General features: G+C 70.1%; 46 protein-coding genes and 1 pseudogene. 26 read left to right on the top strand and 21 right to left on the bottom strand.

Annotated features, from left to right (window positions below; translation table 11 throughout):
- Positions 1–39: 39 nt before the first annotated feature.
- Positions 40–225 carry a hypothetical protein gene (locus tag MFF40_RS23705; protein ID WP_238262482.1) on the bottom strand — a complete coding sequence of 62 codons (186 nt, stop codon included), beginning with the start codon at positions 223–225 and terminating at the stop codon, positions 40–42.
- Between MFF40_RS23705 and MFF40_RS23700 the strand changes: the two genes are divergently transcribed.
- Positions 224–439, top strand: coding sequence for a hypothetical protein (locus MFF40_RS23700; RefSeq protein WP_238262480.1), 216 nt, complete (start codon positions 224–226; stop codon positions 437–439). The two genes, MFF40_RS23705 and MFF40_RS23700, sit on opposite strands and share 2 nt — an antisense overlap.
- Before the next feature lie 35 nt (positions 440–474).
- Here the strand turns inward: MFF40_RS23700 and MFF40_RS23695 are convergent, their stop codons facing one another.
- A complete protein-coding gene (locus tag MFF40_RS23695; protein WP_238262478.1) occupies positions 475–927 on the bottom strand; it encodes a hypothetical protein in 453 nt (150 codons plus the stop codon).
- Positions 928–1,174: 247 nt separating this feature from the next.
- The gene (locus MFF40_RS23690; protein WP_238262476.1) at positions 1,175–1,774 is read right to left on the bottom strand and encodes a biliverdin-producing heme oxygenase; all 600 of its coding nucleotides are present in this window, start codon (positions 1,772–1,774) and stop codon (positions 1,175–1,177) included.
- Positions 1,775–2,094: 320 nt separating this feature from the next.
- On the opposite strand from MFF40_RS23690, the gene lexA reads away from it, so the two are divergent.
- Positions 2,095–2,814, top strand: a complete 720-nt coding sequence (gene lexA, locus MFF40_RS23685) for a transcriptional repressor LexA (RefSeq protein ID WP_147855676.1) — start codon at positions 2,095–2,097, stop codon at positions 2,812–2,814.
- Here lexA and MFF40_RS23680 read toward each other — a convergent pair.
- Positions 2,808–5,084 carry a ComEC/Rec2 family competence protein gene (locus tag MFF40_RS23680; RefSeq protein ID WP_238262474.1) on the bottom strand — a complete coding sequence of 759 codons (2,277 nt, stop codon included), beginning with the start codon at positions 5,082–5,084 and terminating at the stop codon, positions 2,808–2,810. The two genes, lexA and MFF40_RS23680, sit on opposite strands and share 7 nt — an antisense overlap.
- 170 nt (positions 5,085–5,254) lie before the next feature.
- On the opposite strand from MFF40_RS23680, the gene gltX reads away from it, so the two are divergent.
- The 4 genes from gltX (at position 5,255) to MFF40_RS23660 (ending at position 9,610) form a co-directional block, all read left to right on the top strand.
- Positions 5,255–6,682, top strand: coding sequence for a glutamate--tRNA ligase (gene gltX, locus MFF40_RS23675; RefSeq protein ID WP_238262472.1), 1,428 nt, complete (start codon positions 5,255–5,257; stop codon positions 6,680–6,682).
- Between the two features lie 228 nt (positions 6,683–6,910).
- Positions 6,911–8,200 (top strand): citrate synthase, encoded by a 1,290-nt coding sequence (gltA, locus tag MFF40_RS23670; RefSeq protein ID WP_147856624.1) that lies wholly within the window; start codon positions 6,911–6,913, stop codon positions 8,198–8,200.
- The gene (locus MFF40_RS23665; RefSeq protein WP_378996358.1) at positions 8,095–9,138 is read left to right on the top strand and encodes a DNA-3-methyladenine glycosylase family protein; all 1,044 of its coding nucleotides are present in this window, start codon (positions 8,095–8,097) and stop codon (positions 9,136–9,138) included. Before gltA ends, MFF40_RS23665 begins: the two co-directional genes overlap by 106 nt.
- A gap of 94 nt (positions 9,139–9,232) precedes the next feature.
- A complete protein-coding gene (locus MFF40_RS23660; RefSeq protein WP_238262470.1) occupies positions 9,233–9,610 on the top strand; it encodes a hypothetical protein in 378 nt (125 codons plus the stop codon).
- A 136-nt stretch (positions 9,611–9,746) separates the two neighbouring features.
- Here MFF40_RS23660 and parC read toward each other — a convergent pair whose 3' ends face one another.
- Together parC and recO are read right to left on the bottom strand one after the other, a co-directional pair.
- Complete coding sequence (parC, locus tag MFF40_RS23655; RefSeq protein WP_147898067.1) at positions 9,747–11,993, bottom strand: DNA topoisomerase IV subunit A; 2,247 nt, start codon at positions 11,991–11,993, stop codon at positions 9,747–9,749.
- Positions 11,994–12,202: 209 nt separating this feature from the next.
- Positions 12,203–12,922 carry a DNA repair protein RecO gene (gene recO / locus MFF40_RS23650; protein WP_147898068.1) on the bottom strand — a complete coding sequence of 240 codons (720 nt, stop codon included), beginning with the start codon at positions 12,920–12,922 and terminating at the stop codon, positions 12,203–12,205.
- A gap of 145 nt (positions 12,923–13,067) precedes the next feature.
- On the opposite strand from recO, the gene MFF40_RS23645 reads away from it, so the two are divergent.
- Both MFF40_RS23645 and MFF40_RS23640 read left to right on the top strand, forming a co-directional pair.
- The gene (locus tag MFF40_RS23645; protein ID WP_147898069.1) at positions 13,068–13,469 is read left to right on the top strand and encodes a hypothetical protein; all 402 of its coding nucleotides are present in this window, start codon (positions 13,068–13,070) and stop codon (positions 13,467–13,469) included.
- A gap of 19 nt (positions 13,470–13,488) precedes the next feature.
- On the top strand, positions 13,489–14,184 hold the full coding sequence (locus tag MFF40_RS23640) for a gamma-glutamylcyclotransferase (protein WP_147898070.1): 696 nt from the start codon (positions 13,489–13,491) through the stop codon (positions 14,182–14,184).
- Between the two features lie 3 nt (positions 14,185–14,187).
- On the opposite strand, the gene MFF40_RS23635 is transcribed toward MFF40_RS23640, so the two are convergent.
- Positions 14,188–14,331 (bottom strand): hypothetical protein, encoded by a 144-nt coding sequence (locus MFF40_RS23635; RefSeq protein WP_162886512.1) that lies wholly within the window; start codon positions 14,329–14,331, stop codon positions 14,188–14,190.
- Positions 14,332–14,606: 275 nt separating this feature from the next.
- Between MFF40_RS23635 and MFF40_RS23630 the strand changes: the two genes are divergently transcribed.
- Positions 14,607–15,224 (top strand): hypothetical protein, encoded by a 618-nt coding sequence (locus tag MFF40_RS23630; protein ID WP_238262468.1) that lies wholly within the window; start codon positions 14,607–14,609, stop codon positions 15,222–15,224.
- Positions 15,225–15,576: 352 nt separating this feature from the next.
- On the opposite strand, the gene MFF40_RS23625 is transcribed toward MFF40_RS23630, so the two are convergent.
- Positions 15,577–16,491 carry a manganese catalase family protein gene (locus MFF40_RS23625; RefSeq protein WP_147853587.1) on the bottom strand — a complete coding sequence of 305 codons (915 nt, stop codon included), beginning with the start codon at positions 16,489–16,491 and terminating at the stop codon, positions 15,577–15,579.
- 289 nt (positions 16,492–16,780) lie between these two features.
- Here MFF40_RS23625 and MFF40_RS29090 point away from each other — a divergent pair.
- A pseudogene (locus tag MFF40_RS29090) lies at positions 16,781–16,905 on the top strand (L,D-transpeptidase); the annotation flags it as partial.
- Here the strand turns inward: MFF40_RS29090 and dnaE are convergent.
- Positions 16,902–20,420: a DNA polymerase III subunit alpha gene (dnaE, locus tag MFF40_RS23620; RefSeq protein WP_238262466.1), complete on the bottom strand. Its 3,519-nt coding sequence runs from the start codon at positions 20,418–20,420 to the stop codon at positions 16,902–16,904. The pseudogene MFF40_RS29090 and the gene dnaE overlap by 4 nt on opposite strands.
- A 529-nt stretch (positions 20,421–20,949) precedes the next feature.
- Here dnaE and MFF40_RS23615 point away from each other — a divergent pair.
- Positions 20,950–22,251, top strand: a complete 1,302-nt coding sequence (locus tag MFF40_RS23615) for a glycosyltransferase (RefSeq protein WP_147898073.1) — start codon at positions 20,950–20,952, stop codon at positions 22,249–22,251.
- A 55-nt stretch (positions 22,252–22,306) separates the two neighbouring features.
- Here MFF40_RS23615 and MFF40_RS23610 read toward each other — a convergent pair whose 3' ends face one another.
- Complete coding sequence (locus MFF40_RS23610) at positions 22,307–22,873, bottom strand: hypothetical protein (protein WP_238262464.1); 567 nt, start codon at positions 22,871–22,873, stop codon at positions 22,307–22,309.
- A 68-nt stretch (positions 22,874–22,941) separates the two neighbouring features.
- Between MFF40_RS23610 and MFF40_RS23605 the strand changes: the two genes are divergently transcribed.
- Positions 22,942–23,598 carry a hypothetical protein gene (locus MFF40_RS23605; protein ID WP_147898074.1) on the top strand — a complete coding sequence of 219 codons (657 nt, stop codon included), beginning with the start codon at positions 22,942–22,944 and terminating at the stop codon, positions 23,596–23,598.
- 54 nt (positions 23,599–23,652) lie between these two features.
- On the opposite strand, the gene MFF40_RS23600 is transcribed toward MFF40_RS23605, so the two are convergent.
- The 3 genes from MFF40_RS23600 to proS form a co-directional block, all read right to left on the bottom strand.
- Complete coding sequence (locus MFF40_RS23600; protein WP_147898075.1) at positions 23,653–24,366, bottom strand: ABC transporter ATP-binding protein; 714 nt, start codon at positions 24,364–24,366, stop codon at positions 23,653–23,655.
- Between the two features lie 13 nt (positions 24,367–24,379).
- Positions 24,380–25,678, bottom strand: a complete 1,299-nt coding sequence (locus tag MFF40_RS23595; protein WP_147853592.1) for a lipoprotein-releasing ABC transporter permease subunit — start codon at positions 25,676–25,678, stop codon at positions 24,380–24,382.
- A gap of 129 nt (positions 25,679–25,807) precedes the next feature.
- Positions 25,808–27,133 (bottom strand): proline--tRNA ligase, encoded by a 1,326-nt coding sequence (proS, locus tag MFF40_RS23590; protein ID WP_147898076.1) that lies wholly within the window; start codon positions 27,131–27,133, stop codon positions 25,808–25,810.
- 650 nt (positions 27,134–27,783) lie between these two features.
- On the opposite strand from proS, the gene MFF40_RS23585 reads away from it, so the two are divergent.
- The 4 genes from MFF40_RS23585 (at position 27,784) to MFF40_RS23570 (ending at position 30,953) form a co-directional block, all read left to right on the top strand.
- On the top strand, positions 27,784–27,981 hold the full coding sequence (locus tag MFF40_RS23585) for a hypothetical protein (RefSeq protein WP_147853594.1): 198 nt from the start codon (positions 27,784–27,786) through the stop codon (positions 27,979–27,981).
- 1,008 nt (positions 27,982–28,989) lie between these two features.
- A complete protein-coding gene (locus MFF40_RS23580) occupies positions 28,990–29,883 on the top strand; it encodes a cobalamin B12-binding domain-containing protein (RefSeq protein WP_147898077.1) in 894 nt (297 codons plus the stop codon).
- A 53-nt stretch (positions 29,884–29,936) separates the two neighbouring features.
- On the top strand, positions 29,937–30,359 hold the full coding sequence (locus MFF40_RS23575) for a BLUF domain-containing protein (RefSeq protein ID WP_147853596.1): 423 nt from the start codon (positions 29,937–29,939) through the stop codon (positions 30,357–30,359).
- Between the two features lie 126 nt (positions 30,360–30,485).
- Entirely contained in the window at positions 30,486–30,953 is a 468-nt protein-coding gene (locus MFF40_RS23570) for a BLUF domain-containing protein (RefSeq protein ID WP_147898078.1), read from the top strand.
- Between the two features lie 141 nt (positions 30,954–31,094).
- On the opposite strand, the gene MFF40_RS23565 is transcribed toward MFF40_RS23570, so the two are convergent.
- Genes MFF40_RS23565 through MFF40_RS23555 form a run of 3 tightly spaced genes read right to left on the bottom strand, consistent with a single transcriptional unit; the run spans position 31,095 to position 36,668 of the window.
- On the bottom strand, positions 31,095–34,385 hold the full coding sequence (locus tag MFF40_RS23565; protein WP_147898079.1) for an error-prone DNA polymerase: 3,291 nt from the start codon (positions 34,383–34,385) through the stop codon (positions 31,095–31,097).
- Entirely contained in the window at positions 34,382–35,950 is a 1,569-nt protein-coding gene (locus MFF40_RS23560) for a Y-family DNA polymerase (RefSeq protein WP_238262462.1), read from the bottom strand. The genes MFF40_RS23565 and MFF40_RS23560 overlap by 4 nt, the downstream gene beginning before the upstream one ends.
- On the bottom strand, positions 35,877–36,668 hold the full coding sequence (locus MFF40_RS23555; protein WP_147898080.1) for an ImuA family protein: 792 nt from the start codon (positions 36,666–36,668) through the stop codon (positions 35,877–35,879). The genes MFF40_RS23560 and MFF40_RS23555 overlap by 74 nt, the downstream gene beginning before the upstream one ends.
- A gap of 228 nt (positions 36,669–36,896) precedes the next feature.
- Here MFF40_RS23555 and MFF40_RS23550 point away from each other — a divergent pair, with 228 nt between their 5' ends.
- On the top strand, positions 36,897–37,691 hold the full coding sequence (locus MFF40_RS23550; RefSeq protein WP_238262460.1) for a collagen-like protein: 795 nt from the start codon (positions 36,897–36,899) through the stop codon (positions 37,689–37,691).
- Positions 37,692–38,023: 332 nt separating this feature from the next.
- Here MFF40_RS23550 and MFF40_RS23545 read toward each other — a convergent pair whose 3' ends face one another.
- Positions 38,024–39,241 (bottom strand): TIGR03862 family flavoprotein, encoded by a 1,218-nt coding sequence (locus MFF40_RS23545; protein WP_147898473.1) that lies wholly within the window; start codon positions 39,239–39,241, stop codon positions 38,024–38,026.
- Positions 39,242–39,351: 110 nt separating this feature from the next.
- Positions 39,352–39,882, bottom strand: coding sequence for a GNAT family N-acetyltransferase (locus tag MFF40_RS23540; RefSeq protein ID WP_147898456.1), 531 nt, complete (start codon positions 39,880–39,882; stop codon positions 39,352–39,354).
- A 191-nt stretch (positions 39,883–40,073) separates the two neighbouring features.
- On the opposite strand from MFF40_RS23540, the gene MFF40_RS23535 reads away from it, so the two are divergent.
- From MFF40_RS23535 to MFF40_RS23525, 3 genes are all read left to right on the top strand, one after another.
- Positions 40,074–41,591 (top strand): MDR family MFS transporter, encoded by a 1,518-nt coding sequence (locus MFF40_RS23535; RefSeq protein WP_147898457.1) that lies wholly within the window; start codon positions 40,074–40,076, stop codon positions 41,589–41,591.
- Between the two features lie 10 nt (positions 41,592–41,601).
- Positions 41,602–41,922: a DMT family transporter gene (locus tag MFF40_RS23530; RefSeq protein ID WP_147856199.1), complete on the top strand. Its 321-nt coding sequence runs from the start codon at positions 41,602–41,604 to the stop codon at positions 41,920–41,922.
- A 183-nt stretch (positions 41,923–42,105) separates the two neighbouring features.
- Complete coding sequence (locus MFF40_RS23525; protein ID WP_147856198.1) at positions 42,106–43,140, top strand: TerC family protein; 1,035 nt, start codon at positions 42,106–42,108, stop codon at positions 43,138–43,140.
- A gap of 125 nt (positions 43,141–43,265) precedes the next feature.
- Here the strand turns inward: MFF40_RS23525 and MFF40_RS23520 are convergent, their stop codons facing one another.
- Positions 43,266–44,018, bottom strand: coding sequence for an N-acetylmuramoyl-L-alanine amidase (locus tag MFF40_RS23520; RefSeq protein ID WP_147898474.1), 753 nt, complete (start codon positions 44,016–44,018; stop codon positions 43,266–43,268).
- A 222-nt stretch (positions 44,019–44,240) separates the two neighbouring features.
- Between MFF40_RS23520 and MFF40_RS23515 the strand changes: the two genes are divergently transcribed.
- Complete coding sequence (locus tag MFF40_RS23515; protein WP_147898458.1) at positions 44,241–44,513, top strand: prevent-host-death protein; 273 nt, start codon at positions 44,241–44,243, stop codon at positions 44,511–44,513.
- Complete coding sequence (locus MFF40_RS23510) at positions 44,510–44,911, top strand: type II toxin-antitoxin system VapC family toxin (protein ID WP_147898459.1); 402 nt, start codon at positions 44,510–44,512, stop codon at positions 44,909–44,911. The genes MFF40_RS23515 and MFF40_RS23510 overlap by 4 nt, the downstream gene beginning before the upstream one ends.
- Before the next feature lie 5 nt (positions 44,912–44,916).
- Here the strand turns inward: MFF40_RS23510 and MFF40_RS23505 are convergent, their stop codons facing one another.
- Together MFF40_RS23505 and MFF40_RS23500 are read right to left on the bottom strand one after the other, a co-directional pair.
- The gene (locus MFF40_RS23505; protein ID WP_147898460.1) at positions 44,917–45,657 is read right to left on the bottom strand and encodes a TerB family tellurite resistance protein; all 741 of its coding nucleotides are present in this window, start codon (positions 45,655–45,657) and stop codon (positions 44,917–44,919) included.
- Between the two features lie 146 nt (positions 45,658–45,803).
- Positions 45,804–46,073 carry a YMGG-like glycine zipper-containing protein gene (locus MFF40_RS23500; protein WP_007560631.1) on the bottom strand — a complete coding sequence of 90 codons (270 nt, stop codon included), beginning with the start codon at positions 46,071–46,073 and terminating at the stop codon, positions 45,804–45,806.
- Between the two features lie 257 nt (positions 46,074–46,330).
- On the opposite strand from MFF40_RS23500, the gene MFF40_RS23495 reads away from it, so the two are divergent.
- The 4 genes from MFF40_RS23495 (at position 46,331) to MFF40_RS23480 (ending at position 50,988) form a co-directional block, all read left to right on the top strand.
- Positions 46,331–46,969, top strand: coding sequence for an urease accessory protein UreE (locus MFF40_RS23495; RefSeq protein WP_147898461.1), 639 nt, complete (start codon positions 46,331–46,333; stop codon positions 46,967–46,969).
- Positions 46,970–47,522: 553 nt separating this feature from the next.
- Entirely contained in the window at positions 47,523–48,281 is a 759-nt protein-coding gene (gene gntA, locus MFF40_RS23490; RefSeq protein ID WP_147856845.1) for a guanitoxin biosynthesis heme-dependent pre-guanitoxin N-hydroxylase GntA, read from the top strand.
- A 66-nt stretch (positions 48,282–48,347) separates the two neighbouring features.
- Entirely contained in the window at positions 48,348–48,944 is a 597-nt protein-coding gene (locus MFF40_RS23485; RefSeq protein ID WP_147856846.1) for a DUF1989 domain-containing protein, read from the top strand.
- A gap of 304 nt (positions 48,945–49,248) precedes the next feature.
- Positions 49,249–50,988, top strand: coding sequence for a methyl-accepting chemotaxis protein (locus MFF40_RS23480; RefSeq protein WP_147898462.1), 1,740 nt, complete (start codon positions 49,249–49,251; stop codon positions 50,986–50,988).
- Positions 50,989–51,181 lie beyond the last annotated feature (193 nt).

The following is a 51,181-nucleotide window of genomic DNA, read 5'->3' as shown; positions in this document are numbered from 1 at the left end:
TACCTCAGAGCCATCGTCACTCAGACCGCCTGATCCCCTTCAAGCGATCGCCCTGAGCGGCCCGACCCCGGCGTTCGCCACGGTCGGGCCGGCGCTCTTGAGGAACGTGGACAGGCGAGGCAGGGAAGCCGGGTGCGGCGCGACGCGGGAACGGTCCCGGGCGAGGGCCGTTCCGGCCGGAGCCTGCGGCGTCGTCTCGGGTCCTGCAGGCGGGAGGGATGTCATGGCGGAGAGCACGGAACGGGGGGGCGGCTGGAGCCTCCAGGCGAGCGCCGTGCCGGACGGGGTGCGGCTCGAACTCGCCCTCGCCGACCTCGGCGGCAGCCCGGTCACCGCGGCGATCGTGCTGGACCGGGCGGAGGCAAGGGCCTTCGCCCGCGCCCTGCTGGCGGCCGCCGGCGATGCGGCCGAGCGCACCTTCCCCAAGCCGGGCACCTGACCGGCCGGTCTCGGGTCTGGCGTGGCCGGCTCAGTTCATTGTTGGATGAAGCCCGGATTGCGGCCCGGCAGGCGCGGCACCAGCGTGCCCCGCTTCTCGATCGGCGCGTCGCAGGCGTAGGTGAACTCGCTCTTCTGCGGATCGAACACGGTCTCGCCGGTGATCCGGCAATCCTCCCGCACGGTCTCGTCGAGATAGGCGCGGGCGGCGGTGCGGAACCGCTTCACCCGGGTCGCGGCCGGATCCGGATCGATCCGCACCTCGCTGAGATTGCAGCCGGTGTACTCGCGCAGGGCGTTCGAGACGACCAGCATCCGGCGCACCTGCCGGTTGTCGTAGACCTCGTAAGGCTCCTTGCAGCCGATGGTCACCACCTGCGGGGTGAGCGCCACGTAGTTGCGCGAGATATACGAGAACCCGGTGGTGCAGCCGGCCAGCGCCAGGCCGACGGCCCCGACACCGATGGGCAGAAGAGCCGCGCGTCGCATCCTCGTCATCCCAAGCCCAATTCCAGCCCAGTCTCGAAGCCGCCGGGACGATCCGCCTGTCCCGCCCTCCGGGGCAAGCATCAAGGCGCATTGAAACGGCCCCGCTTGCCCAGTCAATTCGTTTGTCGCCCGAGACGCCGTTCCGGGCGTCGGCGACCGGTCATCGCCCCACTCGCCGGTGGATGGCACGCGTGACAGGTTCTGTTGCTGTGCCAGGGCCGCTGAACGATCCGACCGGGCGGCGGCATCAGCCTTCGAAGACGTCCCCGACCAGCCGGCGTACGAAGTGGAACGCCTCCGTCGCCCCCGCGGCGACGCGTTGCTCGCCGCCCTCCCCGAGTTCGACCCGGTCGAGGGCGGCCGTGAAGTGCCGCCAATGCAACCCGCGTCCCTCGGGATGTCCGGCGAGATGGCGGGCGCCGCGGGTTTCCGACAGGCCGAGCGCCCTGGCTTCCTTGAGGAGGATGGCCGCGCCGAGATTCGAGCCTTCGGCGACGTAGAGCCAGCCCAATCCCTGCGCCGGATCGATCGTCCCGGGGTGGTCCTCGGACGCGCCGTCAGGGATGGTCGCTCCGACATCGCGCAGATCCTGCTGGATCAGGGGCAGTCGCCGCCTGCCGTCGAGATCGGGCAGGACATGTGCGAACGCGCCATCGCGATAGACCCGATCGACGACCGCATGGAAGCGGTACTGGATCTGAAGGAACAACGCGTAGCGCTCGAGGCTCGCGAACGGCTTTGCCGCCATGATGCGCCGGTCGAGCTGATCATGGGCTGCCGCGGTCGCCGTTCTCAGGCGCTTCACGCGGCTGCCGGTCTCGGCGGTGTCGGATGATGCGGCGTCCATGCGATCTATGTCTGTCGTTCGGGCAAGGTGCCAGGGGCCGGGACGAGCGGCCCGCCGCGCCGCCCTGACCCTCCCGGCCTCCGGACCATTCCGGCGATTCAGGTGACCGAGGCTGACCCGGGATCGTGCCGATCCGGCTCGGCCGGTTCTGCCACGGCGGCGCGGACGCGTCACGGCACACAACGGCCGCATCCGCACACAGCCGATCCATCAAGCTTGGCCGATCGCGCTTGCGGAACACTTGCGGAACGTTTAACGTGTTCGTGATTTGTTTCCGCGACCGCATCGATGCGGTCCTCCAAGCCGCGAGTCCCCCGTCGATGCTCACGCGCAAGCAGCTGGACCTCCTGCGTTTCATCCAGAGCCGCATGCAGGAATGTGGCGTCCCGCCCTCGTTCGACGAGATGAAGGATGCCCTCGATCTGAAGTCCAAATCGGGCATCCACCGGCTGATCACGGCCCTCGAGGAGCGCGGCTTCCTCCGGCGCCTTCCGAACCGGGCGCGTGCCATCGAGGTGATCCGCATCCCCGAGAGCCTGTCCCAGCCGGCCGCACCGCCCGCGGAACCCCGCCGCTTCACTCCGAGCGTGGTCGAGGGCGGGAAGTCCAAGCTGCCGGCGCAGCCCGCGACCGCCCGGATGATCGACGACGGCGGCCGTTCCATCTCGATCCCCGTGATGGGCCGGATCGCGGCGGGTACGCCGGTCTCGGCGATCCAGAACCAGAGCCACGCCATCACCATGTCGCCGGACTTCCTGGCCGGCGGCGAGCATTACGCCCTTGAGGTCCGCGGCGATTCGATGGTCGATGCCGGCATCCTCGACGGCGACCTCGTGGTGATCCGCAAGCAGGACACGGCCAATACCGGCGACATCATCGTGGCGCTGATCGACGACGAGGAGGCGACGCTGAAGCGCCTGCGCCGCCGGGGTTCCTCGATCGCCCTCGAAGCCGCCAACCCGGCCTACGAGACCCGCGTTCTCGGGCCCGACCGGGTCCAGATCCAGGGCCGCCTCGTCAGCCTCGTCCGCCGCTACTGAAGCGGTTCGGCCGGCGCGTCGCCCGGCGCGGCCTCGGGACCGGGTGCGTCGGCCTCTGCCGGGAGCGGCTCACCGGGCGTCGGCGTTTCCGGCCGTGGGACAAGAGGCGAGGGCCGTAAAGCCGGCGACGGCCGCCAAGGCACGGCGCGCCCCGTGTCATGGGTATAGCGTGCCGTGAAGCCGTCCCGGTCGGCCCGGAGTGCGACGGCGCCTCGGGCGGCGAGAACCCGGCGGTCGATCACCAGCGGGCCCGTGCAGGTGGGCGGCGCGGCGAGCCGCGAGATCAGCACGGCCGCCCTGGCGCAATCCTCCGGGAAGGCGCGCCGGTCGCGGACCAGGGCGACTGCGCGGCCGTCCGGCAGGCGCGCGGTGCAGCCGAGCCTGTCGCACCGTCCGACGGCCGACCCAACCTGGATCACTGCCTTGGCCGATCGCCCGTCGCCATCCGCCTTCAGCCACTGCTCCATCACGAAAGCCGAAGGATTGCCGAGGGCCGACAGGACTCCGTCCGGCCCACGCACGGCCGCGCCACCGCCCTGCCGGTCGACGTACAGGTCGAAGCGCTCCGGAACGGCGGCGAGGCCGAGCCCGAGCAGGGCGGGCGGCAGGGCCAGCCAGCGCAGCCGCGACACCGGCAGCGTCGCCAGCAGCAGCCCGGCGGCCAGCATCGCCAGCGCGCCGGTGCCGAAGGCCGGCACAACCAGGACGGCCCGATCGAAGCCGGCGATCCACTCGGAGATCGCCAACATCCCGCCCACCGCCTGTCCCATCAGCCACCAGATCGGCCGGTCCAGGGCGAAGGGACAGGCCAGGACCCCGATCACCGCCGCCGGCATCACGACCAGGGACACCAGCGGCAAGGTCAGGGCGTTGCCGATCAGCCCGAACGGCTGAACCGTCTGGAAATGGTAGGTGGCGAACGGCGCCGTCGCGACCTGCGCCACCAGGGTCGTCGCGAGGGTGCCGATCACGGCCGAGAGTCCCCTGCCGACGAGCCGCTCGATCCGCCCCGCCCCGGGTCGCCGGAACAGGCGCCCGTCGATCAGCCGCGCACAGGCGATCAGCCCGGCCACCGCCCCGAACGACATCTGGAAGCTCGGTCCAAGCAGGCCCTCGGGTTCCCGCGCCAGGGCTATCAGGGCGGCCAGCGCGAGGTTGCGCATGGACAGTGCCGGCCGGTCGACCAGGATCGCGCCGAGCATGATCAGCGTCATGATCAGGGAGCGCTCGGCCGCGATGTCCCATCCCGAGAACGCGCAATAGGCGGTGACGCCCAGCATCGCGAAGCCGGCGGCGATCTTCTTGATCGGCCAGACCAGCGCGCAATACGGCACCAGCGCCAGGACGGCCCGCACCAGCCAGAACACCACGCCGGCGGCCAGCACCATGTGGAGACCCGAGATGGAAACGACGTGATAGATGCCTGCCGCCCGGAGCGCGTCATTGGCGGCCGGTCCGATCAGGCCGCGCTTGCCCGTGACCAGGGCCGCCGCCACGGCCCCCGCCTGCCCGCCCTCGGCCTGCGCGATCCGGCGCGTCAGCGCGTTGCGGGCCTCATCGAGCAAGGCCGCCAAGCGCAGGCGCAGAGGCGGCGGTGTGGGCGGCTCTCGAACCGTGATCGCACCGATCAGCGAGCCGACCGCGCCGAGTCCCTGAAAGTAGGCATCTCGCGCGAAGTCGTAGCCGCCCGGTCGTGCCGCCTCGGGCGGCGGCAGCAATCTTGCCGTGGCGGCGATGAAATCCCCGGGCCGCAGGGATGGCGCCTTTCGGAACGAGACCCGCACCCGAACCGGCTTCACTGCGGGTTCGAGCCCGGCGAAGCTCTCGACCCTGATCACCAGCCGGGCGCCGACCTCGCGCTCGTCCAGCGCCTCGATCATCCCGGTCAGCGGTCCGATTGTGGTGCGGGTGAGGATCGGCGCCGCGACCTGCGAGACCCGCCAGGTCGCCGCCGCGAAACCGAGGAAGCCGGCCGCCAGCGCCAGGCAGAGGGCGAGCGCCGCCGGCCGCGCGCCGAGGAACGGCGCGGGCGCGACGGCGAGCGACGCTCCGACTAGGGGGGCGGCGAGGAACGGCGTCCCGTCGGCACACCCGAAGAAGACCAGGATCCCGGCGCCGAACGCCACCGCCAGCCACGGGAACAGGCGGCGCTGCTCGACCTCCCGGGCGAGTCCGTCGGCGAGCCAGCCGTGCAGCGCCGGCATCGAAACCGGGCGCGTGCCAGCCAGCGCCACCGCGCCGCCCGCCAGCCTCGCGCCGATCCGCCGCATCTACCCCGCCCCGTAGCGGACGACTCACGTCCCGGCCTGGGATTCTTAACGCACCCATCGGCCCGTGCTACAGCGGACGCTTCGTGCTACGGGCGCCATGCCGTGCGACGGGCGCCGCCCTGACGCCCCGCACCGCCCCGTTGCCCTCCGCCCCCGAACATATCGGCCCGATGTCCTCAGCCGTCGTCACGCGCTTCGCCCCCTCGCCCACCGGATACCTCCATATCGGCGGTGCCCGCACGGCGCTGTTCAATTGGCTGTACGCCCGCCACAGCGGCGGCAAGATGCTGCTGCGCATCGAGGATACCGATCGGGAACGCTCGACCAAGGGTGCGATCGACGCGATCCTCGACGGCCTGTCCTGGCTCGGCCTCGACTGGGACGGGGACGTGGTCTTCCAGTTCGCCCGCGCCGAGCGCCATCGCGCGGTCGCCCAGGAGCTGCTGGCTGCCGGCCGCGCCTACCATTGCTACGCCTCCGCCGAGGAACTGACGCAGATGCGGGAGACCGCCCGGGCCGAGGGCCGGGCCCCGCGCTACGACGGGCGCTGGCGCGACCGCGATCCGTCCGAGGCTCCTGCCGGAGTCAGGCCGGTGATCCGGCTGCGCGCGCCCCTCGAGGGCGAGACGGTGGTCGAGGATGCCGTTCAGGGGCGGGTGACCTGGGCCAACCGCGATCTCGACGACCTCGTGCTGCTGCGCTCGGACGGGACGCCGACCTACATGCTCGCCGTCGTGGTCGACGATCACGACATGGGCGTCACCCAGATCATCCGCGGCGACGACCACCTCACCAACGCGGCCCGCCAGAGCCAGATTTTTTCGGCCTTGGGTTGGGACATCCCGCGGATGGCTCATATCCCGCTGATTCATGGGGCCGACGGGGCGAAGCTGTCCAAGCGCCACGGCGCGCTGGGCGTCGAGGCCTACCGCGACCTCGGCTACCTGCCGGAGGCGCTGCGCAACTACCTCGTGCGCCTGGGCTGGAGCCACGGCGACCAGGAGGTGTTCTCCACCGACGAGATGATCGCGGCCTTCGATCTAGGCGCGGTGGGGCGCTCGGCGGCGCGATTCGACTTCGCCAAGCTCGCCAACCTCAACGGGCTCTACATCCGCGGCAGCGCCGATGCGGACCTGGTCGCCGCGATCGAGACGATCCTGCCGAACGTCGGCCCGGAGCGCGGCCTACCGGCGACGCTCCAGCCCGATCTCAAGGATACGCTGACCCAGGCCATGCCGGGCCTGAAGGAGCGGGCCAAGACGCTGATCGAACTGCTCGACAGCGCCTATTACCTCACCGCCCAGCGTCCCCTGGTACTCGACGACAAGGCCCGGGCGCTCCTGTCCGACGAGGGCCGGGCGCGTCTGGCCGGGGTGCTGCCGGATCTCCAGTCGCTGCCCGAGTGGAGCGCGGCGGCGACCGAGGGTGCGGTGCGTCAGTATGCGGAGACCGCCGGGTGCAAGCTCGGGCAGGTGGCCCAGCCCCTGCGGGCCGCGCTCACCGGGCGCACCACCTCCCCGCCCCTGTTCGACGTGATGGCGGTACTCGGTCGGGCCGAGACCCTGGCGCGACTCGCCGATCAAGTGCCGCAGGGCTGAGCGGGCGGGACGGAACTGCGGGCCCCGGCCCGGATTTCGCTTGGGACCGGATTTCGCTTGGCGATGGCGGTCGGTTGTCACCGACCCCGTTGCTGCTGCACTGCCGTTTGGGTAACCCAGGGCCTGTGAGCACCCGCAACATAACGCGCGGCGTGCTCCGGCTCCGGGGTCGCCTCGGGCAGCCCGAGGCCGGCATCCGCCACGTCGCCAGAGAAGGGTCCACGTTCCATGAGCGCATCCAGCACCATCACCGTGGACGGCAAGGAGATCGAACTGCCGGTCAAGTCCGGCACGATCGGCCCGGACGTCATCGACATCGGCAAGCTCTACGCCAAGACCGGCGCCTTCACCTTCGATCCGGGCTTCACCTCGACGGCGAGTTGCGAATCGAAGATCACCTACATCGACGGCGATGAGGGCGTGCTGCTCTATCGCGGCTACCCGATCGAGCAACTCGCCGAGAAGGGCGACTTCCTCGAGACCTGCTACCTGATGCTGTTCGGTACCCTGCCGACCGCCGCCCAGAAGGCCGATTTCGACTATCGGGTCACGCGCCACACCATGGTGCACGACCAGATGAACCGGTTCTTCACTGGCTTCCGGCGTGACGCCCACCCGATGGCCGTGATGGTCGCCTCGGTCGGCGCGCTCTCGGCCTTCTACCACGATTCGACCGATATCACCGACGAGAGCCAGCGGCTGATCGCGTCGATCCGCATGATCGCCAAGATGCCGACCCTGGCCGCGATGGCCTACAAGTACTCCATCGGCCAGCCCTTCGTGTATCCGAAGAACGACCTCGACTACACCTCGAACTTCCTGCGGATGTGTTACGCGGTCCCGTGCGAGGAGTACGAGGTCAATCCGGTCTTCGCCAAGGCCCTCGACAAGATCTTCATCCTGCACGCCGACCACGAGCAGAACGCCTCGACCTCGACCGTGCGGCTCGCCGGCTCGTCCGGCGCCAACCCGTTCGCCTGCATCGCGGCCGGCATCGCGTGCCTGTGGGGGCCGGCCCATGGCGGCGCCAACGAGGCGGCGCTGAAGATGCTGATGGAGATCGGCACGCCCGAGAACGTCGGCAAGTACGTCGCCAAGGCCAAGGACAAGAACGACCCGTTCCGCCTGATGGGCTTCGGCCACCGGGTCTACAAGAACTACGATCCGCGCGCCCGGATCATGCAGAGCACCACGCACCAGGTCCTCAAGGAACTCGGCAAGACCGAGGATCCGCTGCTGCACGTCGCCATGGAGCTGGAGCAGATCGCCCTCAAGGACGAGTACTTCATCGAGAAGAAGCTCTACCCGAACATCGATTTCTATTCGGGCATCACGCTCAAGGCGATGGGCTTCCCGACCGACATGTTCACCGTGCTGTTCGCGGTGGCGCGCACGGTCGGCTGGATCGCGCAATGGGCCGAGATGATCGAGGACCCGATGCAGAAGATCGGCCGTCCGCGCCAGCTCTATGTCGGTCCGGCGCAGCGCGACTACGTGCCAGTCGACGAGCGCGGCTGAGCCGCGTCATCGAACCCGAGGCGACACCGGGGGCGGCCCAAGGGCCGCCCCACTTCTTTTCGCCGCCTGGGTCGGCCGTCACGCTCCGTCTCCCCTGCCCGCCGCCCTACGATTGGGCGTCGATCCGCGCCTTCCTGGCGAAACGGGCGATCCTCGGCGTCGAATCGGCGGAGGCCGACGCGCAATCCTACGCACGAACGGTCTGCGTCGGCGGCCGGCCCGGCATCGTCGCGGTCGCGTTCGGCGATGACGCACTGCACGCGACGCTCCGTGGCCTCGACGTAAGTTCCGGGCCGGAGATTGCCGCGCGCCTGCGCCGCCTGTTCGATTGCGATGCCGACCCGGTCGCGATCGCGGCCTGCCTGTCCCGGGACCCTGCCCTGGCCGGGCTCGTGGCGGCCCGGCCCGGATTGCGGCTGCCCGGCGCCTGGGACCCGTTCGAGACCGGCTGCCGGGCGATTTTGGGCCAGCAGGTCTCGGTCCAGGCCGCGATCCGACTCGCCGGAAAGCTCGTCGCGGCTTTTGGGACGCCGCTGGCGGAGCCGGCGGGCAGCCTGACCCATGTCTTCCCGACGCCGCCTCAGCTGGCCGAAGCCGACGTGGCGCTGGCTCTGAACATGCCCCGCGCCCGCGGCGCGGCGATCCGGGCGCTGGCCGCCGCCGCGCTGGCGGACTCGGACCTGTTCGATCCGGCCGGGACCCTGGAGGAAGCGGTGCTGCGCTTCACGGCGATCCGCGGGATCGGACCCTGGACCGCGCAGTACATCGCCATGCGGGCCCTCAAGCTGCCGGACGCCCTGCCGGTGGGGGATGTCGGCCTGTTGCGCGCCCTCGAGACCGCCACCGGCCGCCCCAGCGCGGCCGCACTCCTCGCCCGGGCCGAGGCCTGGCGGCCGTTCAAGGGCCTACGCGGCCCAGCACCTATGGGCCGCCGATGAAGCGGCCGTGAAGGGGCGGTGAGGCGAGCGGTGGGCTTCCTTTTCCCCATGGTCAGGCCGGGCTAACGTTAGGGCCGGCCGGGGGGCCTGGTTGATGTCGGAACTGGACGAGGAAGCGCGCGACAAGCTTGTCGAGAACGAACGCATCAAATTCTCTGCCAGCTATGCCAACGGCCTGGCTGTCGCGATCTTCGGCGTGGGCGGTTTCGCACCGTTCATATCGACCGCCCTGTCGGATCGCCCGCATTTCGCGCCCGTACTCATCGCGATGGCGGTTTGCTGGATCAGGAGTGGCGCGCCATACATTGGAGCGTGCGGCACGCGCTTCGGGATCATCGCCCATGACGACATCCCAGTTCCTTCTCCTGCTCGCGGTGCCATTTGGCGGCGGCGTGCTGGCCTTCGGCGCGCTCTGGCTCGGCCAGCGTTCGCACAGAGACGGGGTCTGTCCCACCCGCGCCCTCATCGCTGAGGCGCCCGAGCGTAGCAGAAGCCTCGAAGGAGGCCTCCAGCCAGCCGCGCGATCCCGAGAGTTCTCCTTCGAGACTGCTGTGCAGCACCTCAGCGATGAGGAGGCGGGTTGGAAGCCCGTCACAATCTCGCTTCGCTCACCGCCCGAACCGCTCGAATTTCGGAAAGCTGCGCGCCATCATCAGGCCGACCTCGCCGCGGTGACCCAGCCATTTCTCGAGAACCGACGCGTTGGCGAGCCGCCCCTCCGGTGAGCCGTCCTGCCAGGGGAGACCATCGGCCAGGCGGAAGACGTGCGCGTCGGTGAGCCCGCCGCTGCGGCAGCGCTGGAGCCGGACGCCCTTGCCGCGGGCGAGTTCGGCCACCTCCGAGATCGGGAAGACCAGCAGCAGTTTTTCCGTGTTCACCACCGCCACGTGGTCGCCGTCGGCGGGGACGAGCACCACGGCCGTCGCGTCGCCGTCCAGGCCGAGCACGCCCTTGCCCTTGCGGGTGTTGGCCACCAGCGCGTCGGAGGGCGCCACGAAGCCGCGCCCGTCCGAGCCCACGATCAGCAGCTTGGTCTCCGGCTTGTAGGGCAGCGCGGCCACCACTTCGGTGCCGTCGTCGAGATCGACCATCAGCCGCACCGGATCGCCGAATCCGCGCCCACCGGGCAGCTTCGACGCCTCGATGGTGAACACCTTGCCGTTCGAGGCGAGCAGCAGGATCTTTTGGGTGGTCTCGCTCGGGAAGGCGATCTTCAGCCCGTCGTCACCCTTGAACGCCACCCCCGACAGGTCGGCGACGTGGCCCTTGAGCGCCCGGATCCAGCCCTTGGTCGAGACGATCACGGTGATCGGCTCGCGCTCGACCAGGGCGGCGGTGAAGTCGATGCCGCCGACATCCGGCGGGCTCGCGAGCGTCGTGCGGCGCTTGCCCAGCTTGGTCTCCGGTCCGAAGGTCTTCTTCACGGCGCGGATCTGGGCCTGGATCGCCTTCCACTGTGCCGGCTCGGAGGCGAGCAGCGCGTCGATCTCGGCCTTCTCGGCGGTGAGCGCGTCCAGCTCGCGCTTCAACTCCATCTCTTCCAGCTTGCGCAAGGAGCGCAGGCGCGTGTCGAGGATCGCGTTGGCTTGGATCTCGGTCAGCTCGAACCGCGCCATCAGGGCCGGCTTCGGCTCGTCCTCCTCGCGGATGATGCGGATCACCTCGTCGAGGTCGAGATAGACGATCAGCAGGCCGCCCAAGATCTCCAGGCGTCTATCGATCTGCCCGAGGCGGTGGCGCGAACGGCGCTGCAGCACCACGCGGCGATGGTCGACCCATTCCCGCAGGCACTCGGTGAGCCCGATCACCTTCGGCACGAGGCCGCCGACCAGGACGTTGAGGTTGAGCGGGATGCGCGCTTCCAGCTCGGTAAGCCGGAAGAGTGATTCCATCAGGATCACGGGATCGACTGTGCGCGAGCGCGGCTCCAGCACAACGCGGACGTCCTCGGCCGATTCGTCGCGCACGTCGGCGAGCAGCGGCAGCTTCTTCTCTTGGAGAAGCTCGGCCATCTTCTCGATCAGCCGGCCCTTCGGGATGCCGTACGGGATCTCGGTGACGATGATGTTCCAGGTGCCGCGGCCGAGATCCTCCTTGTGCCAGCGGGCCCGCACCCGGAAGGCGCCGCGGCCGGTCCGGTAGGCTTCCGTGATGGACTCGGCCGAATCGACCAGGATGCCGCCGGTCGGGAAATCCGGCCCCTGGACGAAGCTGTTGAGCTGCGCAGAGGTCGCCCCGGGATGGCTGATCAGGTAGAGCGCCGCGTCGCACAACTCGGCGGCGTTGTGGGGCGGGATCGAGGTCGCCATGCCGACCGCGATGCCCTGGCTGCCGTTGGCCAGCAGGTTCGGGAAGGCGGCCGGCAGAACCACCGGCTCGTCCTTCTCACCGTTGTAGGACGGGCGAAAATCGACCGTGTCCTCGTCGATCCCGTCGAGCAGCAGCCGGGCGACCTCGGTGAGCCGGGCCTCGGTGTAGCGGTAGGCGGCCGGGCCGTCGCCGTCGATATTGCCGAAATTGCCCTGCCCGTCGACCAGCGGATAGCGCTGCGCGAAGTCCTGGGAGAGCCGCACCAGGGCGTCGTAGATCGCCTGGTCGCCGTGCGGGTGGAAGTCACCCATCACGTCGCCGACGATCTTGGCGCATTTCTTGTGCGCGGTGTTCGGGTCGAGGCGCAGCAGCCGCATGCCGTACAGGATGCGCCGGTGCACGGGCTTCAGCCCATCGCGGGCATCCGGTAGCGCCCGGTGCATGATCGTGGAGAGCGCATAGGCGAGGTAGCGCTCTTCCAGCGCGGATTTCAGCTCGACGCTCTCGATCCCGTCGCCGGACGGCGGCTCGAAGGGCTGGCCCATGACGGCTCCTTAACGTTTCGACTTCGGTGCCGATTCACGATCCGTCATTCCGGGGCCGCGAAGCGGAGCCCGGAATCCAGACGCGCCGCCGGTGCCGGACCTAGCGGACAGCGCCGCGTTCCTCCGGTTTGGCATGGCGGCTCTGGATTCCGGGCTCGCCTGCGGCGCCCCGAAATGACAGTCCGTGAGGCAAGAACGGAACGCGAACATTACTCGGCCTCGCGACCGAGCGCAACGAATCGCGCGCGCTCCTCCGGCACGGCGAGGCCGCGCGGACCCCAGACGTGCCGGTCGAGGAAGTATCCCGTCAAGGTAAACCCTTGGGCAACGCCGTCGGGCCCCGGGGATCCGCCCGCGTGTAGGAAGGTCGGCAGCGCCAGCAGCCGATCGCGAAACGGCTCCCCCGCCGAGGCGCTGACCGCCCGGCCGCTCTTCGGCGACACGTAGGCCAGGGCGTCGTTGCCGCCGGTCGCCGCGCAGGCGGTCAGGTCGAGGCCGAAGCCGAGTTCAGACAGGATCTCCAACTCGAACCGTACCATCAGGGGCGGCGCGACGGCCGGGTCGTCGAGGTGTTCGACCAGCACGCCGGCCGCCTCGTAGAGTGCCGGATGCGGATCCCGCTCTGGCAGGAGCCGCAGCAGGGCCGCCATGTGGCAGAGACCGTAGAGCGCGATGCCCGACCCGATCATCCGCGAGACCTGGGATTCCAGCGGCTCCACGGTGTAGGCGCCGAGCCCCTCGTCGAGCCGCGCCCGCCAGCTCAGCCGGACCCGGTTGCCGGGCTGGAGCACCGGCTGCATCCGGCGCGAGCGTCCGCCGTGCACGAGGCCGAGATGGCGCCCGTGGGATTCGGTCATCGCTTCCAGGATGACGCCGGTCTCTCCGTGCCGGCGCAAGCCGAGCACCAGGGCGTCGTCGGTCCACTGCATCGGGTTCCCATGACCGGTGGGCGTGGCGCGGATCGGCAAGCACCGGCGATCCGCAAGAGACCGCCATATAAGCGCTCCTCGGCTGCCACGCCGCCCTTGCGCGCCGGCGGCGCGGCTTTAGCGTGGCCGTGAAGGAATCACGCCCATGCGCCGCGCCGCAGTTCCGGCTCTTGTCCTGGCCCTGACGCTTACCGGGGCCCTGGCCGCCCCCAAGGCGGCGAAGCCCACCGCCGAGGATGCGACCTCCCCAGCCTTGAAGCAGCGGATTGCCGCGCTCGCCCTGAAACAGGTCGATTTCGGTTCGGTCTCGCTCCTGCCGGTGCGGTTCGCGGGCAGCCGGCTCGCAGGGCCGATCGAGGATGGCGGCCGGACGATCTACTGCGTGTCGAGCCGGATGAGTGGCCGGACCTTCGGCAAGCCCGAGCGGCCCAAGGCGGTGATGCGCTACGCCGCCGACCGGCTGGACGTGATCGACGACGACGAGGTCTGCACCGGCCATCGCAGCCAGCCGTTCCCGGAACTCGACGCCCTGGGCAACGCGCGGTGAGCCGGCCGCGTTGACCGCCATGCCCTCGACACGCGCGCGCACCCTCGACCTCAGCCTCGACCTGATCGCGCGTGCCCACGCTACGCCGGTCCCGGACGATCCGAGCGCGCTCGACCTGCTCAGCGACGCGGAACTGCGTCCCGGTCTCGAAGAGATCACGGCCGGGCGGGAGGGGCATGACCTCTGGGTGTTCGCCTACGGGTCCCTGATGTGGCGGCCGGAATTTCCGGTGGCCGAGAGTCGGATCGGGACCGTGCGGGGCTTTCACCGCCGGTTCTGCCTGCTCCAGCGCCGGTTCCGCGGCACGCCGGAGCGGCCGGGTTTCGTCCTGGCGCTGGATCGCGGCGGCCTGTGCAAGGGCGTCGCGTTCCGTCTGCCGGGGACGGAAATCCGCGAGGCGCTGATGCCGGTCTGGCGGCGGGAGATGCGCGGCCGCGGCTACGTCGCCCGCTGGCTGCCGGTGGCGACCGAGGCCGGGACCGTCTCGGCGCTGACCTTCCTGGCCAACCGTGCCAACGAGCGCTACGCGGGCCGTCTCTCGGACCCGGACATCGCTGACAAGATCGCGGCCGCCCGCGGGCATGCGGGGCCGAGCGCCGAGTACCTGTTCCGGACCGTCGAGGCTTGCGAACGGCTCGGGATCCGCGACCGCCACCTCTGGAGCCTGCAGGCCCTCGTGGCCGCGCGGCTCAAGGCCAATGCAGCGCGGCAATGAGCTTCACGACCAGGCGCGCTTCATCGCGATCACCACCCGGCCGCCGGCATGCTCGGTATCCGGGTTGCGCGGCTCGCGGATACCCGGCGCCCGCCCGGTGGTGAGATAGACGACGAGGGTGAGGGCGAGGAGGATCTTGGTGCGCATTGCAACGCTCAGGGTTGAGCGAGCGTGCATAGGATCGATCGGTTTTTACGAAGTTGCTGCCAGGCTCACAGGCTGTGGTTGTGGGCAGTTCCATGGATCGTGGTGAACGAAGCGTTGCTGGTCGGCCGCGTTCGCCTTAGGTACGCTACCTTCTCGCGTCCCTGGCAGCACGTCTTAGTTCCTTGAAATCGCATGGCGATTCCGAAAGACGGGATTCGACTTTCACGCCTCATGCTTTATGCCGCCGGCCCAGGATCTCCCGGGGCGAGGACAGGATGCGGCTGCGGATCGGTGTGGCTCTGGCGATTCTGGTGGTTGCGGTCGCGGTACTGGCCGCGGGCCCCTGGCCCCGCGGCTTCCGGCTGTTCGACGTCCTGACCGGGGGGACGCCTCTCCTGCCGGACGGGTCGCGGCCGGTGGCCGGCGCCAAGGAACTCGCCGGCAACGCCACGCTGGGCGCCGGACAGCGTCCGGCGACCCTGCGGCTCGCCTGCGACCCGGCTGGGGTCGGCCTGTCGGCTGTCCTGACGGTCCAGCGGTTCACGGATTTGGCGGACGGGTTCGATGTGTCCGGCCTCGACGGAAGAGGGCCGCCGCTCACCAGCATCCTGGTATCGAGCGCCGGGAGCGTCCGCTCCGTGCGGATGGCGGCGCAAGGGGCTGTCTCGACCGATCCCGACAAGCAGGCCAGCCTGACGGTCACCGGCGCCCACCGGGGCGAGGATCCATTGCGTGGCATCGCCCTGGCGCTTGCCCAGCCTGGTACCCGGATCACCTGGACGCAGGCCAGCCCGCGCGCCGGGGACCAATCCCTCGTGGCGAGCTTCTCGGTGGCGGAGAGTGATGCGGCAGCATTGAAGGCCGCGCTGAACAGCTGCCTCGCGGTGCCGTAACGGCGCTTGGCACCGACCGCGACATGCGAACCAGGCGTCGGGCCCAGAAAGACGCCGGGCGTTTGGATCTGGAGCCAAGCTGACAGCGGATGTCTGCGAGAAGCCGCGTGCGCTGACAGTGTACTCCGCCGTCGAACCCGCAATGTCCGTCGGGCGCTCTGGCGGCAAGACGCGCAAGTGTGCGGTCTGGGATCGAACGATCGTTCCCAGACCGCAATGCCGAATGAGCTGTCCGGCGGGTGGAAGCAGGACGGCTCGACGTCCTGCTCCAAGCAGAAGAAGACGCCTCACCCTGTTCGGTGTGGCCTGCAGAACGGCTTGGCGCCGGGAAACGGCCCCAAGCGGAGCGAAATCAGCGCCCTTTCTTGTAGAGCTTGCTGGCGATCTCGAAGATTTCTTCCGGCGCGTAATCCGGCGCGAAGGCGCCGTAATTGCCGTCGAGTTCCGGGATCTTGCCGCCCTCGGGATAGCCATCGACCACTTCGAGGTTGCCCGGCGGATCCCCCGGCAGCGCCACCTCGTCGTTCGACCAGACGCCGGCAGCTTCCTGATAATCCGCTTCGCTGAACGTGTAGAGGCGCCGGTGCTTGCCCTCGTCGAGGTATTTCTGACACTCAGGGACCCGCGACAGGTCGATGTTCGGGGTCGGCAGCATCTTCTCGATCTCGACGCCGGTGAGCTTCTTCAGGGCCAGCGCGTAGGCATGAGCATGCAGCGAGCCGCGGACCAGAAGATAGGCACAGACTTCCCGGCCGGTCGGCTCGGACATGGTCTCGTAGACCCGCAGCTTGTGGATGCGGGCGCCGCATTCCAAATGGAAGTTGTGCAGCAAATCGATGATCAGGTTACCGGTCGTCGTGACCATGTCCATGTTCCAGGACGCGGCGTTGGAATTCATCGGCATGGCGCCGCCGCCATTCGCCAGGAAGCTGCCGGCGAGGCGGACATCCTGCATCTCGGCAAACGGTGCCTTCGAGATGTCGACGTCCTTCTTCGGGTTGCCGGGACCATTGTTCAGCATGGCGATGCCGGTCGAGACGAGTTCGACGTGCCCGATCTCTTCGGCGAAGATGCTCGACACGAGGCTATAGAACGGCCGGAGTTTGGTCTTGTTGCGGAAATTGAAGCTCTGGAACATGTAGTTCCCGAGGGTCGACATCTCGCCGTACTTGCCACCGAGCAGTTCCTGCAAGGCGGCGGCTGCGTTGGGCTCGGGCTTTTTCGGCTCCGGCAGCTCCGTCAGCAGACGGTCGATCTTCATGAACATGCGGGCGGCTCCGTTTGCGCGAGGTGCGCATGGAACCTACCGGCGAGGGACATACATGTTCCTGCCAGCGACCGAGCTTCTTTTGCCGCCCACGCGGGAACGTTTCAGCTCCGGGAGCTCGATGGCCGGGGAAGAAAATTCTAAGGGCGGCGTCGCTGTACCGTCGGATCGTTGACAACCGCAACAGGTAAATTCGGCCGGATCAACCGCGTTCCTTGAGCATGCCGCCGACGTTTGGCGCTGCCCTGAGGTCGCGGCGCCACGCTGCTTCGCCGGCCCCTTTTGCAGCACGATGGAACCCCAGACCTCGAGCTGCGTGCGGTTCCTGAACCAAGATATCATCGATCTGTACGCCCGCGTGCCGGTCGGCCGCGGGCGGTGGTGCTGGCGGCAAGCGGTTCTGCGGCGAGCTAGCTCACCTCCACCTGCACCACCCCCGGCACGGTCCGGAGCAGGCCGGCGAGCTGGGGGGAGGCCTGGAATTTGCCCGGCAGCCGGATCTCGACCTCGCGGCCGCCGCCGTCGAGCTTGAGGATCAGCGAGACCTCGCTCTCCCCGCGCATCGACAGCCGCTGCTGCACCGGCGCGACCCCGCGCGGGTCGCTCAGATGGATGCGGATGCCCTTCTGGTGGCGGGCGACCGCGTGGTCGAGGGGTTCCGCGGTCAGGATCCGGGCGCGCACGTCCTCGCCCTCCAGGTTCGCCTGAAGCTGGAGCACCAGGGGCCGGCCCGGTTCGAGGATGTCGCGGTACTGGCCGAGCCCTTCGGAGAAGATGATCGCCTCGAAATGGGCGGTCCGGTCCGACAGGGTGACGATGCCCATCTTGTTGCCGGTCTTGGTCCGCCGCTCCGCCCGGTCGAGCACCGAGGCGGCGACCCGGCCGACGCTGCTGGTCCCGGCCCGCACCGAGCGGCAGAAATCGGTCCAGCTCTGCACCCGCAGCTTGTCCAGCAGGTCGCCGTACTCGTCGAGCGGGTGGCCCGAGACGAAGAAGCCGATCGCCGTGTATTCGCGCTTGAGGGTGTCGGCCATCGGCCAGACCTCGTGCGGCGGGATCCGCAGCGACACGTCGTCCGCGACCACGCCGCCGAACATGTCGGTGACGCCGGTGGAGGCGGCCTCTGCGGCGCTGGCCGCGAGCTTCATCATCGGCTCGACCGCCGCGAAGGCCCGGGCCCGGTCGGGCTCGATGCAATCCAGCGCCCCGGCCTGGACCAGGCTTTCCAGGGTACGCTTGTTGATCATCCGCGGGTTGAGCCGGCGGGCCAGGCAGGCGAGGTCCTTGAACGGGCGGTCGCCCCGGGCCTCGACCAGCGCCCGCACCGCCTCCCGGCCGACGCCCTTGATGGCGGCGAGCGCGTAGAAGATCTTGCCGTCGCGCACCTCGAACACCTCGCCCGAGGTGTTGATCGAGGGCGGCTCGACCGTGATCCTGAGGCGCTGCGCGTCCTGGCGGAATTCGGCGAGCTTGTCGGTGTTGTCGATGTCGAGCGTCATGGCGGCCGCCAGGAACTCGACCGGGTGGTTCGCCTTGAGGTAGCCGGTCTGGTAGGTCAGCAGGGCGTAGGCGGCCGCGTGACTCTTGTTGAAGCCGTAATCGGCGAACTTGGCCAAGAGGTCGAAGATCTCGTTGGCCTTGGCCTTGGCCAGCCCGCGCTCGACGCAGCCCTTGAGGAACCGGTCGCGCTGCGCGTCCATCTCGGCGCGGATCTTCTTGCCCATGGCGCGGCGGAGCATGTCGGCCTCGCCGAGCGAGTAGCCGGCCAGGACCTTGGCGATCTCCATCACCTGTTCCTGGTAGACGATGATCCCGAAGGTCTCCTTCAGCATCGGCTCCAGCTTCGGATCCGGGTACCAGGACGTCTCGTTGCCGGCGTCGCGGCCGAGCTTGCGCTCGCAATAGACCGGGATGTTGGCCATCGGGCCCGGCCGGTAGAGGGCGACGAGGGCGATGATGTCCTCGAACCGGTCGGCCTGCATCTCGCAGAGCGCCTTGCGCATGCCGGCGGATTCCACCTGGAACACCCCGACCGTCTCGCCCCGGCCCATCGGCGTGTAGGTGTTCTTGTCGTCGAGTGGCAGTGAGGCAAGGTCGATCTCGATGCCGCGCTGCTTGAGGAGGTCGGTGCAGCATCGCAGCATCGTCAGGGTTTTCAGTCCCAAGAAGTCGAACTTCACCAGGCCGGCCTGCTCGACCCACTTCATGTTGAACTGGGTGACCCGCATCCCGGTCTTCGGGTCTCGGTAGAGCGGCACCAGCTCTTCGAGGGGCCGGTCGCCGATCACCACGCCGGCCGCGTGGGTCGAGGCGTGGCGGTGCAGGCCCTCGAGCTTCTTGGAAATGTCGATGAGCCGGGCGACGATCGGCTCCTCCTCCATGGCCTGCTGGAGCTTGGGCTCGCCCTCGATCGCCTGGGCGAGCGTCACCGGGTTGGCCGGGTTCTGCGGCACCAGCTTGGTCAGCTTGTCGACCTGCCCGTAGGGCATCTCCAGCACGCGGCCGACGTCGCGCAGCACGCCGCGGGCGAGCAGCGTACCGAAGGTGATGATCTGCCCGACCTGTCGCTCGCCATAGCGCTGCTGCACGTAGCGGATCACGCGCTCGCGGCCCTCGACGCAGAAGTCGATGTCGAAATCCGGCATCGAGACGCGCTCGGGGTTGAGGAAGCGCTCGAACAGCAGGCCGAAGCGCAGCGGATCGAGGTCGGTGATCAGCAGCGACCAGGCCACCAGCGAGCCGGCGCCGGAGCCGCGGCCGGGGCCCACCGGGATGTCGTGGTCCTTGGCCCACTTGATGAAGTCCGAGACGATCAGGAAGTAGCCCGGGAACTTCATCGTGACGATCACGTCGAGCTCGAAGGCGAGGCGCTTGCGGTAATCGTCCTCCGAGAAACCCGGCGCGGTGCCGTGCTGCTTCAGCCGCAGCTCCAGCCCGGCTTCGGCCTGCCGGCGCAGCTCGGTCGGCTCGTCGGCCACCACCGCCTGCACGGGGGCGTCGGCCGCCTCCGCCAGGGCCTCGGCCATGGGCGGTGTCTCACCCGCCGCCACCGAGCCGAAATTCGGCAGGATCGGCTTGCGGGTCCGGGCCCGCACGGCGCAGCGCATGGCGATCTCGACCGTGGCCTGGAGCGCGTCCGGCAGGTCGCTGAACAGTTCGCCCATCTCGGCGCGGGTCTTGAAGGCGTGGCGCGGGGTCACCCGGCGCCGACGCTCGTCCGACACGAGCCGCCCGTCCGCGATGGCGAGCAGCGCGTCATGGGCGTCGTAATCGTCGGGCTTTGCGAAGAACGGCTCGTTGGTCGCTACGATCCCGAGACCCTGCCGGCCGGCGAGGTCGAGCAGCGCCGTCTCGATCCGCCCCTCCTCGGGCGAGCCGTGGCGCTGGATCTCGATGTAGAGCCGGTCCTCGCCGAAGGCCGCTTTCAGCTGCTTGAGGCGGCTCAGCGCCAGCTCCGGCCGCCCGGCCCGGAACGCCGCGACGAGGGGACCCGACAGGCCGCCGGTGAGTGCGATCAGGCCGGCCCCGGCCTCGGCGAGCGCAGCGGCCTCGACCCGGGGCGCCTCGCCGAGCGCGGTGTCGAAATAGGCGCGGCTCGCCAGCCGCAGCAGGTTGGCGTAGCCGGTCTCGTCCTGCGCGAGCAGCACGACGCCGTGGCTCGTCGGAGCCGTGCGCTGGTGCGGGTCGGCCGCCTCGAACGCCACCGACAGCTGCACGCCGGCGATCGGCTGGACACCCTCCCCGGCCGCCTTCTCGGAGAATTCCAGAGCCCCGAACAGGTTGTTGGTGTCGGTGAGCGCCAGCGCCGGCTGCCGGTCCGCGACCGCGGCCTTCACCAGGGAGCCGACCTTCAGCGCGCCTTCGAGAAGGGAATAGGACGAATGAACGTGGAGGTGGACGAATCCGACCTCCTTGAGCTGGCGTGGCATGGCCGACCTTGATCCGGGGTCGTCCAACATCCCCGCTCGGCCTTGCCAAGTCGATGTATGGCGGAGCCGAACGTGACGATATCCACCGGTCGTGCTTCCGGCGCACCAGGTCGGGCGCGCTGTGTGGATAATCGGCTCGGACGGATCGAATGCCTGTGTATAAGCCACTCCGGGGCCGGAACTCGGCCCGGATGTGAAGAGCCCGGCTAACGAACCGGTGCCAACGCTATCGCCCAGGCAGCGACCGCCGCGAACAGCATCCCGAAGGCCATGAACTCGACCACCCCGGTCAGGACCAACCGCTTCAGCATCGTCGCGCCTCCCGTGTTCCAGCTCCATTATGTTCATGTTTTGTTCTGAAGATAGAGGCGGGGCCGATGCGGCGCCTGCGGCTTTACATCATAGTAAACAAATAGTGGCTTGATGGAGATCGGGCGGGCTGCCATGTCCTCGCCTATCGGGACGTTCGTTATTTGACCGGGGGGGGTCGAGGGAGCAGGCTATTCCCGCGCAACACATTGGGGATCGGATCCAGGTCGCGCTGGTGGCCGTCGGGACGCACGGCGACGTGCTGCCGTTCATCGCGCTGGGCCACATGCTCCTGGCCCGCGGGCACGGCGTCACCTTGGCCGCTCCGGCACCGTTCGAGGCGATGGCGCGGCGCGCGGGCCTGTACTTCCAGCCCCTCGGCACGGCCGCCGACTACGAGGCCGTGATCGGCCAGCCCGAACTCTGGCATCCGCGCTGGGGCTTCCGTCCGATGTTCGATTTCGCCCTGGGTGTGGCGGAGACGACGTGCCTCTGGCTCGGGGCCACCCGGGCGCGCGGGGTCGATCAGATCGTGGTCGCCTCGCCTCTGGCCTGGGGCGCGCGGCTCGCCCAGGAACTCTACGACATCCCGGCCGCGACGCTGCACGTGATGCCGTTCCTGATCGAGAGCCGGTCCGATCCGCCCAGGCTGCCGGGACTGCCGCTGCCGCGGATCCTCCCGGCGGCGTTGCGGGCCTGGCTCAACCAGGGCGCCGACACGGTGGCGGTCGGCCCGTTCACGCTGCCGCCCCTCAACGCGTTGCGTCAACGCCTCGGCCTCGATCCGGTGACCCGGCTGCGGCATTGGTGGAACAGTCCGACCCGCATGCTTCTGATGTTCCCGGATTGGTACGCCGCGCCCCAGGCGGACTGGCCGTCCCAGGCGGTGCAGCTCGGCTTCCCGCTGGTCGACCGGTTCGGCGACGTGCCGGCGATGCCGGCGGAACTCGAGACCTTCCTGGCCGAAGGCGACGCGCCGATCGTGTTCACCTACGGCTCGGCGATGCGCCAGGGCGCCGCGTTCTTCGAGACCGCTCTGGAGGTCTGCCGGCGGATGGGTCGACGTGGGGTGCTGCTCGCTCCCCAGGACGGCCAGATCCCGATGCCACTACCGCCCGGGATCATCCACCTGGCCTACGCGCCGTTGAGCGCGTTGCTGCCGCGCAGCGCCGCACTGGTCCACCACGGCGGCGTCGGGACGGTGGCGCAGGCCCTGGCTGCGGGCATCCCGCAACTCGTCGTCCCGGTGGCGTTCGATCATTTCGACGAGGGGCGGCGCCTGAAGGACCGGACGCTGGGCACCACCTTGAGCCGCCACGCCTTCCGTCCGGCCCGGGCCGCCCGGGTCCTGGAACGGCTGCTGGCCGACCCGGCGGTGACGCGCGCTTGCGCCCAGGCCAAGGCGCACTTGGCCGAGAGCCCCGACGCGATCATCGCCGCTTGCGACCGCGTCGAAGAGCTGGCGTTTCTTACGGTCGAGCGCGGACCCGGCCTGAAGGTCGCAGAGGCCGGCCGCCGATGAGGGCTCGGGGCGACTGGAAGGCATAGCTCCGCTGAGTCGATGGCTTTGCCGGCCTTCAGGGGCTTCGCGACATCCGGAAATCACGGATCCGCGGTGCTTGGCCCGACGGTGCGGCGAGCCACGCGCGCCGCTGCTTGATCAGCGCCTTGAGCCGTGCGCGTCGCGGGTTCGACCGAACGCAGTCGCAGCCGTCGAGGTCCGTCGGCTCGCAGCTGAGGATCGATGCCACCATCACCGCGATCGCGAGGATCGCCAGCGCCGCGAGGGGCCAGGCGAGGCCGAGCCCGACCAGCGCAGCGATCGCAAGTTTACCGGCCAGTGAGCCGACGATCTTGGCTTTAATCAGGACGAGCAGGGTGCAGCCTCCGCCGCCTCCGCCGCGCAGGGCCCGGACGATCCGCTTGCGGAACCGATGCTGCGCGGCGAGGGCTTCCAGGCGTCGCAGCTGCCGGCGAACCCGCGCGATCCCCGAAGAGACCGGGTCCGAACGGAGGTTGGTACGCGATTGATCCATCACCGGCCCTCCCGGTTCTCGTTCGATCTGCCTCTCCTCGATGTCTAGCGCGACCGTACGAACCGGTCGACAAGACCGATCCGGGCAAGGCTTGCTCCGGCGGCTCAAGGCCATGATTTGGACGACGGACCGGAGCAACACGGCGTTGATCCGACGATCCTGATCCGGAGGTTGCGGTGATCCGCCTGCTGTCGAGTGTCATGCTGCTGGGATTGATTCAGAGCGCCCAGGCCGCGGATTACATCGTGGATTACCGGGACCGCGGCTTCCGGGATGCCGAACCCTCGGTGGCGCCGGACGAGCGGGCCCGTCTCGCGCAGGTCATGGCCGAAGAGGCTCCGCAAGCCCTGCGCACGGAACTGGGGCCCAACTTCGTGGTGCTGGGGGCTGCCGCCGGTGCGTTCACGCGGCCCGGCAGCCGCGAGCGCACCTATCTCGTTCAGCGGACGGCGCCGGTGGCGAGCGAGCCGTTTCCGAATGCGGTGGCACCCGTCCTCGTCGTTCTCGGCGACGGCGCGAAGGCGCACTTCTTCCGCCTGCCCAAGGACGTCCAGTATCAGCGCCTCGCCGCCGCGGTCGATGCCGATCGCGACGGACGCAGTGACGTGCTGCTCGAATCCGGCTTCTACAACATGGGTGAGAGCGTCACGGCGCTCACCGCGGTCAAGCTCGATCCGGGCAGCGGGCTGGCGACGCCGGGCCAGGTCATCCGGGATGTCTTCACCGACAGCTGCGACGGCGGCACGGCCCGCAAGAGCCGGACGGCGTCGACCCTGTCCCTCGACGCGGCGGGACAACTCGTCACCCGGCGCTACCAGCTCCCCTGTCGATGAAGGATCCCGAGCGTCTCGGGATGCCGAACGGCCGAGATTCCGCGAGCCGCGCCCTCAATCGAGCGGCGTGATCAGCCCATCGCGGATCGTCACCCGGCGGTCCATGCGGGCGGCGAGCTCCAGGTTGTGGGTCGCGACCAGGGCCGCGAGGCCCGAGGCCCGCACGAGCGACATCAGCACCGAGAACACGTGGCCGGCGGTACCGGGGTCGAGATTCCCCGTGGGCTCGTCCGCCAGGAGCAGCCGGGGGCCGTTGGCCACCGCGCGAGCGATGGCGACGCGCTGCTGCTCGCCCCCCGACAGCTCGGCCGGGCGGTGCGGCAGGCGGTCCTTGAGGCCGAGGAAGCTCAGCAGCTCGGTGGCGCGGGTCTTCGCCTCGCCACGGCCGAGGCCGCGGATGAGCTGCGGCATCACCACGTTCTCCAAGGCGGAGAACTCCGGCAGCAGATGGTGGAACTGGTAGACGAAGCCCATCTCCTCCCGGCGCAGGCGTGTGCGCTCGTTATCCGGCATCGCGGCTGTGGGCCGGCCGCCGATATAGACCTCGCCGCCGTCCGGCCGCTCCAACAGGCCGGCAAGGTGCAGGAGCGTCGACTTCCCGGCGCCGGAGGGCGCCACGAGGGCAACCAGCTCCCCGGGCCAGATCGCGAGATCGGCCCCGCGCAGGATATCCAGGGCTCCCTCGGCCTGCCGGTAGCGCCGCTCGACGCGGGCGAAGAATAGGGCCGGCACCGGCGGGCTGCCGGCGGGCTCGCTTGCGTCACTCATGGGATGCGGACCGTCAGCCGTAGCGCAGGGCCTGCACCGGATCGAGCCGGGCGGCACGCCAGGAGGGATAGAGCGTCGCCGCGAGCGACAGCAGCAGAGAGGTGATCACCACGGCGGTGATCTCCTTCGGGTTCATCTGGGCGGGGATCTCGGCGAGGAAGCGCACGGTCGGGTCCCAGGCGCCGGGAAACAGCACGCGCTGGATCGGCTTGATGTTCAAGGTGATGAGCACGCCGAGCCCCAGGCCGCTCAGGGTCCCGACCAAACCGATCAGCGCGCCGTTGATCAGGAACACCCGCATGATCGTGCCGGGGGTCGCCCCCATGGTGCGCAGGATCGCGATGTCGCTGGACTTGTCGCGCACCAGCAGGATCAGGCCCGAGACGATGTTGAGCGTCGCGACCACGACGATCAGGCTCAGGATCAGGAACATCACGTTGCGCTCCACCTCGAGCGCCCCGAAGAAGGTGCGGTTGCGCTGGCGCCAGTCGGTCAGCAGGATCGGGCGCTCGGCCGCCATCTCGAGGGGCTCGCGCATGTCGCCGACCTGATCGGGGTTGTCGACGTAGATCTCGATCATGCTGACGTCGCTCTCCCGGTTGAAGAACGCCTGCGCCTCGGTCAGCGGCATGAACACGAAGGTCTGATCGAACTCGGTCATGCCCACCTCGAACACCGCCTTGACCGCGTAGCTCTTGGTCCGGGGCGCCGTACCGAAGGGCGTGGACGACCCCTTGGGCGTGACCAGCGTGATGTTGTCCCCGGCTTGAAGCCCCAGGGAATCCGCGAGCCGTCGGCCGATCAGGACGCCGGTGCCGTCGTCGAACCCCTCCAGCGTTCCGCCGCGGATCGCGCTGGAGACCGCGGCCAGCGCGTCGAGGTCGGCGGCGCGCACGCCGCGCACGATCACGCCGGAGCCGCCGAACTGTGACGAGGCGAAGGCCTGGCCTTCCACGAGCGGCACCGCGGCGCGCACGCCCGCCACCTTCGACAGGCGCTCCGACAGGTCGACCCAGTCGTTGAACGGGCGGTCGATCGGCGTGGCGAACAGGTGTCCGTTGATGCCGACGATCTTGGAGAGCAGCTCGGCGCGAAACCCGTTCATCACCGAGAGCACGATGATCAGGGTGGCGACGCCCAGCGCGATGCCGAGGACGGAGAAGAACGCCACCACCGACACGCCGCCACCCCGGCGCCGCGCCCGCAGGTAGCGGCCGGCGATGATCCACTCGAACGGCGCGAAGGGGGCCGTCCCTTCGCGCAAGGAGGCCGCGAAGCCCCTCACCCGGTCGATCGCCGCTGCTCCAGTCATCGGCCTAGCCCTAAGCACCATTGGCTGCGTTGTCGCCGCTCGAACGGCGAAAATGATGCCTAAACACGGATTGAAGCAGAATTGCCGCCGGCAATTTGGCCGGCCGCCGCGCTGGCGCCGCTTGGCGGGTCAGACGCGGCGGATCCGGGCCAGCAGATCGACAACGGCGAGGCTCTCACGCTCGCCGCCGGCACGCCGCTTCAGCTCGACCTTGCCCTCGGCCAGGCCCTTCGGCCCGACGATCACCTGCCAGGGCAGGCCGATCAGGTCGGCCGTGGCGAATTTCGCGCCCGGCCGCTCGTCGCGGTCGTCGTACAGCACGGACAGGCCGGCCGCCTCGAGGTCCGCCTGGATCTGCGCGCAGGCGGCGTCGGTGCCGGAATCGCCGACTTTGAGGTTGATCAGGGCCACGTCGAAGGGTGCGACCGAATCCGGCCAGATGATGCCGGCCTCGTCGTGGCTGGCCTCGATGATCGCGGCCACCAGCCGGCTCGGCCCGATGCCGTAGGAGCCCATATGGACCGGCCGCTCGATCCCGTCCGGCCCGGTCACCTTGGCACCCATCGGCTCGGAATACTTGGTGCCGAAATAGAAGATGTGCCCGACCTCGATGCCGCGGGCGGCGAGGCGGTCGGCCTCCGGCACCTCCGCGAAGGCCTCCGGCTCGTGGATCTCGTCGGTGGCGGCATAGTGCGACGTCCAGGAATCGACGATGCCCTGCAGGCTCGCGACGTCGTCGAAATCCACGGTCTCGGGCGGGGTCTCGAAGTCGAGATAGGCGCGGTCGCAGAACACCTCGCTCTCGCCGGTCTTGGCCAGGATGATGAACTCGTGGGACAGGTCGCCGCCGATCGGGCCGGTGTCGGCGCGCATCGGGATCGCCCGGAGGCCGAGCCCCGCGAAGGTGCGCAGGTAGGCCACGAACATGCGGTTGTAGGCGTGGCGTGCCCCGGCCTGGTCGAAGTCGAACGAATAGGCGTCCTTCATCAGGAACTCGCGGGAGCGCATCGTGCCGAAGCGCGGCCGCACCTCGTCGCGGAACTTCCACGAGATCTGGTAGAGGTTCTTGGGCAGGTCCTTGTAGGACCGCACGCTGGCCCGGAAGATCTCCGTCACCATCTCCTCGGCGGTGGGGCCGTAGAGCATCTCGCGGTCGTGCCGGTCCTTCAGGCGCAGCATTTCCTTGCCGTAGGCGTCGTAGCGCCCGGATTCCCGCCACAGCTCGGCCGATTGCACGGTCGGCATCAGGATCTCGATGGCGCCGGAGCGATCCTGCTCGCGACGGACCACCGCGCAGACCCGCTCCAGCACCCGCAGGCCGAGCGGCAGCCACGCATAGATGCCGGCCGATTCCTGGCGCACCAGGCCGGCGCGCAGCATCAGGCGGTGGGAGACGATCTCGGCTTCCTTGGGCGTCTCGCGCAAGGTCGGCATGAAGTAGCGAGACAGACGCATGTTTTCGGGGGCTTGTCTTCGGGGAGTTCGGCCTGGATCCGGCCGGGAGGCACCGAGGCGCCCGGGCACACAACACGCCGGGGACGCAAATTACAAGCACCGTCGGCCGACAGGGCGCGCAATCGGGCCGCGGCATTGGAGGCCGGGCCGACCGAGCCCGGTGCCGCAATAGGAATCGAACTGCCCATTTGCCGGCAAGAAAGCGCAGATTTTTCTCGCACACCCGGTGACAACACGAATTGTTGTTCCTATAAGCGGCTCGTGATGTTTGCGACGCCCGCAAGAGGTGGCGCAGGGTCCGAGTCTCGGGAGGAAAACCGACCGCCACGCAGGCAATGCGTAGGATAATCAAAGGTCGAGCCACTGCAGCTTGAAAAGCAAGGCCTCAGGCCTTGCTTTTTTTGTTGTTCAGCATCCTTCGCCGCGCACGACCCGATCTTCCGGCACGCTGCCGGGCGTGGAAGGTGCCGTCGTTTGCCCTGCCTTCAAGGCACGTTGCAGACCTGTGGCAAACGGCACGCTGTGAAGAGCGGTGAAAGCGCGGACAAGTCGATGGTTTGTCGACTATTCGACTTTGGCGGCGCAAGCCATTAACCCGCAACGTCTTTTCGCGGTGCATTGTGGTCCGGACCTTACGGGGTGGACCCGCCATGCACTTCCAGATCCGCCAAGCCGAGCATCTCTGGTCCTGGGTCCTGCTCAACGAGGCCGACGAGACCGTCGCCGAGTCGTCCCGGACGTTTCCCTCGGCCGCGCAGGCCTCGGCGGCCGCCCTGGCCTTCGCCCATCTGGTGTCCCGAGCCGGCAAGTCGCTGACGGTGCGGTCCTCCTCCGGGACGCTGCTGTAGTACCTGAGCCGGTTTCGTCCCGACCCGCGGTTCACCGGGCGGATCGATCGCCGCGCGCCCGTCCGCCCACCTCCGGATATGCGACATCGTCCCCACGCGCCTGCGGCGCCGGGGGCATGGCCCAAGAAGTCTCCTCACGCTGGACGCGGGACGCCGCGGGAACCCAGGTGACGGCCAAGTTACGCCCGGGATCCGATCCCCGCGGCGACCCGCGGCATCGGACGGGCATGGTCCCCGGCCGGTGCCGTCTGTCTCGTCGCGATGTCTGTGCGACCTGCCGATCCCCGCGACTCCGTGTTCGCGGTCACTGCTCATGACGCCCAAGCCGCAATCGCAGCCGAGACGCCCCCGGAACCCGCATCACCGCCGTGGCCTTCCACCCGACATCCGCCTCGTAGTGGGCGGGTCCGCAGGTTTCTGAGGGTCACGCCCAGACCCGGGTCGCCGCGGGGGCATTTCCGCACCCCGCCGGGCAGACTGCCGCCCGATCTTCACGCCCGCATCCGAGACACGCCCTGCATCGGCACGCCGCCCGGGGCGATGGCGGCTGAGAGCCACCGACGCGGGCACCGCCCCGTCCCCCGAGCCCGCCGGTCAGCCACCGGACGGACCCCCGAGGAGCGCCGCGGGATCGCTCCCGAAACGCCGAAGGACAGGTGACGGCTAATGAGCACAAAGTAGGAACATTGTCAAGGGCGACATGCCGGTCGATGAGTGTGCGTCTTCATGCGCCGAGACGGGATCCCACGTTTGGTGCCGTCCGCAACGGTTGGGGAGCGGTCGGTCCGCTCGAGGCTGCGGTCGATGAGAGGCCGACGTTCGAAGACCTGTCTCTCCCGCAGGGCGGCTGTACTTCGCGCCCGCCGCAAGCTGCTGATATCGGGTGAGCCCTGTAGGAAAGTCGCCTCCTTTACAACGCGCGCGTTTGCGTCTCTCTTGCACCCCGTACTCGCCGACGACGGTCAATAACAAACGGGGATGCCAACCCCGGACCATGGGGATGAGACAATGCTGGATCAGGGATCAACCCACCGGGAGTGGGCCGATCTGATCACGGAGGGGATCGCCGAAGCGGCGTATGTCCGGGAGGGCTATGCACGGCGAAGATCCGCCGACGAGGCACGGCACCGAACCCTGGCGCTCGGCCGCATCGTTCAGACGGACATCATCCCACGGCTCATGCTGATCGATCGCGGCGGGAGGGAGGTCCGGTCGGACGTCCTGCCGAAGCTGGAAGCGGAAACGGTCGCGGGCTTCACGGATCTGATCCTCGGGCACGACGTCACGGCCCCCAAGAACGCCTTCACCGCCCTGACGGCCAAGGGATATTCCGTCGACGACCTGTTCCTCGACCTGTTGGCACCCTCGGCGGCCCTGCTGGGACGCATGTGGGACGACGACCTGTGCGACTTCATCGAGGTCACGGCCGGCCTCGCCCAACTCCAGTTCCTGTTGGCCACGTTCCGCACGGACGGAGGCGTCGCGCCCTACGATAGCGGGCGGCGCATCCTCCTGATGGGAGCACCAGGCGAACTCCACACCTTCGGCTTGGCCATCGTCGAACAGTTCATGCGGAAGGCCGGCTGGCATGCGGATTGCGCGCTTGCCTCCAGCCCCGAGGAGATCGCCGCTCTCGTCGCCTCGGAGTGGTTCGGCGTCGTGGGTCTGACGCTGAGCCGGGAGAGCCATCTCGATCAGCTCGCCGCCTCGATCCGGGCGGTACGACGGGCGTCGCTCAACCCCTCAATCGGCGTCATGGTCGGGGGACCCGTCTTCCTCGAGCATCCCGAATACGTCGAACGGGTGGGCGCCGATGCCTCGGCGGTCGATGCCCCCACCGCGGTTCTGCTCGCACAGAGACTGCTCTCATCTGCCTTCGAGCTTGCGAACGACCGACCGTAGATTTCTCTCTATCGATCCGAACCAATCGGACGGCCTGATAGGATCCAGCAGCAATGTCTGTCGTTCAGCTCATCTATGCCTCGCGCCCATTTGGGTTCGACCAAGCGATGCTCAATGGCATCCTGTCGCAATCGCGGCGATGCAACGCGCGAGATGGGATCACCGGCGCCCTCATTTGCAGGGCCGATGTCTACATGCAGTTGTTGGAGGGCTCGGCCGAAGCGCTGGATGCCACCTATGCTCGGATCTTGCGCGACGACCGGCATTTGGAGATCAGGCGATTGTCCTATCACCCTGTGACGGACCGGTTATTCCCAAGCTGGGCCATGCGTGACGATCCGGCCCGATCTTGGATGTGGTCACAGGCTGACGTCGCGAACGGAGCGATAGATAAAGCCACTCCTTTGCAAGCTCTGAAAGTATTCGAGCGGCTTGCGGCCGAACCCGAACGCGATGACGCGCCTTACGACTCATGAACCTTTGAGCGAATCACAAAGTATGGCTCCTGACCGAATTGGATCGACGGCGCCCTGTATATCTGGGCACTGGTTCGATTGAATTTGAGCCTTGGTCATACTGCCACAGATGAAGCGAGCTTACTGATGTTCGACGAATACGGAATCCCGCGCGGCGTCGAGTTAGATGAAGCTGCGCTGCCCAAACTCTACCACTTTGTCTATTGTAGTCGCGCCGCCGAGGGCGTTGATGACGCCGAAGTCTCCCGCATCGTCGAGACGGCCCAGCGCAACAATTTTGCGCACGGCATCACCGGGGTGCTGGTTTTCGGCAGCGGCGTCTTCTTTCAGTGGATCGAGGGGCCGGCCGCCAAGATCCAGAACCTGATCGCGATTTTGCATCGCGACGAGCGGCATTATGACATCGTTTCGCTGAGCCAGAGCGAAGAAGAGCGAGAGCGTCTCTACCCGAACTGGGACATGGAGAAGGTCGAAGCCGAGGATATCCGTCTCGTGCTGGAAGATGCACTCGAAAACGCAGACGATAAAAACAATCGCGCGACGCTGACGCGTATCCTCGAACAACTCGATGCGGGCCCACTTGGTCGAGGTTGATCGGGGCCCATGTCCGCTTTCCGGCAGATCTAGAGGCAACGTGTACGACCCGATCGGGTCGCCAGCAGACGCTGCCCGGCGTCTGTCATCCTCCGCTCGGTCGCGTCGCTGCGCACGCGGCGGGCTTCCGCCGTCGAAGGATCAATGAAAATCCCGGCTCGGATACGCCCGCCGGTCCTGAGGCGCCCCGAAATCCGTGGTCTCGGGGGGTAGCCTCATCCCGGCGGCGCGCAGGTCGCGCAGGGACTCCGTCAGATCGCGAAACCCCTCGGCGACCAGGTGGACCACCCCCTCGGCCCGCTGCACCCGGCCGCGCACGGCGAGGAAGCGGGCCTGCATGGCGGCCCTCCGGTTGGCTTCGAACACCGTCTTCCAGATGATCACGTTGGCGATGCCGGTCTCGTCCTCCAGGGTCAGGAACACCACGCCCTTGGCGGTGCCCGGCCGCTGGCGGATCAGCACCAGGCCCGCCACCGTGACCCGGGCGCCCTGGGGCAGGGCCGGATCCTGATGGGCCCGGGCCGGGATCGCGCCGATCCGGGCGAGCCGGCCCCGGAAGAACGCGACCGGGTGCCCCTGCAGGGACAGGCCGGTGGCGGCGTAATCCTCGGCCACCGCCTCGGACAGGGGCAACGCCGGCAGGTCCACGGTCGGCTCGTGCCGGAACAGGCCGTCGTCGGCGTGCCAGGCGAAGAGCGGCAGCGGCGCGTCGAGGAGATGGCCGCGGCGCTCGGTCCCGTCCGCCTTGGCGGCCTTGCGGGAGGAGGTGCCCTCGAGCGTGCGCACCATCCACAGGGCGGCGCGCCGGTCGAGGCCCAGCGACCGGAACGCGTCGGCCTCGGCCAGGCGCTCCAGGGCGTTGCGGGGCAGGGCCAGGGCCGCCTGCAGGCCCTCGATGCTGGCATAGCCGTTGGCGCGCAGCCGGACGAGCCGGTGCATCGCGGCCTCGGGCAGGCCGTTCACCTGCCGCAGGCCGAGGCGCACCGCGTGCAGCTTCGGATCCCCGGCCGGCTCCAGGGTGCAGTCCCAGGCGCTGGCGTTGACGCAGACGCCCCGCACCTCGACCCCGTGGGCGCGGGCGTCCCGCACCAGCTGGGCGGGCTGGTAGAAGCCCATCGGCTGGGCGTTGAGGATCGCGGCCAGGAACACGTCCGGGTGCCGGCACTTCATCCAGGCCGAGGCGTAGACCAGGAGCGCGAAGCTCGCCGCGTGGCTCTCCGGGAAGCCGTAGGTGGAGAAGCCCTTGATCTGCGCGAAGCAGCGCTCTGCGAAATCCGCCGGGTAGCCGCGGCCGGTCATGCCGCCCACGAACTTCTGCTCGAAGCCGCCGATCGTGCCGACATGCCGGAACGTCGCCATCGCCCGGCGCAGCCCGTCGGCCTCGGCCGGGGTGAAGCCCGCCGCCGTGATGGCGATCTGCATCGCGTGCTCCTGGAACAGCGGCACGCCGTAGGTTTTTTTCAGGACCTCCTTCAGCTCGTCCGCATCGCCGTGGGCGGGGTCGGGGGACGGATAGACCACCGGCTCCTGCCCCGACCGCCGCCGCAGGTAGGGATGGACCATGTCGCCCTGGATCGGACCCGGGCGCACGATCGCCACCTGGACGACGAGGTCGTAGAATTCCTTCGGCTTGAGGCGGGGCAGCATCGACATCTGCGCCCGGCTCTCGACCTGGAACACGCCGACGGAATCGGCCTTCGCCAGCATCGCGTAGGTGTCGGGATCCTCCCGGGGCAGGTCGGCCAGGGTCTCGTAGAAGACGCCGTGGTCCTTCTCCAGAAAATCGAGACCGCGCTTGAGGCAGGTCAGCATGCCGAGCGCCAGCACGTCGACCTTCATCAGGCCGATCGCGTCGATGTCGTCCTTGTCCCACTCGATGAAGGTGCGGTCCGCCATGGCGCCGTTGCCCACCGGCACGGTCTCGTCCAGGCGCCCGCGGGTCAGGATGAAGCCGCCGACATGCTGCGACAGGTGGCGGGGGAAGCCGATCAGCTGGTGCGCGAGGTCGAGCGCCTGCCGGAGCACCGGGTTGTCGGGGTCGAGGCCGGCCTCGCGCACGTGCTTGTCCGGCACGTCCTTGCCCCAGGAGCCCCAGACCGTGTCGGCGATCGCCGCGGTCACGTCCTCGGTGAGCCCTAAGACCTTGCCGACCTCTCGGATCGCCATGCGTGGGCGATAGTGGATCACCGTGGCGCAGAGGGCGGCGCGCGCCCGCCCGTAGCGGTCGTAGAGGTGCTGGATCACCTCCTCCCGGCGCGCGTGCTCGAAATCGACGTCGATGTCGGGGGGCTCGCCCCGGTTCTCGGAAATGAACCGGGCGAACAGCAGCCGGTGCTTGGACGGGTCCACGGCGGTGATGCCGAGGCAGAAGCACACGGCGGAATTGGCCGCCGAGCCGCGCCCCTGGCACAGGATCCCCCGGCTCCGGGCGAACTCGACCACGTCGAACAGGGTCAGGAAGTAGCGGGCGTAGTCCAGCTTGGCGATGAGCCGCAGCTCCTCGCCGAGCGTCGCCCCGACCGAGGCCGGGACGGCACCGGCATAGCGCCAGCGCGCCCGCTCCCAGGTCTTCTCCTCCAGGTATTCCTGGGCCGTGCGCCCGGGGGGCACCGGCTCGTCGGGATACTCGTAGTGCAGCTGCGACAGGCAGAAGGTGCAGGCCTGCGCGATCTCGACCGTGCGGGCGAGCGCCTCCGGATGGTCGGCGAACAGCCGGGCGATCTCGGAGGCCGGCTTCAGGTGGCGCTCGGCGTTGGCCTCCAGCCGATAGCCGGCCTCCCCGATCCGGCAGCGCTCGCGGATGCAGGCCACCACGTCCTGGAGCGGGCGCCGGTCGGGATGGTGGTAGAGCGCATCCGAGACCGCGACCATGGGCGCCCCGTAGGTCTCCCCCAGCTCGGCGAGGAGGCCGAGGCGGCGGCGCTCGTCGCCGCGCCGCGCGTGGCTCGCCCCGAGCCAGGTCCGGCCCGGGGCGGCCGCGGCCAGGGCTTCGAGCCGGCCCAAAAAACCGTCCGGGGGGCGCGGGCGCCGGCCCGGCGGGATCGCGATGAACATCTGCCCCTCGGCGGCCTCCAGCATCTCGGCGAAGGAGAACCGGCAATCCCCCTTGCGGCTGCGCCGGTTGCCCCGGGTGAGTAGCCGGCAGAGGCGGCCCCAGGCCTGCCGGTCCACCGGATAGGTCACGGCCTCGAACCCGTCCTCGGTGACGAGGCGCACGCCCGGCAGGACGCGGATCGCCACGCCCTCCGCCTTGAGGGCCTGGGCCGCCGCATGGGCCCGCACCACTCCGGCCACAGTGTTGCGGTCGGCGACCCCGATCGCGGCGAGCCCGTAGGCCGCGCCTTGCACGACGTATTCCTGCGGATGCGAGGCGCCGCGTAAAAACGAAAAATTCGTGGTCAGGGCGAGCTCGGCGTAGGCGGGATCGCTCACGGGAACACCCCGTGGACGAACCACGCGGCCGGCCGGCCGGGGGCGTGCGGCCCGTCGCGGTAGAGCCAGAGCCGGCGGCCGGCCTCGCACTCGACCCGGTAATAGTCCCGGGCCTGGCCGGGGGCGCCCCCGTTCGCCGCATCGGCGTCCCTGTCGGCGGCGGGCGCGCCGGGCGTGTGCCACCACTCGGCCGCGATCCGCTCCGGCCCCTCGGCATGGACGATGGCGTGGATCCGGGCGCGCCAGCGGAAGCGCCGGGGCGGTCCCTCGGGCACCGTGGAGAGCACGTCGAGGGCGGCCTCGCCCCGGGGGAACAGCACCAGGGGCCGGGGCGGGAGGTGGTCGGGCCAGGGCGTCGGGTCCGCGGTCCACGGGCGGGTGTGGCCGGCCCGCTCCGGGATGTGGCTCGCCCGCGCCCCGAGGCGCAGGAGCGGCCGGCCGAGGCGCTGCGCCAGGGCGTCGGCCAGGACGCCGATCTCGTCCCCCTGGGGCGGCGCCTCGAGATCGGTCTGGCGGGCCGTCATGGGCCCGGTCACCGTGACGGTGAGCGCCACGGTCTCGAAGCCGAAGCCGGCGTCGAGAGCCGCCCCGAGGCGGTCGAGGCGCAGGGAGACCAGGGTGGCGACGCGCTCGGGACAGCGCTCGGGCCGGGACAGGCCGAGATCGAGGGCGCGCGTCATCCCGTCGACCCGGTGCAGGACGAGGCGCAGGGCGCAGGCGCCGACCCCATCGCGCTCCAGCCGGGGGGCGATCTCTGCCATCAGCAGCCGGGCGGTGACGACGATGTCCGATTGCCGGCCGATCGGGTCGAGGAAGCCCCGGGCGGCCCGGTACGCGGCCTCCTCGGTGAGCGGCGCCAGGGGTTCGGGCCGGCGGCCCATCGCCTGGTCGAGGCGCAGCAGCAGGGCCTCGCCGAAGCGGCGGGCCAGCGGCCCCCGGGCGAGGGCGTCGATCTCGCCGACCCGGCGCAGGCCGAGCCGCCTCAGGCCCGAGACCGTGCCGGGATCGAGGCGCAGGGCCTCCACGGGCAGCCCCCCCAGGGCCTGGGCGGCCCCGCCGGGGGGTACGACCACCCGGTCGGCGGCGCCGAAGCGGGCCAGCGCGAAGGCGCCGCCGGGGGTGTCGGCCAGCGCGATCCGGGCGGGGATCTTCGACCGGGCGAGACGCCCGGCGAGGTCGTCCACGAGGGGGCCCTCGCCCCCGCGCAGGTGGCTCGCCCCGGCGACGTCGATGTAGAACCCGTCCGCCGCCTCGGCCGGCCCGAACGGCGCCACGCCGGGGGCGTAGCCCTCCGCCCAGCGGCAGAGCCGCAGCAGCGCCGCCCGGTCGGCTTCGGGATCGGCGGGGTAGACCTGGAGCGGCACGCCGATCCGCGCACGGACCCGGCCCAGGAGTTCGCCTTGCCTCAAGCCGAGGGCGCCCGCCTCCGGGTCGAGGGCGAGGAGCCGCAGGCCGCCGGGCCCCTCGGCCGCCACCGCGAGCGGGCCCCGGTCAGGCGCAAGACCGGCCCGCCGCAGCCGCGTCACGGGCCAGTGGCTCAGGCAGACGCAGACGATGCGCGGCATGGTCCCACTCCAGAAGCCAGTCGCCGCCGCGGCCGTTGCGGCAGCGATCGAGGCGCGCCCGCCAGCGCGGGTTGTCGAGGGTGCCGAACCGGTCCCGGGCGGCCGGAGCCGAGGCGATCCGCCAGCGAGTGGCGGCGCCGTTGGGCAGCCCGGCCTCGGCGGGCCGCAGGATCAGCACGAGCGGCGGCCCGTCGCCCTCCGTGCCCCCTTCGGCGGCGAGCTGCAGGCGCCGGCCCGGCTTCAGCGGCAGGCCGTCCTGGATCAGGCCGACGAGGACCGACAGGGTGCGGGCGTGAAGCGCCGCCTCGAGCGCGCGGAACACCTCCGCGTCGCCGCCCGCTTCCAGCAGCAGCAGCCGGGCCGGATCCAGGCCGAGGCCGGCCAGGCCGTGCCCGTGGGGCAGGGGCTGGTTCGGGGCGGCGGCGATCAGCGCCGCGCCTTGCGTGCGGGCGAGCCGGGCGGCACAGAGCGCCAGGGCGAAGCCCAGGGCCGCGATCGCGTCCGCGGGCTCCGCCGGGGCGATCTCGTGCGGCGGCCCGAGCGCCAGGCCGCCGCCGGGCAGGTGCGCGTCGATCGCCGGCAGATCCAGGGGCAGGACCGGCGGCGGGGCCGCCGGACCGCTCGACGCGGACAGGCGCGCACGCAGGGCCGCCAGCCGCTCCCGGGGGCTGCCCGGCGTGGGATCCCGCCCGGTCTGGTTCGCAGGGTCCAGCCCCATCTCCGCGTGCTCCGGTCATGCCGGACGATAAGAACATAACAGGAACATGTTCAAACCGTTTCAGCGGGTCGCCCGAATCGGACGCCGGGCCAGCGGCTTGGCCTGTGGATGATTGTGGACGCCTGTGGAATCGGCCGTCCCGCCCGCGACCAAAGCCACGGTTGACCGAGCCCGCGAGCCGAGACCACAGTCGTGTGCCGCGCCAGACGCGGCCGACACGGTCCGAGCATGCGCCCAGCCCTCGCCTTGACGATCCTGCTCGCCCTCTCCGGAGCGGCCCTCGCCCAGCAGCCGCCCGACCCCGACCCCGCCCCGTCCTCCGAGGCGCCCCCGCGCCAGGCCAAGCCGCGGCCCCGGCACGCGCCGGTCCCGAGCCAGCCGATCATGGTCTACGACGCCCGGATCGAGGCCGGCGACCTGCGGATCTCGGGCTCGGTGCGCAAGCCGGGGGCGATCGTGGTCCTGGACGACGACATCTCGATCCAGGCCGACCGGCGCGGGCGCTTCGCGCTCCGGGTCCCCTACCGGCCGCCGACCTGCGTGGTGACCCTCAAGGCCGACCCGGACGAGCGCGAGGCGGTCGTCGCGAACTGCGCCGCCGAAGGCCCGCCGGGCCCACCCGGCCCTCAGGGCGCCGCGGGTCCGACCGGGGAGCCGGGGCCGAAGGGCGATGCGGGTCCGAAAGGCGACCCGGGGCTCAAGGGTGAGCCCGGCACCAAGGGTGAGCAGGGGGCTCCGGGAATCCCGGGCACCCCAGGCAATCCGGGACCGAAGGGCGAGCCGGGCATCAAGGGCGAGCCCGGCCCGGTCGGCGGGGCAGGGGCCAGGGGCGAGGCCGGCGCGTCCGCCCTGCGGGCCGTGCGCAAGTCCGACTGCGCGGGCGGCTGCACCGTCACCTGCGAGTCCGATGAGACGCTGGTCACCGCCCACTGCCTCAAGGGCGGCACCCCGGTCTATGACGGGGAGGGCGCCACCTGCCCGGCAGAGGCCTCGGGGATCGTTGGGTTCTGCACCCGGCCGTGACGGCTGCAGGTGTCAAACCTCTCTCATAGAAGCGACGCTGGCGCCTCCCACGCCCGCACGGGCTCCGATGTCCACATATCGGCTTGTGCAAGGCGCGACGCGCCCCCTCTCCCGTGCGGGAGAGGGCTGGGGTGAGGGACCAGGTCTTTCCGGACAGGTCGCATTCCTCACCCTGTCCCTCTCCCGCACGGGAGAGGGGACCTGCGCCTCGTCCGGAGATGTATGAGTCCGCTCTGTCCCCGCGCGGGGCGAGGGCATAAGCCAGCGCCTTCGTAGAAAAGATCAGGACCCCGCCGCGCAGATCCGAGCTCCAGGCGGCGCGATCGCCCCGATCACCCGCCGGTCTCGCGCAGCCAGTCGAGCATCCCGGCGGCGGCGGCCCGGCCGCCCGCGAAGGCCCCCTGGAGCAGGTAGCCGCCGGTCGGCGCCTCCCAGTCGAGCATCTCGCCGGCCAGGAACAGGCCGGAGCGGGCGCACAGCATGGCGCGGCCGTCGAGGGCATCGAGCCGGACCCCGCCCGCCGTCGAGATCGCCCGCTCGATCGGGGCCGAGCCGGTGAGGTCGAGGACGGCGGCCTTGATCAGCCCGGCGAGCGCCTCTGGCTCGCCGGGGAGGTTTTGGCCGGCCGCCTCGCGCAGGAGACCCGCGGCCACGGGCGAGAGCCCCGCGGCCTTGCGCAGACGGGTCGCGGTCGAGTCCCCCGGCCGGGCGCCGGCGAGGCGGCGGGCGAGATCAACCCGGGTCAGGTCGGGACGCAGATCGACGGTGAGCCGGGCGCTTCCCCGCCCGGCGATCGCATTCCGCAGGGGCCGCGACAGGGCGTAGATCGCCCCGCCCTCGATCCCGGCGGCGGTGATCACGGCCTCGCCCCGGACCGCAACGCCGTCGCAGGCGAGCGCCACCCGCTTGAGCGGCGCCCCGGAAAACCGCTCGCGGAACAGGTCGGACCACGCCACGGCAAAGCCCGCATTGGCCGGCTCCAGGGGCGCGACGTCCACGCCGAGCCCTTCGAGAAGCGGCACCCAGCGCCCGTCCGAGCCGAGCCGCGGCCAGCTCGCCCCGCCGAGCGCCAGCAGGGCCGCCCGGGGCCGGATTTCGACCGCACCGTCCGGCGTCTCGAAGGCCAGCGCCTCACCGATCGCCGTGAGCCGGTGGCGGGTGCGGATCCGGACCCCGAGCCGGTCGAGCCGCGCCAGCCAGGCCCGGAGCAGCGGCGACGCCTTGAAGCTCGTCGGAAACACCCGCCCGCTCGTGCCCACGAAGGTCGGCTCGCCAAGATCCGCGCACCAGTCCCGCAGGGCCTCCGGGGGAAACGCCGCGATGGCGGCGTCCAGGTGGCCGGCGGGATGGTAGCGGGTCAGGAAGGCCGCGCGCGGCTCGCTGTGGGTGAGGTTGAGGCCGCCGCGCCCGGCGATCAGCAGCTTGCGGGCGACCGAGGGCATCCGGTCGTACACCGTGACCGCGCGGCCGGCCTGCGCCAGCACCTCGGCCGCGGCCAGCCCGGCCGGCCCGCCGCCCACGATGGCGATATCCTCGATGTCGTCCGGCATCCGCCTGGAGAGCGGCAGGCGGCCCGTATCTGTCAAGATGTGGCCGATGTCAGCGGCGTCTCAGGGGCGGACCGTCTGTTCGGGTTCGCTCTGCGAGCCGTCACGGTTCGCTAGAACAGGTCCGACAATGCCGGCCAATGAACCCGCAAGATCGTCCTGCCGTTTTCGGTCGGGATCTGCGAAAGGGTTCGTTCGACAACCTGGCCACCCAAACGCTCGTAGAAGCGAAGCGCAGGCTCATTGGCCTCGAAAACCCATAAGTGCAGGCCCTCTGCGGCCTGCTGAGCGGCCAGCTTACGCGCAGCCGAGCGCAGCAGCACCTCACCGATCCGCCTGCCCCGCATCTCCGGAAGGACGTGCAGATTGTCCACCAGGCTGCCCCACCGTCGATCGAGGTTACGGTGCGTCGCTGTGAATCCGACAAGCGTTCCGTCGATGGTCGAGGCGACGTCCACCTGAAAATCCGAGGCCGGGCGGCTGAATTTTCCAAGCCAATGCGAAAGGCGATCCTCCTCGATAGGCCCGGCCAGAAACGCTGGGTCGAGGATCGAACGATAGGCATTCCGCCAACTCGCCACGTGGATCGCAGCGATGGTCTGCGCGTCCGTCGCCCGCGCTGCCCGGTAGATGATGTCGGCCATGCGGAAATTATGCGTGGGGCACCGCCTGCGGGCAATTCACCCCGTGTCACGCACAAGGCAGACGGCCGCGGAACGCGTAGGATCCGGCGCGGCCCGTCGTTAATGCCGTACCCTTCCGCAACCGTGATGCTGCAGCCTCGTTCCCGTCCAGCCTGCCGATCCCGCGCAAACCCAGAAGAGGCTTCCCGCCCGTGGCGCTCTCCACCGCCGTCACCGCGACCGATCCGTCCGCCGCCGCCCCGAAAGCCCGCCTCAGCCCGCTCGAGATCCGGTCGATCGTCTTCGGCCTGATGACCGCGATGCTGCTGGCGGCCCTCGATCAGACCATTGTGGCGACCGCGATGCCGACCATCGGGCTCGATCTGGGCGATGCCGCCAACCTGCCCTGGATCGTCACCGCCTACCTGCTCGCCTCCACGGCGGTCACGCCGCTCTACGGCAAGCTCTCCGACATCCACGGCCGGCGGATCATGCTGCTGATCGCCATCGCGACCTTCGTGCTCGGGTCGCTCGCCTGCGCGGTGGCCCCCACCATGGTGACCCTGGCGCTGGCTCGCGGCCTCCAGGGCATCGGCGGCGGCGGGCTGATCGCCCTGTCGCAGACCATCCTGGCCGACATCATGCCGCCCAAGGAGCGAGCGCGCTACCAGGTGGTGATCGCGGGCGTGTTCGTGGCGGCCTCGGTGGCCGGGCCCCTGCTCGGGGGCTTCTTCGCCCAGCACCTGCACTGGTCGCTGATCTTCTGGATCAACCTGCCGATCGGGTTCCTGGCCTTCGCGCTGACCAACGCCAAGCTGAAGCTGCTGCCGCGCAACGAGCGCCGCCACACGCTGGACTATCCCGGCGCCATCCTGCTGGTGCTGAGCTCGACCACCCTGATGCTGGCCCTGAGCTGGGGCGGCGTGCGCTACCCTTGGGGCTCTGCGCCGGTGCTCGGCCTGCTCGCCGTGGCGGCCGTGCTCGGCTGCGGGTTCGCGGCCCGGCTCGCCACCGCGGCCGAGCCGCTGATCCCCACGCAGGTGCTGAAGGACCGGGTGGTCTACAGCGCCACCCTGTCCGCTTGCTTCGCGATGGGCACCTTCATCGGCCTGACCATCTACGTGCCGATCTTCCTCGAAGGCGTGCTCGGGCTCACCGCCAGCGAATCCGGCGTGGCCCTGGTGCCCCTGATGGTCGGCACCGTCACCGGGGCGACGCTGTCGGGCCGGTCGATGCTGCTGTTCCGGCACTACAAGCGCGTGCCGCTGGCCATGATGAGCGTCAGCATCGCCTGCTGCGCCGTCATCGCCCTGGAGGGGCGGGCGCTGCCGTTCTGGCTGATGGAGGTGATGCTGGCGCTGCTCTCCATGGGGATCGGGACGATCCTGCCGCTCTCCACCATCGCGATCCAGAACGCCGTGGAACCGCACCAGCTCGGCATCGCCACGGCGGCGATGAACTTCTTCCGCTCGCTCGGCGGCGCCCTGATCGTGGCAGCCTTCGGGACGATCGTGCTCGGGGGGGCCGCCGGGACCGGGCACGACGTGGAGAGCCTGATCCGGGGCGGCGATCCCGCGCATCTGGCCGAGACCTTCCGCTCGGTGTTCCTGGCCGCCTGCGTCGGCCTGGTGGCGGCCCTCGGGTTCCTCGCCTACATGGAGGAGCGCCCGCTCGGCGAACGTCCGGCGGCAAAGCCCGACGGCGCCCCGGCCGCTCACACCCCGACATGAGGACACGACCTTGGCTTGGCTGATCCTGCTCGCGGCCGGATTGCTGGAGGTGGTCTGGGCCTATGCGATGAAGCGCTCCGCCGGCTTCACCCAGCCGATCCCGAGCGCCGTGACGGTGGTGGCCGCGCTCGGCAGCTTCGTCCTGCTGGCCTTCGCGATGCGCAGCCTGCCGCTGGGCACCGCCTACACGGTCTGGACCGGCATCGGGGCGGTGGGCGCCTTCCTGCTCGGCATCCTGATGCTCGGCGAGAGCGCGAGCCCGTTGCGGATCGCCGCGGCGGCGCTGATCGTGTCGGGCCTGGTGCTGATGAAGCTGTCCGGGGAGGCCTGAGGCCCGGCCGCGGACGCGGCCCGAGGCGCGCGTCACCCGCGCGCCGCGACCGTGCCCTTGATTCGCCCGGTTCGCCCGCTTAACTCGCCCCTATCGGCTGCGGGCCCCTCTGGCGGGCGCTGTTCAGCGCCCGTGATGTCGGAGCCGATGCTTTCCTTCCGGAATCAGCATCAGGTCCCGCACATGATGGACGTTCTAACCGTCGAATGGCTCGGCAAGCCGTTGTGGATGTGGCTCGGCTTCCACGTCCTGATCGCCTGTCTGCTCGCCTTCGATCTCGGACTGCTGCACCGGGACAAGGACCACGAGATCGGGGTCCGCGAGAGCCTGTTGCTGACCGGCTTCTACCTCGCGCTCGGCCTCGCCTTCGGCGGCTGGATCTGGTGGTATCTCGGGCCGCAGGCGGGCGAGGAATACGTCACCGGCCTCGTCGTCGAGAAGTCGCTGTCGATGGACAACGTCTTCGTCATCGCCATGATCCTGGCCGCGCTCGGCATCCCGCGCGCCGCCCAGCACCGGGTCCTGCTCTGGGGCATCCTGGCCGCCGTCCTGCTGCGCGGCCTGATGATCGGCCTCGGCGCGGCGCTCGTGCACCAGGTCCACTGGGTGCTGTCGCTGTTCGCCGCGTTCCTGATCTTCGCCGGCCTGAAGATCCTGTTCTCGGGTCCCGAGGAGGAGGGCGACTTCCAGAACAGCGCCGTCGTGCGCTGGATCAAGAAGACCTTCCGGGTCACGCCCGAGCTGCACGGCCAGCACTTCGCGGTGCGCCGGCCCGACCCGGCCACCGGCAAGAAGGCCCTGTGGTTCACCCCGCTGGCCCTGGCCCTGGTGCTGGTCAACGGCGCCGACGTGATCTTCGCGGTCGACAGCGTGCCGGCGATCTTCGCGATCACCACCGACACGTTCGTGGTCTACACCTCCAACATCTTCGCGATCCTGGGCCTGCGCGCCCTCTACTTCGCGCTGGCCGCGATGGTCGACCGGTTCGCCTATCTCAAGACCGCGCTGGCCTTCATCCTGATCTTCATCGGCGCCAAGATCGTCGTGGCGGACACGTTCGGGCTCATCCACGTCCAGCCCTGGGTCTCGCTGGTGGTGACCCTGTCGCTGCTGACGATCGGCGTGCTCTACAGCCTGTGGCGCACCCGCACCGACGCCCCGGCCCAGGCGGTCTCCGGCCCGGCCCACGGCCACGAGGCGCCGGCCCATCGGGCCTGAAGTCCAGGTTTCAAAAGGCCGGGACCTTTTGCGGGTCCAGGGCAGAGCCCTGGAACGTCTCGTGGGCTCCGCCCCCGAACCCCGCCAAAGGGCTGAGCCCTTTGGAATCCCGGGATTTCCCGGTGCTAGGCTGGTAGCGCGGCGATCAGGTCGCGCAGGGTGGTGATGGTCGAGGCGTCGGCCACGCCGTCCACGCGCTCCTGGCGGAAATGGCGCTGGAACGCCGTGACCACCGCGTGCGTGCGCGCGTCGAACACACCGGTCACCGGAAGCTCGTAGCCGTAGAGCGCGAACATCGCCTGCAGCGCCTCCACGGGCTGTCCGGCATCGCCCTGCGCGAAGAACCGCCCGTCCCGGAGCCGGGCGGGCGGCACCCGGTGGCCGACGCCGGCCGCCGCGAGGCGGTCCCAGGGAAAGGTCTCGCCCGGATCCTCCTTGCGCTCCGGGGCGATGTCGGAATGGCCGAGCACCCGTTCCGGCGGGATCGGCCAGCGCCCCAGGATGTCCAGGGCCAGGGCGATCACGGCATCGACCTGCGCGTCCGGATAGGGCGGCAGTCCACCGGCATGGCCGGGATGGACGATCTCGATCCCGACCGAGCGGGAGTTGAGGTCGGTCACGCCCTTCCAGGCGCCCCGGCCCGCGTGCCAGGCGCGCCGGGCCTCCGGCACCATCTGGACGATGCCGCCATCCTCGAACACGAGGTAATGGGCCGAGACCTCGCTTAGCGGATCCCGCAGCCGCGCCAGCGCGGCGGCGCCGCTCGCCATGCCGGTATAGTGCAGGAGCAGCATGTCGGGCTGCGCTCCGCGGCGCTCGCCATGGTTCGGCGAGGGCGCCACGCGGCGGGCGAGGGGGCTGTCGGGGGTCAGCGTCATGGCGGGCTTGTGCATCATCCCGAACGGTCGTTTCCGGCTTCCGGAAAACGACGATGCGAAACCAGAGACCGGGCGCATCGTCCGGGTTCCGATATCCGGGACGCTGCCCTTGTGCCATGGCTCGCACCGCGATGCGGCGTCGAAAGTTCCGGATCGCGCCGGCCCGTCATTGACGGCGTTCGGACCATGCGCCCACATGCGGCGCTGCAGTGGAGGTCGACGATGGCCGGCCCGGTACGGAACAAGACGGCACCCCGACGGATCGGCGTGAAGACGTTCCGGGGCAACATCGATGGCTTCCTGCGCGAGGCCCGGGACGGCAACACGTTCCTGGTCACGTCGCGCGGCGAGGTCTTGGCCGAGATCCACCCGCCCGCGGACGCTGTCCGCACGGTCCGGACGCCCGGGATGCTCCGTGGCCGGATCGCCATGGCCCCCGATTTCGACACGCTCCCGCCGGAGGTGCTGGCGGCGATGCAGGGCGAGGAGCGGTGAGGCTCCTGCTCGACACGCACGCCCTGCTCTGGTGGCTCGCCGACAGCGATCCCCTCGGGCACCGGGCCCGTGCCCTGATCGCGGATCCAGGCAACGACGTGCTGGTCAGCGTCGCCTCGCTCTGGGAGATCGTCGTCAAGGTCCGGATCGGCAAGCTTCAGGCCGATATCGCGGAGATCGACGCCGCCCTTGCGCGCGACCGGTTCATGCGGCTGGAGATCCGCCCCGCACATCTTGCGGTGCTCGGCGGCCTGCCGATGCACCCCGATCATCGCGATCCGTTCGATCACCTGCTCGTCGCCCAGGCGATCAGCGAAGATGCGACCTTCGTCTCGGAAGACCGGCACGCCACGCGGTATCCTGTGCGGCTCGTCTCCTGCTCAGACCCGGCGGTCTGACGCGCTCACCGCGATCCGCGCTGCTGCACGATCCGGTCGTAGGCGGCGTTGATGGCGGCGAGCCGCCGCGTCGCGATGGTCACGGCCTCGGCGGGCAGGCCCCGGGCCAGCGCCCGGTCGGGGTGATGCTCGGCGACCAGCGCCCGGTGACGGGCCTTGACGGTGGCCTCGTCGGCCTCCGCGTCGAGGCCGAGGACCGCGTAGGGATCGTCCGGCAGCCGCACGTGCCGGGCCGCGATCCGCCGGAAGGCAGCATCGTCAAAGCCGAAGATCGCCGAGACGGCGCGCAGGTAGCGCTCCTCGGCCTCGTGCAGCGCGCCGTCGGCGCCCGCGATCTGGAACAGGCCGTCGAGCACGTCCTCGAGCAGGGCGGGCTCGTCGCCGAAGGTCGTCGCGAGCTGACGCGCGTAGGCTTCGAAACCGTTCGTGGTCTTCTTGGCCAGGTCGAACAGCCGCTCGACGCCGGACCGCGCGGATTCGTCGACGCGGACGACCCGGCCGAACGCCTCGACCTCGGAGGGCAGCACGACGCCGTCGGACTTGGCCATCTTGGCGGCCAGCGCCACCAGCCCGGTGGTGAACACCACGTCGCGCGGCGTCGGGCCGAAGGGCGCGCCGATCCGGTCGACCAGGAAGTGGCCCGCGACGCCGCCGATCAGCGCCCCGAGCGGACCGCCCACGGCAAGGCCGAGCCCGGCACCGCCGAGCTTACCCCAGGGGCCCTGGAGTTTGGCCCCCTGGCTCATGGACGGGCCGATCCCGAGGGGAAACGCGGACTCGGTGCGGTCATGTCGGCGGCTTCGCGTCCGGCACCGGGGACGCCCCGGCCGACGCCGGGATAACCGCTCCTCGGGCGGTGCGGAAGGGCCGGGACGCGCCCGGCCCCCCGGCTTTAGCGGCAGTAGATGTTGCCGTAGGCGTCGCGGTAGGTGCCGTAGGGGCAGCGCGGCGCCGTGGAGGCGCCCACGATGGCGCCGCCGGCGCCGCCGATCGCGGCACCCGCCAGGGCGCCGCCGGCGCGGCCCGTGGCGGCCGCACCGATGGCCGCGCCGGTGAGCGCGCCGAGGCCGGCGCCGCCGAGAGCCCGGTCCTCCGGCGTGTTGCAGGCCCCCAGCGACAGGGCTGCGATGGTGGCGAGGGCGGCTGCGGTCAGCTTCTTCATGGTCCCCTGATCTCCCTTAGTGCATCCGGTCCGGCCGTCGTCGTCGCGGATCGCGGTGAGCTTAGCAGTAAAGCAATGCTCTCCCTACGGCTAAGGTTCCATGCCCGGAGCCGTCGATCGCTCGCGTATCCCGAACGTGGCTCCAGCACCTCCCACCGGCGGCGGCCGGAGTTGCGCCCGCTTCCCGTCTCGCCCTATGCCACCGGCCTGAGGCGGCGCTCCGGCCGGGGCGCCGCGGCGCCATCCCCGAGGGTCCCATGTCGAGAGCCACCACGATCATCCGCCGGGCCGCGGTTCGCCCCGACCGCGTCGTCGACACGGTGAGCCTCGACCACGCGGGCCGGGAGGCGGCGTCCGGATCCCTCGTCGCGGAGGGCGGCCTCGGGTTCGAGGTGGCGCTCGCAAAGGCGGCGGCGCTGGAGGACGGCGACGCCCTGCGCCTGGAGGACGGCCGACTCGTCGCGGTGCGGGCCGCCGCGGAGGCGCTGCTGGAGGTGCGCGCCGAGAACCCGGCCCGGCTGACCCGGCTGGCCTGGCAGCTCGGCGGCAACCACGTCCCCGCCGAGATCGCCGCGGACGTGCTCTACGTCCCGGCCTCGCCGGCCAATGCCGAGCTGGTGCGCGGGCAGGGCTGCACCGCGAGCCCGGTCTCGCGTCCGTTCCGGCCCGAGCAGGCCGCGCACGACCACAGCACCTGCGGGCACGATCACGGCCATGACCATCACGGGCATGGTCACGATCACGACCACGGGCATACCCACGCACACGCCGACGATCACGCGCATGATCACGGGCACGCCCACGGCCCTGACCATCACGCGCACGACCATGCCGGGACGCATGACCATGCGCATCCCGCGCACGTCCACGGTCCGGGCTGCAGCCACGACCATTAGGGCCGCCCGCCCCGGGAGCCGAAGCGCGCCGCCGACCCCGGGGCGACTTCGGCGGGCTGCACGAAGACGTCCTGCCGACCCCGCTCTGTCGCAGAGTCGCGTCCTCTTGCCCGGGATGCACAGCATCCGACAGCGGGTGCTCGCCCCCTCCCGATCAGCCCCCCTCCAGTCCGCCGCCCTTATCCTCAGGTGTCAGCCGAGCGGGCCTCCCTCGTTCGCACGCGGGCGAGGTTGGGCAAGACCGGCCAGACAGGCTCCGACCTGGATCGTGCCGTCTGACCATCCGGGGAAGTCACGCCACGGGCCCCGCAACATTCGCGCGGGTGCGGGCAGAGTCTATCCCGCCTTAATCTATGTTTGGGCCGCGGCCGAACATTGCGACAGGTCTTTCGAACACCGGCGTCGATCCTTCGCGTGACGGCTTTCGATTCATCTTCTCCCCGGACGACCTGTCGCAGGCGGGAACAGCGACCTGAAACCGGGGTTGCCCGAGTCCCGACCAGCGGGCGCCCCCTCCCGGGGCGGACCTGCGCAGATACGGGCTACGGAGCGCATGCAGTTTCCCCGCGACGACCAAGAGCATCCGCGTGCCCAGGCCTTCCGCGACTTCATTCGAAATCCACCGTTCCCCTGCGTCGGCGCCAAGTCGGCGCTGTCGCGCGGGCGCATGAAGATCGTCGTGGCCCGGGACATCACCTCGGGCTGGGACGACATGCGCATCTACCCGGCCCTGCTCGCCTTCGTGGCGCGCTACCGGGAGGCGCCCGACCTGTTCCAGAGCTTCGCGGTGGTGTTCGAGGGGCCAGGCGACCTGTCCGAGGAGGCGTTCGAGCAGAACCTGTGGGCGCGGGCGCAGTCGCTGACCGACAAGGATGCCTGGCTCGGCCAGCCCCACGACGCCCGCGTTGCGGACGATCCGGACAACCCGCACTTCTCCCTGAGCTTCGGCGGCGAGGCGTTCTTCGTGGTCGGCCTGCACCCGAACGCGAGCCGGCCCGCGCGGCAATTCTCCTCGCCGGTACTGGTGTTCAACCTGCACGCCCAGTTCGAGCGGCTGCGGGCGGAGGGCCGCTACGAGAAGCTGCGCGCCTCGATCCTGGAGCGCGACGAGGCCCTCGCCGGCAGCCTCAACCCGATGCTGGCGCGCCACGGCGAAACCTCCGAGGCACGCCAGTACAGCGGCCGCGTGGTCGGCGAGGAGTGGCGCTGCCCGATGCAGGGCCGGCCTGCGGCGCCTACCGCACCGGCCACGGACGACTGGCACCCGCTGGCTTCGCCGCGCGACCTCACCGTCCCGACCAGCGGCGCCTGAGGCGCCACCGGATCGCGGTGGCGCCTGCCGCGTTTCCAGCCGGACCGAAGCGGGAGCGGAGACACCATGGACCGAGCGGATGTGCAGCAGATCGAGCCGCGCTCAGGCGTCGCGTTCACCCTGGACCGGGGCCAGCGGCTGACGGTGATCGACCCGCGCGGGGAGCAGGTCGCCGACCTCGTCGCCTACAACCGCCACGATACGGGTGAGGCGATCTCGTCCGGGCGGACCCTCGACTATGCCAGCCGGATCTACCTGACCACCGGAGACCCGCTCTACTCGAACCGCTCGAACGTGCTGCTGCGCATCGTCGAGGACACGGTCGGGCGCCACGACTTCCTGCTGACGCCGTGCTCGGCCGACACGTTCCGGATCATCTACGGCGATACGGACCCGCACCGGGGCTGCTTCGGCAACCTCGCCGCGGCTCTCGCTCCCTACGGCATCGCACCCGACGCGATCCCGGTGGCGTTCAACTGCTTCATGAACGTGCCGATCGACGGGACGACCGGGGCGCTCACGGTCGAGCCGCCGTTGAGCCGGGCGGGAGACCGGATCGTGTTCACCGCCGAGACAGACCTGATCATCGGATTGACCGCCTGCTCGGCGCTGCAATCGAACAACGGCAGCTTCAAGCCGATCCACTATCGGATCGACGCATAGGGCACACAACCTCGCCGGAGAGGGCAGATCTTCCGCGAAGAGGTTCGTATTATTTTCTTGTAGATCTCTTGATCCCGCGCGATCTTCGCGTGGGATGGCGATCGAATGTGTGTCCGGAGACTTGTCGAGGCTGGGAAGCGCATTCAATACGCTGTCGATACCCGGCGTGGACCGAATCTTTACCAATCCCGTGTCAAACCTTCGCCCCGGAACGGTGCCGTGGGGTCCGGGCCGCCGCGGGCGGTGCCGCCCCCGGCGCCGACAGCCCCCGACGGCCTTCACCCGTCCCGTTTCCGGTGCCCCGATGACACGCTCGCAGACCGACCGCTCGCCCGAGGGCCACGCCGCGCCCCGGTGGAGCCTCTCGAACGTCACGCTGCGCCACAAGCTGTCGGCAGTGATGGCCCTGGTGCTGGCGGCGGTCGGCGCCCTCAGCGGGTTGAACTACGTCGACACCCGCTCCTCGGCGCTCGAGGACCGGGCGTTGATGACCAGGACCCTCGGCGACGTCGCCCAGAGCCTGCTCGCCCATTACGAGGCGCTGGCCTCCGCTGGCCGGATGCCGGTCGATCAGGCCCAGAAGGCCGCCCTCGACGCGGTGAGCGCCCTGCGCTTCGGCAAGGCGGACTATTTCTTCGTCCTCGATTCGGATGGGCGGCTGATCGCCAACGCGTTCAACGCCAAGAACGTCGGCAAGGTGGTTCTGGAGCAGACCGACGTCCCGGGCGGGAAACGCTACTTCGCCGAGATGGTGGAGGTCGCCAAGCGCGACGGTGCCGGCTTCGTCGACTACATGAAGCCGCGCGCGGGCGGGACAGAGCCGGTCGAGAAGGTCGCGAGCGTCCAGATGTTCAAGCCCTGGGGCTGGGTCGTCGCCGCCGGCCTCTATCGCGACGACGTCCACGCGGCCGTGCGCCATCGCGCGCTGACCAATGCGCTCTGGTCCGCCGGCCTGGTGCTCCCGGTGCTCGCCCTGCTCGTGCTCATCGGCAACGGCCTGTCGCGGCCGATCGTGCGCCTGACCGCGGCGATGCGGGGGCTCGCCGGCGGCGACCTCGCGGTGCCGGTGGCGGACCAGCAACGCGGCGACGAGGTCGGCGCGATGGCCCGGGCCGTACAGGTCTTCAAGGACGCGCTGATCGCCAAGCGGGACGCCGAGACGGCCGCCGCCGCCGAGAACGCCGCCAAAATGCGCCGCGCCCAGGCGCTGGACGAACTCACCGGCCGGTTCGACGCCCATGTCGGCGCGCTGACCCAGAGCCTGTCGGCGGCCGCCGTTGAGATGGAGGCCACCGCCCGGGAGATGACCCGCACGGCCCACCGCACCACCGACCAGTCCGGGCGTGTCACGGCCGCCTCGGAGCAGACGTCGAGCAACGTCGAGACCGTGGCCGCCGCCAGCGAGGAGATGTCCGCCTCGATCCAGGAGATCGCGTCCCGCGTCGCCCAGTCCTCCACGATGGCCGACCAGGCCAGCGTCGACGCAGCCCGCACGAACAACCTGATGCAGGTCTTGTCCCGGGGCACGGACCAGATCAGCGAGGTGATGGGCCTGATCGCCGGCATCGCCGGGCAGACCAACCTGCTGGCGCTCAACGCCACCATCGAGGCCGCCCGGGCCGGGGAGGCCGGCAAGGGTTTTGCCGTCGTGGCCGGCGAGGTGAAGGCCCTGGCGGCCCAGACCGCCAAGGCCACCGACACGATCGCCCATCAGATCGCCGCGATCCAGAGCGAGACCCGGCACGCCGTCGAGTCGATCCGGACGATCGGGGGTACGATCGACGCCATGCGCACGGTCGCCCTGAGCGTGGCCGCCGCCATGGAGGAGCAGGGCGCGGCCACGAGCGAGATCGTCCGCAACGTCACCCAGGCCGCGCAGGGGACGCAGGCCGTCAGCGCCGACATCGCCGAGGTCCGGGAAGCCGCCGGCGAGACCGGCGCCGCCGCCAGCCAAGTGCTGAGCGCCGCGCAGGATTTGGCACGCTACGCCTCCGGGCTGGGCCAGGAGGTGACCACGTTCCTCGCCGCGGTCAAAGCCGCCTGAGAGGGTGGCCTAAGCTTTCGCTCCGGCGCGTTGAAGAGGTGCTCTCCTCGCGCCGCTTGCGGGGCTTGCGGATTCACACATCTCACTTTGGTGACATGCCGGTACCGGCAGATCCTGATCCGGAAGGGAAGGTGCGCGCTCCCTCCCCCCTCTGCGGGGGAGGGTGGCCCCTGCGTCAGCAGGGGTCGGGAGA

The sequence above is a fragment of the Methylobacterium mesophilicum genome (genome assembly GCF_022179445.1).
In the GTDB taxonomy this organism is placed as follows: Bacteria; Pseudomonadota; Alphaproteobacteria; order Rhizobiales; family Beijerinckiaceae; genus Methylobacterium; species Methylobacterium mesophilicum.
Note: the sequence above shows the minus strand (reverse complement) of the source record. Positions and strands in the feature narration are given on the sequence as shown.

Coding starts and splice junctions, on each gene's coding strand:
- MFF40_RS23690 (WP_238262476.1), bottom strand. CDS start 1,774: ATGGACGCCGCATCATCCGACACCGCCGAGACCGGCAGCCGCGTGAAG.
- MFF40_RS23700 (WP_238262480.1), top strand. CDS start 224: ATGGCGGAGAGCACGGAACGGGGGGGCGGCTGGAGCCTCCAGGCGAGC.
- gltX (WP_238262472.1), top strand. CDS start 5,255: ATGTCCTCAGCCGTCGTCACGCGCTTCGCCCCCTCGCCCACCGGATAC.
- MFF40_RS23525 (WP_147856198.1), top strand. CDS start 42,106: ATGATGGACGTTCTAACCGTCGAATGGCTCGGCAAGCCGTTGTGGATG.
- MFF40_RS23550 (WP_238262460.1), top strand. CDS start 36,897: ATGCGCCCAGCCCTCGCCTTGACGATCCTGCTCGCCCTCTCCGGAGCG.
- parC (WP_147898067.1), bottom strand. CDS start 11,993: ATGGGCCAGCCCTTCGAGCCGCCGTCCGGCGACGGGATCGAGAGCGTC.
- MFF40_RS23680 (WP_238262474.1), bottom strand. CDS start 5,084: ATGCGGCGGATCGGCGCGAGGCTGGCGGGCGGCGCGGTGGCGCTGGCT.
- MFF40_RS23495 (WP_147898461.1), top strand. CDS start 46,331: ATGTCGAGAGCCACCACGATCATCCGCCGGGCCGCGGTTCGCCCCGAC.
- MFF40_RS23580 (WP_147898077.1), top strand. CDS start 28,990: ATGCTGGATCAGGGATCAACCCACCGGGAGTGGGCCGATCTGATCACG.
- MFF40_RS23485 (WP_147856846.1), top strand. CDS start 48,348: ATGGACCGAGCGGATGTGCAGCAGATCGAGCCGCGCTCAGGCGTCGCG.
- MFF40_RS23640 (WP_147898070.1), top strand. CDS start 13,489: ATGCCCTCGACACGCGCGCGCACCCTCGACCTCAGCCTCGACCTGATC.
- MFF40_RS23630 (WP_238262468.1), top strand. CDS start 14,607: ATGCGGCTGCGGATCGGTGTGGCTCTGGCGATTCTGGTGGTTGCGGTC.
- MFF40_RS23560 (WP_238262462.1), bottom strand. CDS start 35,950: ATGCCGCGCATCGTCTGCGTCTGCCTGAGCCACTGGCCCGTGACGCGG.
- MFF40_RS23570 (WP_147898078.1), top strand. CDS start 30,486: ATGTTCGACGAATACGGAATCCCGCGCGGCGTCGAGTTAGATGAAGCT.
- MFF40_RS23695 (WP_238262478.1), bottom strand. CDS start 927: ATGCGACGCGCGGCTCTTCTGCCCATCGGTGTCGGGGCCGTCGGCCTG.
- MFF40_RS23660 (WP_238262470.1), top strand. CDS start 9,233: ATGTCGGAACTGGACGAGGAAGCGCGCGACAAGCTTGTCGAGAACGAA.
- MFF40_RS23540 (WP_147898456.1), bottom strand. CDS start 39,882: ATGGCCGACATCATCTACCGGGCAGCGCGGGCGACGGACGCGCAGACC.
- gntA (WP_147856845.1), top strand. CDS start 47,523: ATGCAGTTTCCCCGCGACGACCAAGAGCATCCGCGTGCCCAGGCCTTC.
- proS (WP_147898076.1), bottom strand. CDS start 27,133: ATGCGTCTGTCTCGCTACTTCATGCCGACCTTGCGCGAGACGCCCAAG.
- MFF40_RS23555 (WP_147898080.1), bottom strand. CDS start 36,668: ATGGGGCTGGACCCTGCGAACCAGACCGGGCGGGATCCCACGCCGGGC.
- MFF40_RS23545 (WP_147898473.1), bottom strand. CDS start 39,241: ATGCCGGACGACATCGAGGATATCGCCATCGTGGGCGGCGGGCCGGCC.
- MFF40_RS23520 (WP_147898474.1), bottom strand. CDS start 44,018: ATGACGCTGACCCCCGACAGCCCCCTCGCCCGCCGCGTGGCGCCCTCG.
- MFF40_RS23585 (WP_147853594.1), top strand. CDS start 27,784: ATGCACTTCCAGATCCGCCAAGCCGAGCATCTCTGGTCCTGGGTCCTG.
- MFF40_RS23600 (WP_147898075.1), bottom strand. CDS start 24,366: ATGAGTGACGCAAGCGAGCCCGCCGGCAGCCCGCCGGTGCCGGCCCTA.
- gltA (WP_147856624.1), top strand. CDS start 6,911: ATGAGCGCATCCAGCACCATCACCGTGGACGGCAAGGAGATCGAACTG.
- MFF40_RS23595 (WP_147853592.1), bottom strand. CDS start 25,678: ATGACTGGAGCAGCGGCGATCGACCGGGTGAGGGGCTTCGCGGCCTCC.
- MFF40_RS23635 (WP_162886512.1), bottom strand. CDS start 14,331: ATGCGCACCAAGATCCTCCTCGCCCTCACCCTCGTCGTCTATCTCACC.
- MFF40_RS23665 (WP_378996358.1), top strand. CDS start 8,095: ATGGGCCGAGATGATCGAGGACCCGATGCAGAAGATCGGCCGTCCGCG.
- MFF40_RS23575 (WP_147853596.1), top strand. CDS start 29,937: ATGTCTGTCGTTCAGCTCATCTATGCCTCGCGCCCATTTGGGTTCGAC.
- MFF40_RS23705 (WP_238262482.1), bottom strand. CDS start 225: ATGACATCCCTCCCGCCTGCAGGACCCGAGACGACGCCGCAGGCTCCG.
- MFF40_RS23515 (WP_147898458.1), top strand. CDS start 44,241: ATGGCCGGCCCGGTACGGAACAAGACGGCACCCCGACGGATCGGCGTG.
- MFF40_RS23625 (WP_147853587.1), bottom strand. CDS start 16,491: ATGTTCATGAAGATCGACCGTCTGCTGACGGAGCTGCCGGAGCCGAAA.
- dnaE (WP_238262466.1), bottom strand. CDS start 20,420: ATGCCACGCCAGCTCAAGGAGGTCGGATTCGTCCACCTCCACGTTCAT.
- recO (WP_147898068.1), bottom strand. CDS start 12,922: ATGCAGTGGACCGACGACGCCCTGGTGCTCGGCTTGCGCCGGCACGGA.
- MFF40_RS23500 (WP_007560631.1), bottom strand. CDS start 46,073: ATGAAGAAGCTGACCGCAGCCGCCCTCGCCACCATCGCAGCCCTGTCG.
- MFF40_RS23505 (WP_147898460.1), bottom strand. CDS start 45,657: ATGAGCCAGGGGGCCAAACTCCAGGGCCCCTGGGGTAAGCTCGGCGGT.
- MFF40_RS23645 (WP_147898069.1), top strand. CDS start 13,068: ATGCGCCGCGCCGCAGTTCCGGCTCTTGTCCTGGCCCTGACGCTTACC.
- MFF40_RS23480 (WP_147898462.1), top strand. CDS start 49,249: ATGACACGCTCGCAGACCGACCGCTCGCCCGAGGGCCACGCCGCGCCC.
- lexA (WP_147855676.1), top strand. CDS start 2,095: ATGCTCACGCGCAAGCAGCTGGACCTCCTGCGTTTCATCCAGAGCCGC.